The sequence below is a fragment of the Asaia krungthepensis NRIC 0535 genome, from assembly GCF_025995175.1.
Taxonomy (GTDB): domain Bacteria; phylum Pseudomonadota; class Alphaproteobacteria; order Acetobacterales; family Acetobacteraceae; genus Asaia; species Asaia krungthepensis.
The window spans coordinates 1-56,910 of sequence record NZ_BAPV01000002.1 but is presented as its reverse complement, the minus strand read 5'-3'; the positions used below and the strand labels follow the sequence as shown (position 1 = coordinate 56,910).

The window sequence follows — 56,910 nt, the reverse complement described above, 5'->3', positions numbered from 1 at the left end:
ATGCTCTTGCACGCGCCTATTCGGTCGGGCTCGACCTTCTGGAAATCAGCCCGACGGCTGAGCCACCTGTCGTCAAGATTCTCGACTACGGCAAGTTCAAGTACGAACAGCAGAAGAAGAAGAACGAAGCGCGCAAGAAGCAGAAGGTCATTGAGATCAAGGAAGTCAAGGTGCGCCCCAGCACCAATGAAAATGACTACCAGGTCAAGCTGCGCGCCATGAATTCTTTCCTGGCCGAAGGCGACAAGGTTAAGGTATCGCTGCGCTTCAAGGGTCGTGAAATGGCCCATCAGGAGCTAGGCATCAAGATGCTTGAACGCATCCGTACCGAAATGGAAGACAAGGCGAAGGTCGAGCAGATGCCCAAGCTCGAAAATCGCCAGATGATCATGGTGCTTGCACCGCGCTGAGCAAGATGGTTGGGCTTTGTGACCCGATCGAGATGAAAAACCCCGGCTTCGCCGGGGTTTTTTTGTGGGCAAGCCAAGAACCGGACGGTCAACGTCGACCCAGGTCCGAATGGTCGGTCTATCAGCCGCGCTTTCCGTTAAACGGCTCCTGAGGCGATAGCAGGAAGGATAACGAGCATCCGACTCGTGCTGAGCCCCTGCGGCGATGCTCAGGCGCATTGAGTGGGAATGCCCGTTTCTCATACCCCCTTCGGCATTTTCTCGTGATCACCTCCTTAGATGCGCCGAGTTTTATCCAATACTGGTTTTGGTCCCGAAAAATGTCGCTGCCCTGGCTGCGCAGAGGGTCCGCTTGGGTATGGCAGATTATTGATTATAGATAACGTTTCATTGCGCATGGCTTAACGATGTTTCACATTTGTTGCTGCTCTATATCAAATAATACGTAAAACTTCATATCTTTTACGTTTTAATCCGGATAATTTGGCGATATCAATCATCATATACCAATACAGATCAAGAAAACTGGATAATTCATTCGAGCTCTGTCATGTATATTAACCTCACATTTCAGTGAGATTTTCGTCTGTAAATTAAGGGAATTTAAAGGCTGGGGGTGCAGACTGAGTACTGCCCAACGCGTACAGTTTCTTTTAACGATCAAAGAGAGTCGGATTAACGATGAATACGAATAATACAAAGACTCTGACGAATATTTACACGGACCCGAGTGTCGATGGTCCCAACCTTCCAATGAACACGCAACAGGTCGTCAACGGGCAAATAGTTTATAACGACACATCGTCTGAACTCCCCGGTGAAGACTCTCCGGACTGGGCCGTCATTCAGTGGAATGCGGCTTCGGCGTTCGATCCGCTGGTGGGCGATGACACGCGGGTCTGGGATAATCAGTTCGGCTATTCTGTCGGTCACTGGACGCAGGGATCGGCGACTTCCAGCTCCGGCAAGACCAGCTACAATGTCTACCGTGATCCCGATAATGGCCATTACGTTTATCAGCTGGCGGCGCAGGGCGGTCAGCTGCTTGATGTCCAGCTCTCGGCGGTGAAGGCAATCGACGGGCAGTATTCCTTCAATCACCAGATCACGGCGAACTTCACTCAGGGCATCAGCAATTACTCAGGATCGACCGGCACCTATCAGGCCGGCATCAATTTCACGATCAATTTCCATGGCCCGACCATGAGTTTCGGGCTTTTCCTGCAGTTCGAGACGGTCGATTACAAGGGGGTGCCTCAGACCTATGTCGCACTGCCCAAGTCACTTGGCGGGTCGATATATAATTTCACCGGTTCGCAGGCGGCCTATATCAATCCGACTCTCGCCTCGAATAACGGCGTCATGTACGACACGACGATCGACGTCAATCAGGGGCTGATGGCAGCCATCAAGGCCATTGTGGGATTGTACCCCAACCTGGCAGATGACGTGACGAATCTGAGCAACTGGTATCTGAGCGGAACCTATATCGGTGTGGAAACCATCGGTACCAGGCAGCAGACAGATGTAACCGGCAACTACAATGTCGAAGACCCGACAATCACCTACGATACTTCCAAGACTGTCAGTTATGCCGACCGCTCAACCACGGTACCGGTCGTCTCCATGACTCCCGAAAACAGCAGCACCCCCACACTCAACGAGGTCACCATGCCGAATGTCATCGTCAAAGGTGTCAACAACACCGTCTATGTTCCTTACACTTCGACCGACACGGCTGGCATGATGGCGAAAACCTACGCCTCCAGCATCCAGACATTGCTGGCAGCAGGGTCGCTCGATAACAGCATTCTCTCTACCGGCTCGAACAGCTATGTGTCGGGCAACAAGGCGTCGCAGGCGATCATCGACACCGCGGGAACCTATGGCGTCTCGGGAAATTACTCGAATATCGTCATAGCCTCGACAGACACGACCAGCCTGAATGGCGCGGTGACGCTGGATGCCACGCAGAATACGGCCAATTATCTGAATATCGTTTCCGGTGATCAGTACGGCTCGACGGTGACCGTCGGAAAGGCGTCCGGCAGCTTTGCGGGAACGCAGGGCAACAACGCGTTCAATGCCTCGAGTTCTGCAGGCAACTGGAATATTGCCACTGGCGTAGGCAATGACACGATCTATGGTGCGCAGGGCACGAACACGATTACCGGCGGGACGGGCTATAATGTCCTGTATCTCGGCAAGTCGAACAACATCGTCAATTCGGTCGGTCAGGACACGATCTATGGTGCGGCTGGCGCAATCGATACGGTGTCGCTGCAGGGCGGCAGTTCGACCGCCTATCTGAAGACGAACGCCGCTGTCATGGACTTTTCGACCGGAAACAAGATCACGGTGGGCGATAACAGCACGGTCTATGGCGGAACGTCCTCGGTTGTAAATGTGAGTTCCGGTTCGGCTACCGTTACTGGAACACAGGGCGATACAATCTCAGCGGCAGGCAATCTGCAGGTTGTCCATGGCAGCAATCAGTCGATCAGCGTGAGCGGGTCGCTGAATTTCATCTCCGGCACCGGGCAGACGGCTATCTCCGCAGGGAGCGGCACGATCTACGGTGCAGACGGCCTTGTGGCGACACTCAGCTCGGCCTCGCGCCTGCTCTTCACGGCCAACCAGCCTTACACGACCGGCAACCAGACGATCGACGGTCGCAACGTCGCAGGAGGGCTTTCGGCCTGGACGGGAGCCGGCCAGCAGACGGTGATCGGCGGAACGGCATCGGACCAGTTCTTCTTCGGTACGGCCTTCACTGGAACATCGGATGCGTCAGCTTCGGCAACCGTCACCGGCGGTTCAGGGGCGGGTAATCTATTCGGTATGCTCGCGAACCACACAGCCGGGAATTTTACGATCACCGATTTCCGTGCCGCAAATAATCAGTTCTTCCTTTATAATTACAAGCCGACCAATGCTGCGGCGGCTGCACAGTCCATCCTGAACACGGCAACGGTCTCAGGTGGAAACACATCGGTCATGATTGACGGCACGGCGAAGATCACCTTCCTCGGCGTGACCGATCTCAAGACCTCCGATTTCAGCATCAGCTGATCGGCACCCGGGCAGGTTGCCCCATCCGTCGGGTGGGGTACCGGACGGAAGAGAGGTGTGGCCCGAGATTCTACGCGGCTGGTCTTTGTTCATTGAGGCGAGGGCCTGAGAAGAGCCCTCATCTCTGCGACTGTCAGTAGCGCTCGATTATTCAATGTAAGTCTGGCTCCCTTGCGAAACGGAAGGCTGGGACAATGATCTCTCGGATCTGAGCGATCATTTCGTCAGTTCCAGCTCTGATCCGGGCTGATGGGCAGGAGGCAGTTCCTACCCGGTTTTCTCTTCCTTCTGAAGCAACGCGGCTAAAGCGCCTGGCTTTATCCACCGCGGACGCGTCAGCACATCACACAAAGCGATCGGTTTTCGGCATGGCGCGGGGCGAAGGGATTTTCGCGCTATCTCTCAGAGACGCGCCGGAGTTTGGTCGACGGTATTCATTGCGGGTTACTGCTGCGCGCTCCGCCCTTGAATCGGGCTATCGTCTATGGTGGCACGACCGGCTGACTCCGAAGCCAAATCGGAACACATTCTGACGTTACGCTTCCATGGCGCGGAGGGGAGTGGGCGCTTACTGATAGTCATACCTTGAAATCCGGCGCTGTGCGGAAAGCCTGGTATGTGAGGTCCACACTCATCGAACGTACCCCTGCGAGGGAAACTAACACGTCGCTCACGTATCATTTTGTTACAACTGAAATTCCCGCGGTTGAATGTCAGGGTGTCTGACGAATAGCGCGTTAACGCAGTAGGCCAGGGGCAGAGTTGGCGCTCTCGTTATGGCACCAAGGAGAGCGCTGTCCCGACGGGGAAGGCCCGCCGCGACTGTTTCGTCGATCTGTCCATTAGTGATCCGCCGTTCCTAAAGCGAGAGAACTCCCCCTGAGCGCCGCACTGGCGGAAACGCGGGCGTTATGATGCACTGAACGAGGCCATCGCGAGATCTGACTGTGCGGAATTATGCTCCAGACGCCGGTAATCGCGGGTTGATAGCGACGTCGAGGCACAGTGCTCTTATTTGCCCCATGTCTCGATCTGCGGTCGTCGGAACGCCCTATGCGCGGCCTCAACGGTGGGGAAGTAGCTTAGGATGTGCTCCCCCAAAGAAGCGCTTCCCGATTGAGCGTGCGCGCATCGTCGTAGGGCCTGAATGCGGACCCTCTGGGAGGCCATGGCAATATTTTCGGGGAGTGGGTGGCGGAGAGAGTGGGATTCGAACCCACGGTACGCTATTAACGTACACACGCTTTCCAAGCGTGCGCCTTAAGCCGCTCGGCCATCTCTCCAGCGCGGGCGGACCATATCAGTTTCTGATGGTCGCGCAAGGGCCATGACCTGCGCTTCTGGCGTTTTTGACGAAGTTTCGTATCAGCTCGGCTGATTTCTCACCCGGTCGTGTTTCGACGCCGGAGGAAACATCTACGGCAGGTGCGCCGCTTTGCAGGATAGCCGGGCCGACATTCTCCGGTGTCAGTCCACCAGCCAGCATCCACGGCACCGTGGGGCGCCAGTGTCTGAGGATAGACCAGTTCAGAGCCACGCCGTTACCGCCGGGATTGGCAGCGTTCTTGGGTGCGCGGGGTTCAATGACGTAGCCGTCAAATTCTGCATCGGCGGGGAGATCGTCCGCCGTATGCACGGCGCATGAAAGCCAGACCGGCTTGCCGAAGCGTTGTCTTATGGCTTGTGCTCGCTCGGGCGTATCGTAAATCTGCAGTATGTCGAGATCGATTTCATCAAGTGCGGTCTGGATCGTCTCGTCACTGGCCTTGACGAACAGACCGGTCAGCCGGGGCAGTGATCCCTTGTAGCTGCTGACAAGGGCGGCGGCTTGTGTTGGGGTCAGATAGCGTGGCGAACGCGAGAAAAAGACGAGACCGATCCAGTCAGCGCCAGCTTGTGCGGCTACCTGCAGGGCCTCGAGATCCCGCACCCCGCAGATCTTGACCCCGATATGGGGAAGTGAGGCGGGGTAGGACGATAATTCAGGCTCCTTGCCCGTCATGCTGAGGCAAGTTCAGCCTGGATCGCTGCAGCTGCAGCAGCCGGATCCGCTGCCTGTGTGATGGGGCGACCCACCACAATCCAGTCAGCGCCAGCCTGAGCGGCCTGACGGGGCGTCATGATGCGCTTCTGGTCGTTCGCATCCGTTCCGGCGGGACGGATTCCCGGGACGACCAGCACGGGAGCGTCGCCCAGTGCGTCGCGCAGGGGCGCGATTTCCTCAGCGGAACAGACCAGACCGTCGGCGCCAGCCATCATGGCGAGGCGGCCCAATCGAACGACCTGCTCGCGTGGCGATGCCTCGATACCGATCTCATGCAGGCCTGCCTGATCGAGACTGGTAAGAACGGTGACAGCGAGCAGAACGGGGCGATGTAGCGGGGGGTACGCGGCGTCGATCGCCTGTCGGGCGGCCGCGATCATGGCGGAACCGCCACTGGCATGGATGGTCAGCAGCGACGCGCCGAGAGGGGCCAGACTCGTCAGGCCTTTGGCCACAGTGTTGGGTATGTCGTGCAGCTTGAGGTCCAGAAACAGGGGGCGATCGCCCGCAACCTGGCGAAGCGCATTCAGGCCCTGTGCATAGGTGAATTCCATACCCAGCTTGATGGCATCCACATGCCCGTCGAGTGCCTCAGCCCAGGCACGGGCTTGTTCAAGGCTCTGCGTGTCGAGGGCGGCAATCAGGCGGGTACGTTTCATCATGGGACTCATAGCAGGCTGAAGGGCGTGACGGGCATTGAGGCCGTGACGCCGGGTGGTTCAGGGCGTCACTGTGTGAGGAGCGACGGTTGCGTCGTAAGGCGCGCGGCTCGGATCTGTCGCGATTGTCAGACGATCGATACGCTGGTGCAGTTCAAGCACCTGTGTCTCAAGGGCGCGCACCTGCTGCTCCGCCTTGCGGGCCCGTGAGCGCTGTTTGATCTCGCCAATGAACATCACGAAGCCCCCGATCAGGAAGCTGGCAACGCCAACACCCAGCACGAGCATGCCCACGGCAAATTGCCATCCGTACGAGACAATCCACAAGGGCTGCGGGTCCGGGTTGCTCAAAGCAAAAGTGATGAGCACGACAAGAAATACGACGATAACGAGCAGGCGAACCATGAGTAACATCCCATCTTGACGGGTTATCGACGCAGAAACGACGGACCGTGGTTTGATCGTATCGCCTTAGCCCGGGTTCCGGTCAGCGGCAAGGTTTGTTGCTTTTTCTTGACGCTGGGCCCGGCTGCATGGTGGCGTGAGGGTCAGATCACGGTCGATCGACGGGGGTGTGTCAGCTAATGTCCCAACTCTTGATGTTCAGGGCCCCCTTGCCCAACACGGATCGTCTTTGGGCGGTAATGGCGTGGCAGGGGCGGAAAAGCCGGATTGCCAATGTCCATGCGACGCGTGAGGCAGCGCAGGCCGATTGTGCCTGGCGCAGTCGTCAGGTGCAGGAATATCGCCAGTTTCTGGCCTCTGAGCAGCGGGCCCCCTTGCGTTACGATGTGAGGCAGATCGCACGGGCGGAACTGCCTAAAAGCTGGTCCCCCTTACCGGCGCTCGGGTTTCTGCGCGGGCAGGGGTTCTGAAAGCTGCCGCGCAAGGGAAACGATCAAGGCGGTCTATTTTGAAATATGGCCGGAGGGCTGGTTTGAGGTTAGGTGTCTGGTCTTGTCATCTCAGTCATGACAGAAGCAGAGCAGAATAATGCTTGCCAAGCCAAAGCATAGACACTGAAAGACACAAGAGGAAACAGAGCGATATGCCAAAGCGTGACAGCGTGGAAAAGGCGGGACGTACGGATCAGGCTCCCCTAGAGACGCTCCTTGTTTCTGGCGCCCATTATCTGAAATCATCCTCCATGACGTCCATTGGTACGCCGGAAGTCTTCTTCAACTTGCCAGCACGGCCGCATATCGGGCTGCGGATCGATGTGAATGCCCGCCAGCTTGGCGAGGACCAGCCAAATTTTGAGGTCAATCTTACGTTGCAGGGTGCTGGTTATCGCACTTCCCCAACCACGGATGCGCCTGAGCCGGAATCCCTTTATCGGATCGAACTGGTCTATTCCGGTGTCTTCACCGTCCAGAACGCGCGGTCCGACATGCTTGAAGCCCTTCTCCTGGTCGAGGCGCCGCGTCAGCTCTTTCCTTCCGCACGGCATCTGCTGCTGACGTTCATCCGCGAGTCCGGATTCCCGGTGACCAACATCCAGCCTGTCGATTTCCACGCCCTCATGCTCAGCCGCCAGGCTCAGCTCTGAGCGATTTCTGCAGTTCTGACACAGCCGGACCGGAACGATGACCCTTACCGTTGACATCCTCACAGCATTCGGACCCGGTGATGAGCCACGCGCCCATACGCCGCTTTGGGCTGTCTTCGACCCGGACTGGTATCGTGCGCGTTACAGGGATGCGGTGATCGAGATGGCAGGAAGCCTTCCCGATGATCGGGGGCTATACGAATTCTGGCTGCATAATGGTGCGCGTTATGCCCATTCACCGAACCGCTATTTCGACGAGATCTGGTATCGACGCGCCCATTTCGACGTCGAGAACGGTATCAGAATGGGCGTTTTCGATTCGGGCTTCCAGCATTACTGCGAGACAGGTCATCGCGGACGGTCTTGCCACTGGCTGTTTTCCGAAAGCGACTATTTCAGTCTCAACCCTGATCTGACCCCGTCCATGGTTCGGGATATGGGGTTTGCCAATGGCTTCGATCATTATCTCAATTTGGGCCAGACCGAACGCCGGGTGAGTTCGGCTTTCTTCTCTCCTGATATTATGCGTCGCGAGCTTCAGCAGCGCCGTCTCGGGGGTGATCTGGCGGAAGGGGAGTTCACGCGATTCATTTTGTCCCGGGATATCGGTACGATACGAACGTCATGGTATTTCGACCCGGTCTGGTATCTCGAGACGTATCAGGACGCTGTGGCGCAGATCGAACGCGGGGAATACGCCTCGGCGCTTCATCATTATCTGTCCAATGATAATCCGACGGGTTATCTGCCCCATCCCTATTTCGATGAAGCCTATTATCTGGGCCGATATGACGATGTGGCAGGGCAGATCGCCAATCGCGTTCTGCGCAACGGTTATGAGCATTTCGTGCGTTTTGGTCTGTTCGAGGGACGCAGCCCTGCGCCAGGTGTGGAGCTCCCGCCGTACGCCCTCGCTGGAGGGCCGCCTGACTGGCAGTCGATCAGCAGCAACGCCTTCATCGACCATATCAGGCGCGAGGGGGAAGAGGCGGAAACACTGACCATCGCTCCCCCGTCGCTCGGTCAGCTGGCCCATCTGCAGGCTCTGCGTGCAGAGACCCTGCTGCCGCTGCTGGCGCGGTCACCGCTCGATTTCCGGTATATCGGACAGCCAGAGCTCAGTGTCATCGTAACGGCTCCGGCTATCTTCCCGGATCTGCTGCAAACCCTTGTCTCTCTGCATGAGAGCGGCGTGGGTGACATGCAGGTTATCGTTCTGGACGATGCCGGGCGCGATAACCCCATGCCAATCGAGCGATACAGCTATGGTGTCGAGGTGGTGCCGCAGCTGGAGGGTGGGCTCCAGCAGGGCTGGCTGCGGGCTGTTGCACAGGTGGCAGCGCCCCGGGTCCTCATGATTGAGGCAGGGGCGTGCCTCTTTCTCGGCGCGCTCAGTGATGCCGTACATGCTTTTGCAGAGCAGGACGTGATTGCTGTCGCACCACAGGCTCTTGGGTTTGATCTGCGCGTGATGGAAGCGGGCCTCACTGTGGCGCGGGATGGGGCCTGTTTTCCTGCGGGTGCAGGCGCGGCGGCTTTTTCGGAGAGCGTCAATTTCGCTCGGGCATGCGATGGCGTGAGTGGTGGCGCCATTCTGTGCCGAACTGACACGCTGCGCCTCGTGCCGGTTCCTGCTCACGGGGTCGAGACGCTGAGAGCGAGGCAGCACATCTGGGCGGCCCTGTCACTCGCGTTGAGGAAGACCCAGAGAGGGGCACGAATGCTTTATGTGCCCGGCTTCGTTCTGCGTGTGCCAGACCGTGAGCCAGTTTCCGAGGCCCTTCTCAGGCAGGAGATGCCGGTCCTGCGTCAGAGCTTCAGCGACCTTCTCCGGGGGAACCCGCCGCACCGCCCCAGCGATGCCGCAGCGATTCACAGGCCAGTACGCTGGGGGCGCCGCGTGCTCGTGCTCGGTCGGAAGCCGGATGCCGCGGCACGGGGTGAAGAGATCGACCGGGTGATGGCGCTCGGACGTTATTTCGTCGAACAAGGGATGCAGGCGAGCTTCTTCCTTCTCGATGGGGGGCAGGAAGGAGAGAGCAGGCCGGGTGCCGATCCGCTGCGGACTCTCTTGCCGGAACTCTGCGAGTATCGTCGCGGGACGAAAGCAGCGCTCGAGACGCTGATCGGACAGCGGCGACGGGGTTTCGATGTCATCTGGATCATGGGGGGGAATACGCTCAATGCGGTATTCCCGATCCTGCATGATCATGCGGCTTCCCTCCCGGATGAGGGTTTCATCCTCGATCTTCGCCGGATAGAGGCACTGCAACGGCGTCAGGACGCGCAAGCGCCGACAATCAATCAGCCTCCTGTGGACGAAAAAACCTTCGATGATGCCTTGGCAGCAGAAATTGCCAATGCATGGTTCTGTCAGGATCTCGTCGTGCAGAATGCCGCTCAGGCTGAGATCCTTGAAAAGGCCGGTCTGAACGGATTGAGGATTCTCGGTGATGATCTGCCGGTCAATCAGGGCGCCCCGTATGAGCAGCGTCATGATCTGGTATTCGCGGCCGGCCCGGCAACGCAGCCAGGCTATTCCCTCAAATTTCTGAAATGGTTCGTGCGTGATGTGATGTCACGGGTCAATGCCCGGATGCCGCAGAGGGTTCGGCTCTTCCTGGCTTGTGACGACACGCGCTCCCGCGAGTTGTCGATGATTACGCATCATCAGAACGTCGCTTCGCTGGTCGAGGGGCAGGTCGGTCTGGCCAACTTGTCGGCAACCTGCCGCCTCATGATTGCGCCGGATGAAAGACCGGGTTTCGTCTCTCTGGCACGGCAGCAGGCTGGGGGAGCGGGTCTGCCTGTCGTCATCGGGGGTGAGCACGGTTTTCCCGGCGCGCGCGCTGTCACGCTCGATCCGGGGCAGTTTGCAGAGGCGATCATCAGCCTATATCAGGATCAGGAGACATGGCAGCGACTGTCCGATGAGGCGATGCAGCAGGCGAGAGCGATGAGCCAGACCTATCGCGAAACCCTTGCTGGCCTGCTTGGACAGAGCATGGTGAAGGAAGAAATGCGTGACTGACAACACGGCGAGCGTTCTGAGGCAGGTCGATCAGGATCTGGAAAAAAGCCTGGAACGGCTTTTTGCTCTCCTGCGCATCCCGAGTGTTTCGGCACAGCCCAGACACGCCGCCGATTGTCGCAATGCTGCCGAATGGTTGCGTACCGAGATGGAAGCGCTGGGGTTCGACGCCAGTGTGCGCGAAACCCCGGGCCATCCGATGGTGGTGGGGCATGACCGCGCTGCCGGTTCAGGCCCTCATGTGCTGTTTTACGGTCATTATGATGTCCAGCCGACCGATCCGCTTGCCTTGTGGAAGAGCGATCCGTTCGATCCGAAGATCACCACAGAGGCCGATGGTCGCAAGATCATCGTGGCGCGGGGTGCCTCTGACGACAAGGGACAGCTCCTGACCTTCATTGAGGCCTGCCGTGCATGGAAAGCGGTCCATGGCGCGTTGCCTCTGAAGATTTCCATCCTGATCGAAGGTGAGGAAGAAAGCGGCGGCGCGAATCTCATGCCGTTCCTCAAGGCGAATGCAGAGGAACTCAAGGCCGACGTGGCTCTGATTTGCGATACCGGTATGCCGGATCGGCGTACCCCGGCCATCACGACAGGTCTTCGTGGGCTGGTTGGGGAAGAAGTGGTGATCGAGTGCGCCACGCATGACCTGCATTCAGGTATGTTCGGCAATGCCGCGCGCAATCCTGTCGAGCTTTTGTGCAAGGCCCTTGGCAGCGTACGCGATGACCTGGGTCGGGTGCTCCTCCCCGGGTTCTACGACAATATTGTCGTTCCTTCAGATGCGGTGCGCGCCCAATGGCGGGCGATTTTCCCCGATGATTCGCTCACCCTCAAGCCGGTCGGCCTGTCGAAGGCAGCGGGCGAGGCTGGCTTCACCGCGATCGAGCAGATCTGGGCGCGGCCCAGTTACGAGATTAACGGGATTTCGGGTGGCTATGAGGGCGACGGTTTCAAGACCGTGCTCCCCGCCCGCGCCATGGCCAAGGTGTCATTCCGCCTCGTGCCAGGACAGGATCCGATTGCGATTCGCGAGGCATTCCGTGCTCATGTGCGTGCCGTACTTCCTGAAGATGCCAAGGTCAGCTTTACCGAACACGGTGCCTCGAGTGGCTTTGCCGTGCCAGAAGACGGTCCTTTCCTGAGCACGGCTCTTGCGGCACTGGGCGAGGAATGGGGTGTGAAGGCGGTATCCATCGGGTGCGGCGGGTCGATTCCTGTGGTCGCCGAGGTGAAGGAGGCCCTCGATATGGACTCGCTTCTCGTCGGTTTTGCTCAGGATGATGACCGTATCCATTCGCCCAACGAGCAATACGGTGTCGAATCCTTCCATAAGGGGATCCGCTCCTGGGTACGCATTCTGGATGCGTTTACGACCCGTTAAAGGCTGAAGGGGGCGTCATGCTGCCTGCACTGACCATGGGCGATCCCGCAGGGATCGGTCCCGAACTGACCGTCAAGGCGTGGGAAATCCTGCGCAGGACCGGCGACGCTTTTCTATGGATCGGCGATCCGGTCCTCCTGGGTGAAGCACCGTTCGAGATTGTCGGGCATGCGGAGCAGGCCGCTTCGATTTTCCCCTCAGCGATACCCGTCATGCCTCTGACCCTGCCGGGTTCTGTGACGCCGGGCCAGGCCGATAGCGCCATGGCAGGCTGCGTGATTGACGCGATCGAGACTGCAACACGTCTCGCGATCACCGGGCAGGTCAGCGCTATCGTGACTAATCCGATCAGCAAGATTGTTCTCAAGCAGGGCGGCTTCGCCTTTCCCGGGCATACCGAGTTTCTGGCCTCGCTATGCGGCGTGGAGGGCGAGGAGATCATGATGCTGGCGTCTCCACGTCTGCGCGTGGTGCCGGTCACGGTACATGTCAGCCTGCGTGAGGCGCTCGACAGCCTCACGACCGACCGGATCGTTCATGTCGGCGCGACCCTTGCAGAGGCGCTGCGTCGGGATTTTGGCCTGATGGCACCTCGTATCGCTGTGGCGGGTCTGAACCCCCATGCAGGGGAAGGCGGGGTGATGGGGCATGAAGAACAGACGATGATAGCGCCAGCAATCGAGGCCATGCGGCAGGCGGGTATCGATGCGAGCGGACCTTATCCTCCCGACACACTATTCACCGATCTTGCCCGCCCGCTCTACGATGCCGCCTTGTGCATGTATCATGATCAGGCCCTGATACCCCTGAAAACCCTCGACATGGCTAGCGGCGTCAATGTGACGCTGGGCTTGCCTGTGGTCAGGACATCGCCCGATCACGGGACGGCTTTTGCCATCGCCGGGCAGGGAAAGGCCGATCCGGCAAGCCTGCTTGCCGCAATGCGAATGGCGCGTGACCTCGGCGCAAGACGCGCTGCAAGCAAGGAAGTACAATCTTGATCAGGCTCGGCGTAAATATCGATCATGTCGCCACCGTGCGCAACGCTCGCGGTGGACTGCATCCTGACCCGGTGGGGGCTGCGCTGCTAGCCGCCATGCATGGGGCCGACGGGATCACCGCCCATTTGCGGGAAGACCGCAGACACATACGCGATGAGGACATGATCCGGCTGAGGCACGAACTCACCGTGCCGCTCAACTTCGAAATGGGTGCTACTGAGGAAATGGTCGCCATGGCCTGCAGTTTGCGTCCTCACGCATGCTGCCTCGTACCAGAGCGCCGTGAAGAGGTGACGACAGAGGGGGGGCTCGATGTGGCAGGTCAGGCGGACGACCTGCGAGGCAAGGTGGCGCGTTTACGAGACGCTGGGATAAGGGTTTCTCTCTTCATCGATCCCGATCCGGCTCAGCTCGAGGCATCTGCACGCATCGGTGCGCAGGTGGTCGAGCTTCATACCGGCGCTTATGCGCACAACCCGGGTGAAGATGAGTTCCGGCGCCTGTATCAGGGTGCGGTAGCGGCCACAGAGCACGGGCTTGAACTTCACGCCGGCCATGGTCTGACTTACGGAAATGTCGGGCGTGTGGCTGGGCTGCCCGGTCTTGCCGAGCTTAATATCGGGCACTTCCTGATCGGTGAGGCGATCTTCACCGGGCTGCCCGCCGCGATCGCCCGCATGAAGCAGGAAATCGCAAGCGGTGCGCTGTTCAAGGCCGTGGTACGATGACGGGCTTAGTCTTATCCGTGTAGTTGGGCACGGTTTCGCCCGACTGTTTGTTGTAAGTGGCTGTCGTGCTCTGGTTAGGCGCTGCGGGCGAATGGAAAGCCGAGACAGGGCCGAACGGACCCCCGCTGACCTTGCGCATGCTGGCCTCGGGCTGTCTGGCGCAGCCACGGGTGATGATCGAGCAGATCCCGTCTGATCCGATGATCTCGTCGTCATCGCCCGCGTAATGCACTTCGGAAACGCGATCATGATCCAGACGAATGATCGCCTTGCATGTTGTGCCAGCACCGCCCAGAGTAACCTGGGTTATGTTCAAGAGTTGTTGAACGGGAATGATCGTCGAGTCACTTGCGGTGGGCAGGTTCATTGTCGCAGTATACTGATAAATCTGCGTGGTATCATTGAGGGTCTTGGTCGAGGCCGGGATTCCGGCGCAGGCTTGCAGATCGTTCGACGTCATGCCGATCATCGCAAGCTGCGCTCTGTGAGCTTCGCGCGAGTCAAAATAGCCGCAGCCGGAGAGAGCCATGAGCGGCAATACGCTCAGGGTGAGACGCAGGGTGGAAGTCAACGATATTCCTCGATGCGATGAAAGGGGCAGGGAACCTGACAGGGTTCCTCATGACAACAGAACTTGATGGGATAAGTTCTGTCTGCCTGCTCGCTTCCAGCGATTCAACGTCTGGAATGTAACCTTAACGCATTTACACACGCCTCACGTTGCAAAGCGAACGTGATGTCGTGCGTATCAGCAATCAGGTGGGCAACCTGATGCTTCCATCGCGCTTCTCCTGCCCCACAGATGGCCTGTCCCGAATAGGGGCTATGCGCTACGGGAGAAAGAACCGCCAGCCCTGCCAGAGCATCCTTCTGCAGACGGGCTCTCAGGGCGTGCTGCATTGCCACCGTTTCGAAACGAGGCGTGTAGTCCAATAGAGCCCGCAGCATGGCTGGGCTCAGGGTCGGGTCATTATTGGCAATGTCCTGCTCAACTTGGGCCCAGTCATGACTGAGCGTCAAATTCCAGGCGACAGTGCGGGGACCGTCGCTGGAAATCTGCCGTGACAGCGACTGGCCGAAATGGGATGGCAGTGCGGCTGCGCTGACAGAGGCGATCGGTGCGGCAGCGAGGGCTGCAAGGGCGAACAGGACGCGGAACATGGCTCTCCCTGGGCAAGGAACGGAAATGTGAAGCCTGGGCACGAATCATGGCAGGACCATGGCCATGGGAGGGAATTTTGTGACTCGCTCAAAGGTGGTTCCGCAGGGGGGCAGGATGCTCTACAGATCGCTCAACTTGATAAAGTAGCTGGAGTACCCATGGCCGTGATCTCACCTTCAGAGCTGACCCGTCTGCAATCGACACTGCGTCGTCTGCTCGGTTCAGCCGACCTGACCGTCAATCCGCCCGCTAGGGTTGGCCATACAGTTGAACTGGCCGTTAAAGGCGAAGTGATTGGCACCGTCCATCGTGACGATGACGAAGGCGAGATTTCCTACGCCATTCACATTACTGTTCTCGAGGAAGATCTTCCGCCGGCCTGAGTGCTGGGGAGCGCCTGATAAAACAGAAGAACGCCCGCAACCCTTGTTCCCTGTCTGGAGCAGGGAAAGGTTTGACGGGTGCTACACCGGAACGGGCCGACAGACCGATGCGTTGAGATCGGAAATCGGGCCGACTGGCATGACCATTCGTGAGAGTATTCCAACTGGCGCTGTATGGATGACAAGGCATTCCGTACATGGCGGCAGATCATTCTCGCGCGCGGCCGATAAGGGTCGACGATCAGGATTTTGGTTAAACGCCAGGCCTTGGGCTGGTTGACCCCAAAACTGAACTGTCGGTCCGGCAAGAGAGGATCAACCGCCAATGGCTGAAGCCATGCGCAAGAGCGTCGCCGTCATTATCCCGTATTATAACGGCGCACGCTACATAGAGCGTGCTATCAGAAGCGTGCTGGAACAGACAGTACCAGCTGACGAGTTCCTGATTATCGATGACGGGTCCAGTGAAAGCGAACACGAGGCGTTGCTGGCGGTGGCGGAGCCCCTCGGCGTCCGGGTGCTACGCAAGGAAAATGGCGGACAGGGAAGTGCGCGTAATCTCGGCGTAGCCTCGACCCGGGCAGACTATATCTGCTTTCTAGATCAGGATGATTTTTTTCTCCATCATCACATTGCCCTGCTCATTGAGCAGGTCAGGGATCAGGACCCGCATTTTGGCTGGGCATATGGCGATCTCATGGAAGCCGACGAGGACGGCCATGTCATCGCTTCATCTATCGCTGCTCGATACAGTGCCCATCCCAAGCACTCCATTGAGGAGATGCTTGAACGTGACATGCATATCCTCCCTTCTGCTTCGATCATCAGCAGACGGGCATTCGAGGCTGTTGGGGGGTTCGATACCCAGTTCATGGGATATGAAGACGATGATCTGTTCCTGAGGATATTCAGGGAAGGGTACACTAATTACTTTTTCCCTGAGGCGGTAACAGTCTGGTGCATCAATAAAAACAGTACCTCATACAGCATACGTATGAGCAGAAGCCGTATGCGATACATCCGCAAACTGTGTAAGATGTTTTCGTCTGATCCTGAACGTCTGAGTGTTTACATGCGGGATCTCGTTTTTCCGCGGTTTATGACGGTTTTTGCTGTTGAAGCGTTCAAATCGATCTATTTTGAACGGTCAGAGCACGAGCGGCGTATGGCAACCCATCGTGACGAACTTGTTGCGATGGTCGACGAATTTACCGCTCTGATACAGGCGCATACACGCCTGCGTATCGAGGATCGTTTCAAATCACGGTTGATCCGAGCCTTATTGCGTCCCAGATCGAGGCGTCTCCTTGTTGTTCCCTACGCCGCAGCGCGCGTACTTCGCCGCATGAAACTGGGTTTCAGGCGGCGCTGAAGCCTCAGGGCGCTTGATTGAGCCGCTTCAGGCTGATTTAGGCAGATCGATCTCTGTGATCTTCCAGCGCCATTGCTCGAACTTCATGTGTACAATGGCCGGCTTCTGGCCGGGCGACGTCACGAGTCCTGCCTCAAAACGCAGCGGCGAAACGAAATGGGCAGAGAGTCGGCTGTAAAGCTCACGCAGGCTGGGTGCGACCCGATGAGCGGGCATTGCCGTCATCTGCGTGGCGAACGTCATAATGAGATCGGGGGTCAGACGCGTGTCGATCGCGTGGGAAACGGCGCCGGAGGCGAAGGACGAACCGAAATCCGGCAGGTCGTCTGCGGCGGGCGGCGGGCCGATGAGAGCATCGATCGCTTCAGCCTTCAGGCTGGTCGTCAAGGCGCTCCAGTCGATATGCTGAGCAAGAGTCGTTGTATCATGGTTGCGCAAAGCCGACGAAAGCGACCACAGGGCAAGATAAGGGGAAAGAGCATAGATGCAGATCAGGGCTACGGTCATTGCGCCCAGAGCATGAGGCAAGCGCTTTGCAGACGGCCAAGGGAAACGTCCGGGAAATGTTGTGAGGTCGGCGGGAAAACCTGCGGGATCTCTCATTTCTTCTTCTCTGCAACTGGCAAAAGGGACGTGGGCGCACGGTCATCATGCGTCGTTATCGATCAAGCCGGTAACAAGCCTGGTTCCGGGTGGCAAAAGCCTCTGTATTCTTCGGTGAATGAGGCTATGCTACGAGATCAAACAGGCTTTTGTCATCTAAATCCTGAGAGCCGCTGAAGTTTTCTTCCTGATCCGGATTTACGCCGCAAGATGTCCAACGAACTTCCTGATCTGAGCTTCTCTGACGAGGCCGTCCTTCGTTATTCCCGGCATATCCTGCTGCCTGAAGTCGGGGCTATCGGGCAGGGACGTCTGCGCGACTCGTCAATTCTGGTGATCGGTGCCGGGGGATTGGGCAGTCCCCTGGCGCTCTATCTTGCAGCAGCGGGGGTGGGGCGCATCGGGATTGTCGATCACGATATTATCGAACTCAGCAACCTGCAGCGCCAGATCATCTTCGAGACGCAGGATGTTGGCCAGAACAAGGTCGACCGGGCAGCATCACGTCTGACCAATCTCAACCCCGAAATTGAGATCGTTACCTATCCGGTGCGGGCGGACCGAAGCACGCTACCGGGTCTTATAGGGGCCTATGACCTTGTCTGCGACGGATGCGATAATTTCCAGACTCGCTACGCCGTGGCTGACCAGTGCTGGGCAGCGGGCAAGACGCTGATTTCAGGTGCAGTGCAACGTTTCGAGGGCACATTGTCGACGTTCGCACCGCGCAAGGGTGGCCCCTGCTACCGATGTCTGTACCCTGATGCCGATGCTCAGGATGCGCCGAGTTGCGGCGAGGCCGGCATTTTTGGGTCGGTGACTGGCGTGATCGGGTCTCTCATGGCCACCGAAGCCCTGAAAGAGCTGCTCTCGCTGGGCACCTCGATGCGCGGTCATGTCCTGCTCTGGAATGCGCTGGATGCTTCGTTTCGACGCTTCGATCTGCCACAGGACCCGGAATGTCCCTGTTGCGGCAGTGGGAGACAGCCTTGCGCATGATGGCAATCGTTTTGGCGGACAGGTCCTTCGAGAGGGCTCATCACGCTTTTGTGCTTGCAGCAGGCGCTCTCGCTTTGGGGCGCGAGGTGGTGCTGTTCGCCGGTGGGTTGAGCGTTGAGGCTTTGAGGCTGGACTGGTCAGGTCTGGACGGTGCCTGTCTCGACGAACAGTTTCAGGAGCGTGGTGTGGCAGGGTTTGAGACCCTGCGTTCAGCTGTTTTGGAGCTGGCAGGAGAAGTGCTCGCCTGCGAAGCCGGCATGAGGGCGGCTGGGATTGGCAAGGCAGATCTGCTTGAGGGAGTACGGATCTGCGGTGTGACCAGCTTTCTGGAATGCACCGCCGATGCGCAGATAATCAGTTTGTAAGGGCTACGCCCTCTTGCCCCAATCGTCACAACTTGGCACCCATGCACCCATGAACAAACTCCGCATCGTCTATGGTATCGGACTGACGATTCTGCTGCCCTTTGGCGCGCTGGCAGAGGCCGCACCGCAGACGACAAAACACTCTCCCCATCATCACAAGCACGAAGCCGGCGCGGTAACGGGCAAGGTGAAAACGAGGACCGGGTCGCACGGGACAGATGGGCATGCCGCCAAGGCCAAGACCCCCTCGAAAAAGCACAGGGCCGGCAGAACCTCTACCGAGGCCAGCGCTGCCAAACCCCACCATGCGCCCAGACATCACGCCCGCAATGCTGCGGTGGCGGCGGGTGCCGCTGCTGTCGGTGCGGCGGCGGTCGCGACTTCAGCCAGCCCACCGCCCAGCCCGGATGAGGCCGTGGCCGCGGCCGCTGCGCCGGATGCCCCCCCGCAGGACAAGGGTACCAATACCGGCCTGCCGCTTCCGCGGTTCGCTGCAATGCGTGCCGACAAGGTTTTTATGCGTAAGGGACCGGGACAGCGTTATCCCATCGAGTGGGTCTATCATCGTCGTGGCCTGCCGGTTGAGGTCGAGCGCGAATTCGATGTCTGGCGCCTGATCGAGGACTCTGATGGCATGAAGGGCTGGGTCCATCAGGCGACGCTTGTCGGCCAACGCACTTTCGTGATCCCCGGTCAGCCGCCCGAAGGTCATGCGGCCGCTCTCGGCGAAGCCTCGGCCAAATCGGGGGACGTGATCGGCAAGGCCGATGCACGCGTTCTTGGCTACGTGCCGAGCGAGACAGAGGCCCGGCAGCGCCAGGGGGATACCCTGCTCTACAGCCAGTCGGATGAAAACAGTGCCGTTGTGGCCGTGTTGCAGCCTGGAACGGTGGGGACGCTCAAGCTGTGTCCCCCGGGCTCGACATGGTGCAAGGTGGTGGTCAAGGGCTATACGGGATGGCTTCCCAGACGTGTGTTCTGGGGGCTGTTGCCAGGAGAGACGCTTCAGCCTAGCTGAAGCTATGATATGCAACGTGCAGCAAATGGATCGGAGATCAGTATGACGTCCTCACCTCAAGCAGCTTCGGCGCAGGGTACGGGAGTGAAGAAAGAGGCCGAACAGCGCCGCACGAAGATCGTCGCGACCCTCGGCCCGGCCTCCTCCACCCATGAGATGATCCGTACCCTGGCACTGGCCGGGGCTGACGTGTTTCGCCTGAACTTCTCGCATGGCTCGCATGAGGATCATGCCAAGCGTCATGCCACCATCCGTGATGTCGAGGCCGAGCTCGGCCGCCCGCTTGCCATTCTGGCGGACATGCAGGGGCCCAAGCTGCGCGTTGGCACCTTCGCTGAAGGCAAGGTCGAGCTGATCGAAGGGGCACGTTTCCGTCTGGACCTGGATCGTACGCCGGGCGACGTCCGCCGCGCCTGCCTTCCGCATCCCGAGATCATGCGCGCTGCCGAGCCGGGCAGCCGCCTGCTGCTCGATGACGGCAAGATGCGCCTGCGGGTCGTCTCCTGTGACGAAACCCATATGGAAACCGAAGTCGAGGTCGGTGGCTGGCTGTCAGAGCGCAAGGGCGTTAATGTGCCTGACGTTGTGCTGCCCATCCCGGCCCTGACCGAGAAGGACCACAAGGATTTTGCCTTCGCGCTCGACCTTGGTGTCGAATACGTGGCGCTCTCCTTCGTGCAGCGTCCCGAGGATGTGCAGGAGGCGAAGGATATCGCCAAGGGCCGCGCCTGGATCATGACCAAGCTCGAGAAGCCGCAGGCCATGGAGCGTCTGAGCGATATCATCGCGCTTTCGGACGCCGTCATGGTGGCCCGTGGTGATCTGGGCGTCGAGCTTCCCGCCGAGGAAGTGCCGATCGAACAGAAGCGTGCCATTCGCGAAGCCCGTTTCCAGGGCAAGCCGGTCATCGTGGCGACGCAGATGCTCGAGAGCATGATCACTTCGCCTACACCGACGCGCGCTGAAGTGTCCGACGTGTCCAATGCCGTGTTCGACGGCACGGACGCCGTGATGCTTTCCGCCGAAAGCGCAGCGGGCAAGTACCCGCGCGAAGCCGTCGAGGTGATGGCCCGTGTGACGCGTCGCGTCGAGAACGATCTCGAATGGCGGATGCAGGAAGAAGCCCTGCGTCCCGACAGCGATGGCACCACCGGTGGCGCGATTGCCGAGGCCGCATGGCATGTGGCGCAGTCGATTTCTGCTGCGGTGATCGTCGTCTACACCCAGAGTGGCCGTGGTGCGCTGCAGATCGCACGCGAGCGCGCGGATTGCCCGGTTCTGGCCCTGACGCCGGATGACGAGATCGCGCGTCGCCTGAACATGGTCTGGGGCGTTCGTGCCATGTCGGTTGGCCAGGAGACACCTGTCTACGGTGTTGAAGGCGTTGTGGATCAGGCGGTCGGTCTGGCCGTTTCCGAAGGCTATGCCGAAAAGGGCGACAAGCTGGTTCTGCTCGTCGGCCTGCCCTTTGGCCAGCAGGGTTCGACCAACACACTGCGCGTGGTCACCATCTGATCTGACAGGGGGTGGGGCTCTGCCCCACCCATCGGAGAGAGGCGGCAGGCCCGTTCTTTCCATATCCATCAGACAGGTTTCTCAAGGACGAATGTCCTTTTGCGGGGCCGGGGGCAGAGCCCCATAACGCCGGTGATTCAGCCAATATCGGGGGATGCTGAGGCGTTTTCTGCTCCCTCTCTCCTACGGCCTATCCCTGTGCTTTCCCCAGACGTGTATCGGAGCGTGCGTACCGCTGAGTGGGCTCCGGGATGAGACACTTGAGGCTTTCCCGACCGATCCTATCCTCGATGGCGAAGCATCATCGAATGAACCCGGCCTCCCGTTCGGTCAGTGAGAGGCCATAGCTTCAAGCCTGACGGTTCTCGAGCAGCGAGCGGCGAATTCGTCGGCCGCGTGAGATCGTATCGACAATCGTCTTCTCGTCACCGTCGCGGATTGCCTGTGCCATCGCGGAGGCATCCTGGCTGAAACGGTCCAGAACGCTGAGCAGAGCATCGCTGTTATTGAGGAAGATATCGCGCCACATCGTCGGGTCGGAGGCTGCGATACGCGTGAAATCCCTGAAGCCGGATGCCGCAAAATCGAGCACTTCAGAGCGCATGTCCTCGGCCAGCGTGTCCGCTGTCCCGCAGATCGTGAAGGCAATAAGATGAGGGAGGTGACTGACCATGGCGCAGATCGTGTCGTGATGATCGACGTCCATGACCCGGATACGTGCCCCCATGGCGCTCCAGAAGGCGGCGATCCTGTCGATGGCACGAGCAGGTACGTCGGGAGCCGGGGTGAGAAGACACCAGCGATCTTCGAACAGCGTGGCGAAACCGGCATCCGGGCCTGAATGCTCCGTACCCGCCATGGGGTGGGCCGGGACATAAGCGATGTCGCCACGCAGATGCGGGGTCAGGGCATCGACGACGCTGCGACGGGTCGAGCCGACATCGGTCAGAATGGCCCCAGGCTTGAGATGGGGCATGATCGCTTCTGCAATGGGCGCGATGGCCCCGACAGGAACGCAGAGCATCACACAATCGGCGTCGCGCACGGCTGCAGAGAGATCGTCTGTGACAATATCACCCAGATCGAGATCGCGTACACGCTCCAGCACCCCAGGATCACGGTCGGCCACGACGAGATGACTGACCAGTTCCGGGTGCGCACGCAATCGGCGCAGAACCGACGAGCCGATGAGGCCGGGTCCGATGACACATAGCGTGCCGAATAGGGGGTCGGTCATGACGCCTCGCTGCGGGAGGATGGCTCGCCGTAATCGAGAGAGTGGCTATCAGCCTGTTTCGTGACGCGCAAACGGCGCATTTCGGAAATCTGCCACAGCGCCATGACCGGAATGCCGATGGCAATGTCGCGACCGCGACGCAGCAGGGACAAACCAAGCGAGATCTCAGCCTCGATCCCGAAGAAATAGCCCAAGGCGACATAGGCGGCTTCCTGCACGCCCAGAGCCGCCGGAACCAGGAATGAGGCCGACATCAGGCCGCAGACAACGCCCTCGATCGCAATGGCCCCCATGAAGCCGATATGGGCTCCGAGCAATTCAAGCGAGAGCCAGGTTACTCCTGCGCCGCCGACCCAGCATCCCAGATGGATGAGCGCGCCAGCCGCGATTCGGCCCGGACGAGCCCAGAGGAGATCGAGCTCGGCCTGGAAATTATCCATGTTGTCGATGAGCGAATTGCGCCAGCCCTCGGCAATATGACGGCCCAGAAAGCGCGCGGCGTGATGAATGGCTGCACCGCCGCGTTGCTGGGTCCAGATGAACCCTGCGATTCCCATGGCCAGCAACCCCATTCCACCCAGCACGGGCCAGGTGAACTTGTTGGCACCTGTGTGATCGAACAGGCATGCCAGGGCGATAACGACGAACACGATCTGGCCGAGGACTTCGGTCGTGATGTCGACGATGTTGGTGGCGACAGCAGCGGGCCACTGCAGCGGGCCAAGTTTGCGGGTCAGGGTCGGAATGCTGCACGTGGCGCGTATGCCGATCACCATGCCGCCAAGCTGAGAGAAAGGCAGACAGTTGCCCGCCGCATCGCGCACGCCGCGTGAGGCGATAGCGCGAAACAACCCGAGTTCCGGACAGGCGCAGAACCACGAAATGCCCAGCCCGATATCGACCAAAGCCTGACCGCCGACAATGGCAAGGAAGCCACCGATGCCGATGCGTTGCATTGCGCTGAAGACATGGCCAATACCGAGCCACGCCATGATGCCCGTCAGAAGCGCAAGGCCCATGAGGGCGAGAATGAGAGTCAGGGTTTTCAAGGCCAGTCTGATCCGAACGACGCAGGGGTTGCAGTGGAGCATCGTCCTGTCGGGAAAGGGACGAACGAGGCTTCTGCGGCATGGCGAGAACAAGTCGCGCTGTCGAGTGTCTGCGGCTGTCTACACCAGACAGTCCGGTTTCGCTACTCCGGGGCCGAATATGACGAAAAAGCCATCGCGGGCAGGTTGCTTGTCCTTGCGCGGGCGGTATGGTGCGTTATCGATTTACAATAAATGAAAGCACCAAGGCGTATCATGAGTGAATACACGCTGATTACCGGTGCGACCGGCTTTGTTGGTTCGGCTGTGGCGCGTATTCTCAAGCAGCGCGGACACAAGATCAGGTTGATGGTGCGAGCGGGAGCCGATCTGTCCAATCTCGAGGGCCTCGACGCCGAGCTTGTTATCGGCGATCTGACGGCACCGGAGAGCTTCGCACCGGCCCTCGAGAATTGCCGCTACCTGTTCCATGTTGCGGCGGATTACCGTCTCTGGGTGCCCGACCCGGCTGTGATGATGCGGGCCAACGTAGAGGGCACACGACGGCTGATGATGGCGGCCATCGAGGCTGGAGTGGAGCGTGTTGTCTATTGCTCATCAGTGGCGGCACTGGGGCTGACGAAGGACGGGACGCCCGCCAATGAGGGCACGCCCGTGACCGAGCATGATGTGATCGGCGTTTACAAGCTGTCCAAATACCGAGCAGAGCAGGAAGTCCTGCGGCTGGTGCGCGAGAATGGCTTGCCTGCGGTCATCGTCAATCCCTCTACCCCGGTCGGGCCGCGCGACATCAAACCGACTCCCACGGGACAGATGATTGTCGATGTGGCATCAGGCAATATGCCAGCCTATGTCGATAGCGGGCTGAACATCGTTCATGTGGATGACGTGGCTGAAGGGCATGCCCTTGCGCTGGAAAAGGGCGTCATCGGCGAAAAGTACATTCTCGGCGGTGAGAATTACATGCTGGGCGATCTGTTCGCCCTGATTGGCGAAGTGGCGTGCGTCAAGCCACCGCGCATCAAGCTGAAGCAGTCCTGGCTTCAGCCCGTTGCAATCGTGTCTGAATGGCTGGCACGTGGCTTTGGGATCGAACCGCGTGTGACGCGCGAGACGCTCGCCATGTCCAAGAAAATGATGTTCTTCACTTCGCTCAAGGCGCAGGAGCAGCTTGGTTACGCGCCCAGGCCTGCGCGTGAGGCTGTGGCCGATGCAGTCACATGGTTTCGCGAACATGGGCGGATAGCCACGAAATGATCAGGAATGTGATGGCCGCGTCTGCGCTGGCCGCGTGGGGTAAACTGCTTTTTGCTCATGGCCGGTTCTGGCGTACCGGGACGAGACTGACGCCGATGACTGCCCCGCAGCAGGTGGAATGGCCCGACGTGGCGGTGATCGTCCCCGCCCGTGACGAGGCAGAGTCGATCCAGTCCTGTGTAGCCACGCTCCTGCAGCAGGATTATCCCGGCAAGCTGAGTGTGGTCATCGTCGATGATGGAAGCACGGACGGAACCGGCGACCTTGCACGCCGCGTGCCGGACCCTCATGGTCGTCTCACGGTTCTGACGGGCCGGGAACGTCCCCCGGAATGGAGCGGCAAGCTCTGGGCGGTGCATCAGGGAGAGGCCGTTGCGCTTGAGCAGATCGGGCCCGGAGGCTTCATCCTGCTCACGGATGCCGACATTCTTCACTCTGCGCTGCATTTGCAGACGCTTGTCGAAAAGGCGCAACGCGACCGGCTCGACATGGTGTCGGAGATGGTGGTGCTGAACTGCGAGAGCGCGGCTGAGCGTCTGCTTGTTCCAGCCTTCGTCTATTTCTTTGCCATGCTCTATCCTTTCGACAAGGTCAATGACCCGGCCTCCGCTGTGGCCGGGGCTGCGGGCGGCACTATTCTCGTTCGCCGGACGATGCTTGAGCGTATCGGCGGTATCGAATCGGTTCGCGGCGCGCTGATCGACGATTGTTCTCTGGCAAGTAATATCAAGCAGGCCGGGGGCAGGCTCTATCTGGGCCACAGCACGCTTGCGTGGTCTATCAGGCCCTATCGCGGAGCAGCGGAAATCTGGCGGATGATCGCCCGTACGGCCTATGTGCAACTGCGCTATTCGCCCGTGATCCTGCTGTGCACGATTCTCGGCATGGCGCTGGTCTGGCTCGCCCCATTGTATTTCGCCCTGTTCGGCCGAGGGCGTGTACGAGCGATGGGGGGGGCGTCGATGATGCTGTGTATCCTGTCCTTCCTGCCGACTCTATCCCGTTTCAAGCTCTCGCCCTTGCGCGCGCTCACATTGCCCGTGGTAGCAGCCTTTTATATGGCTGCGACAATCGGCTCGGCGGTCGATCACCACCGTGGCCGGGGGGTCCAGTGGAAAAGCCGCTTTTATACCGAGGAGACCCACGCCTGATGAATGCTGTCAGCAAGGCCGTCGATCCGGTCTGGGGTGAGCGCGACGTGACGTCTGGCAAGGGAGCCTCAGACGAAAATTTCCCGGTTGGGTCGCTCCTCTTTGCCAGAACCAATCGGGCGCATGTCTCGGCCTATTACAATTTTGCCCGGGTCATCGACGACATGGTCGATAATGCCCAGCTCTCCGCCGAGGCAAAGATTGCGCGGCTCAGGGGCATGGAAGCCGTCATTCGCGGCGAAGCCGAAGCCCCGCAGCGCGCCGATGCCCAGACTGCGGTTATCTTGCGACGCCATCTGCTTCAGACCGGCGTGCCGCTTGAAACGGCGACCGATCTGATCACGGCCTTCTGTCAGGATGCGGTCAAGAACCGATATCAGGATTGGGAGGAATTGCTGGGCTACTGCCGTTTCTCAGCTAATCCTGTCGGTCGTTTTCTGCTTCTGCTGCATGGCGAGCGCGCCGAGACGCTGCCACTGTCGGATGCGCTATGCAGTGCCCTGCAGGTGATCAATCACCTGCAGGACGTGACCTCGGATCTGAAAACCCTTGATCGTTCCTATCTGCCGCAGGACATGCTCGCGGCAGACGGTGCGAAGGTCGAGGACGTGCTGCTGGCGCGCAGCAAGCCCGGTCTGCGTCACGTTTTCAATCGCTTGCTGGATGAAGTCGATCATCTCAATCGCCAGGCAGCGCAGTTGCCGGGGCTCGTGCGGGATCGGCGCATGCGCGCCTATTGCGCGGTAGTTGTTGCGCTCTCTCATCGTCTGGCCGCCCGTCTGCGCCGCGAGGATCCGGTAGCAGGGCGGGTCAAGCTGGGACGGGTTGATGTCTTGCTGGCGCTGTTGCGCGGAGCCAAAGCCCTGATCGGCTGAAAAGCCGGATTGGCTGAGACGTTCGAGAGCGCTTCACAAGGCGATACTTCGTATCCCTTGCAGGCCCTTTGCCTCTGCGTGGAGCGGATCAGGGGAAGGCTGCGGGAGACCAGCGTTTCGTCGCAAGGTCAAAAGGCTGTTCCCCATAGGAAGGCGCCCGAGAAATCAGGCTTGGTGGAGGGGCTAGCAGAACCTGTGCACAGGTATGGCTCCCCCAACCATCCTTCTCGGAACCGTATTTCACCGGCCGAGAGTTATTCTAGGGCAGTCATGGGGCAAAGCCCCATGACAACGGGGTTCTTCAGGCCAGGATCTGGTCGAGGGCGGCGCAGAAGGCCTCCATGTCCTTCATGGAGCCGACGCTGACGCGCGACATGGTGGGCCAGATATCCCAGTTACGGCCGATTTCGACCTTCTTGGCAGCAAACGCCGTTTTCATCTGCGAAGCGGGCTTCTTCCAGTCCACGAGGAACATGTTGGCCTGGCTGCCGGGCACGATACGGATATTGCGCTTGGCAAGATGATCGAAGGTCATGGTGCGCGCAGCGATCATCTCGTCGCGACGCGCCTTGATGGCATCGGCCTGGGTAAGGCTCACGGCGCCGGCCGCAAGAGCCACGATGTTCAGCATCGAGATCATGTTCGGGCCGTCATAGCGCATCATGCGCTTGTGCAGGTCCGGACGAGCGAAGGAGAGACCGAGGCGCAGACCGGCCATGGCGAACATCTTCGAGAAGGTACGCAGAACGATCACGTCCTTGCCCTGCTTGACCAGGGAGATCGCGCTCGGAGCGCCCGAGAAGTGGATATACGCCTCATCGACGATGATGACCGAGCCAGCGGGCTTGTTGTCGGCCAACCACGCGATGTCTTCGAGCGGGGTGACGGTGCCTGTCGGGTTGTTGGGCGAGCAGATGTAATAGGCGCCCGCATTCGGGTCAGCCTTGAGCATGGCGCGGACATCGGTGGCATAGCCGTTATGGGCCGAGAGCGGCACGCGCGTCAGCTTGATCTTCATCCAGTCGGCGGTACGCCAAGCGGCTTCGTAGGTCGGGTTGGCCGTGACCAGTCCGCGTTCGGGTGAGCAGAAGGTCACGACCGAACGACAGAGCGGATCGCTGGAGCCGGGCCAGGGAAGGATGTGCTCTTCGGAGATGTTCTCGACTGAGGAGGCCGTGCGCAGGAGGGTGGAGCGCAGATGATCGGGCTCGTAGCGGTTGCCGAAAGGCACCTGCGCCTGACCGGCCGTGACGGCGCTCGGGAAGGGGCCGGTCCAGCATTCATTGCTGCCGATGCGGACCATGTCGGGATGACCCACGAATGGGTCATCGCCGGGGGCCTTGATGGCGGCGAAGGCGGACGAACCGAACTGGGTCAGGGCAGCGCTCATGCCGAGCAGCGTGGTCAGACGACCGAAATGGCGACGTGAATATCCACGTTCCAGAAGGTCTTCCTTGGCTTCCTGTGTGAGGGGCGCGGTCATGAGCGTGTCTCCGGTGGATCAGATACCGGCAAGGAAAAGGCCATTCGTTTCGCTTGTCAAATCATTTTCGAAACGGAATTGCGCCCGGTCCCTCAATATTCATTCTTTTCGCCTTTCAGGGGGATCGAGGTCGGAAGATTATTGCCACCCGCATAGGTGAGAATGAGCACCGTGCGGGTGTTGCCCGAGACTCCGCGATGGGCGTCATCGACACTTTCGGCAAAAGCTTCACCCTGATGGAAGACGTGGCTCGCGCCGCTAGCCTTGTCCTGGATGGTGAGTTGTCCTTCGAGAACATAACCGGCATTCGGGACGGGATGAGTGTGCCATGGCAGAGCCGTATGCGGCGGGATGGTCAAGCGGATCATGCTCAGCGTGGGAGGGCCGGGCGGGTAACTGAGATAGGGCTTGCCATTCCAGGAGCGGTCGGCCTTGAGCAGATGGTCGGCGTGGGCTGAGGCCGTTTGCTGGGCGTGAGCAACGGAGGACGTCAGGGGCACGAGACCCATGGGAGCCGCTGCAGAAAGCGCGACGAGTGTTGCGGTTCTCGCCAAGCGAGGCGACCAGGGCGCGAGACCGGGCGGCAGTGCTGCGAGAAGCATTCGAGCCCCCTTACGGCTGGGCTTTGGCATCAGGGCGTGAGGGGGAACGGGGCGCATGGTCCATCTCCGGTGGGTAGAGGCATCGGGAACGGAACGCAGGCAGACCGGGACGGATTTTGCTGTTTGATTTTTTGCAGGTAAAAGGCCCTGCACTTGGATGGTGCCGCGCTGGAACGATGCGGTACTCGGACAAATCTGACTGGCACAGGGCCGCGCAGCCACAGCGCTGCGCCGGAAGATACAGGGATGAAGCGGTGAGCGGGTTTCAACAGGAAGCGGTGCTGGGCTGTTCTTCGGCCGATCTTGAGCATGTCCGCTCGATCGTCACCCGTGCCGGAACGTCTTTTGCCAAAGGGATGAAGATCCTGCCTGCCGAGCGGCGCTATGGCATGTATGCGGTCTATGCGTTCTGCAGGGAAGTGGATGACATTGCTGATGGCGACGTGCAGGTCCCTGACCGGGATCTTGCCCTCAAGGAGTGGCATGAACGTCTCGACCGACTGTTTGAGGGCACGACGCAGGATGCGCTTGACCGGGTTCTGGTCGCCACCATCACGCGTTTTTCCCTGCGCAAGGCAGATTTTGCCGCCGTGATTGACGGAATGGCAATGGATGCGGCCGGTCCGATCGTGGCACCTGATGAGGCCATGCTCGATCTGTATTGTGACCGCGTAGCCTCTGCCGTGGGGCGTCTTTCTGTGCGGGTTTTCGGTGACTCCTCAGCAGAAGCCGATCGCGTGGCGTATCATCTGGGTCGAGCTTTGCAACTGACCAACATCCTGCGCGATCTGCAGGAGGATGCCGATCGGGGGCGTCTGTATCTGCCGCGTGAATTGCTGCAGCGCTATAATGTGCCGCTGGATCCACAGGAAGCGCTTTATGCGCTCGGTCTCGACCCGCTGGCCCGCATTCTGGCGGTGCGCGCCGCCGATCATTTCCGGGAGGCGCGCCGCGCCATGCAGAAATGCGATTCGGTCGCCATGCGCCCGGCGCGTATGATGGCGGCTTCCTACAGGCCCGTTCTCACGGCGATGCTGCGTCGCGGCTGGCGCCATCCCGAAACCCCGGTGAAGGTCAGCAAGGCTGCGCGCGTACTGCGTTCCCTGCTAGCCTATTATCGCTGAACCATGACGCATGTTCACATCATCGGCGGTGGGCTCGCCGGGCTGTCCGCAGCGGTCGATGTCATCGGCCGCGCCGGTGTCACGATTTATGAGGCAGGCCCGGCCTGCGGCGGGCGCGCACGCTCCTATTACGACAAGGCACTGGGCGCACGGATCGATAACGGCAATCACCTGCTGCTCTCGGCCAACAAGGCGACATTCCGGTATCTGGGGCTGATCGGGGCGGAGAAAACCCTGACCGGGCCAGGCGCGCCGCTCTTTCCGTGGTTTGATCTCTCCGCCAATCTGGGCTGGACGCTGAAGCTCTCGAAGGGGCGTGTGCCTTTCTGGGCTTTCGCCCGGAATCGCCGTGTCCCGGGGATGAAACTGTCGGAACTGGCGATGCTCGGGCGTATCCTGAAGGCAGGTCCGGAGGATACGGTCAGCGAGTATCTGGGCGACGGCATGCTGAGCCAGAGATTGCTCGAGCCATTTGCGATTTCGGCTCTCAATACCCCTGTAGAGACCGCGAGCGCTGCCCTCCTTGGCGCGATCATGCGCGAGACACTTGCTCTGGGCGGGACGGCTTGCTGTCCCTGGTATCCGGCAGAGGGTCTTTCGGAAAGTTTCGTGGACCCAGCGATCGCGCATATCACGCGGCTTCAGGGCGAGGTGCGCTGTGGTACGCGTGTGTCGGGAGTGGATGTCGCCCAGGGGCGCGTCCGCGGGCTGCGGATCGGCAATGAGACGATCGCGCTCGGACCGGAAGACAAGGTGGTGTTTGCGGCGCCTTCGCAAGTGGCACGGAGCGTGCTGGAGGCTCATCTGCCAGGGTTTGAAGCGCCCGACGCCTATGAGAGCATCATCAACGTCCATTATCGCCTCCCCGGGCCGGTTCAGGCACGTGGCATGCTCGGCAAGGTCGGGTTTGTCGGTCTCGTGGGCGGGGTAGCAGAATGGGTGTATCTCAAGGGCGAGATTCTTTCCGTGACTGTCAGCGCGGCAAATCGCTATGCTGATCGCGATAATGACGAGCTGATCGCGAAGATCTGGTCGGAAATCCGTCAGGCCGTCGGGCCGGTGCTGGTCGAAACCCTGCCGGTTGCCGTGCCGCCAGTGCGTCTGGTCTGTGAAAAACGGGCGACCTTTGCCGCGACCCCGGCACAGGATCGCCTGCGACCGCAAGCCCGGACAGCGCTGGAGAATCTGGCCCTGGCCGGGGACTGGACCCAGACGGGTTTCCCCTCGACCATTGAAGGGGCGATCCGTTCCGGTTCAGAAGCCATCAGGGCTCTGGGCCTCTGACAACGAAACCGAACTGCGAAAAGGACAAGGGCGGGCAATGTTGATCTATTCCGACGTTCTGGAGCGTCACGAAGCCGAAATTCCGGCCGAGGCGGATATGGGCCAGGTGCGTCAGGCTATCGATTCAGCCCATGCCGCCCTGTCCAACAGGCAGAATGACGACGGACACTGGGTATTCGAGCTTGAAGCCGATGCCACCATCCCGGCGGAATACGTGCTGCTCGAGCATTATCTCGACCGGATCGATGACGCCAAGCAGGCGCGTATCGGCGTCTATCTGCGTCGTACCCAGGGGTCCCATGGTGGCTGGGCGCTCTATCACGATGGCGGATTCGATCTCTCCGCTTCCGTGAAGGCGTATTTCGCCCTGAAGGCAATCGGGGATGATATCGACGCCCCGCATATGCAGCGCGCCCGCGAGGCCATTCTCGATCGTGGCGGTGCGGCGCGGGCCAATGTCTTCACCCGCATTCAGATGGCATTGTTCGGTGAGGTTCCGTGGCGCGCGACGCCGGTCATGCCGGTCGAACTGATGTTGATGCCCAAGGCGGCCCTGTTCTCGATGTGGAACATGTCCTACTGGTCACGCAGCGTCGTGGCACCCATGCTGGTTCTTCGGACTCTTGAGCCGCGCGCCATCAATCCGCGCAACATCCATATTCAGGAGCTCTTCGTCACCCCGCCTGAAGAGGTGAAGGACTGGATCCGCGGGCCCTACCGATCGATCTGGGGCCATGTGTTCAAGAAGGTCGACACGGTGCTGCGCCCCATCGAACCGCGTTTCCCCGCAGCTTTGCGCAAGAAGGCTATCAAGGCGGCGCTCGACTTCATCGAGCCTCGTCTGGGTGAAGGCGGGCTAGGAGCGATTTATCCCGCCATGGCCAATGTCGTGATGATGTATCGCGGTATGGGTGTGCCGGATAACGATCCACGCGTAGAACTGGCCTGGAAGGGCATTCAGGACCTGCTCGTCACCAATGGCGATGAGACCTATTGCCAGCCCTGTGTGTCGCCAGTCTGGGATACGGGTCTTTCCGGGCTCGCCATGGCTGAGGCTTCGTCGGGTCCGGATGCGACTCGCCCGAAGGAAACGCGAGAGAGGCTCCAGCGCAGCATGGACTGGCTGCGTAAACGGCAGATCCTGAACGTGAAGGGAGACTGGGCGATCAACTGCCCGGATGTGCGTCCCGGCGGCTGGGCCTTCCAATACGAAAACGACTACTATCCCGATGTCGATGATACGGCCGTTGTGGGCATGCTGCTCAATCGCGAGGACCCTGACGGCAACAAGGAAGCCATTTCCCGTGCCCGTGAGTGGATCGTGGGAATGCAGAGCACGAATGGCGGCTGGGGTGCGTTTGATATCGATAACGATCTCGATGCGCTGAACCATATCCCGTTTGCCGATCATGGCGCGCTGCTTGACCCTCCCACTGCCGATGTGTCGGCCCGTTGCGTGTCCTTCCTATGCGAACTGGGATTTCCCGAGGATCGCCCGGTGATCGAGCGCGGCCTCGACTATCTGCGTCGTGAGCAAGAACCCGAAGGGTGCTGGTTCGGTCGATGGGGCACCAACTACATCTACGGTACCTGGTCGGTCCTCTGCGCTTTCAATATCGCTGGTGTACCGCATGACGATCCTGCCGTTCTGCGTGCGGTAGAATGGCTCGAGAGCGTCCAGCGCGAAGACGGTGGCTGGGGCGAGGATTGTGCCTCTTACGAAGGGGCCACACCGGGTGAGTATGACAAGAGCCTACCAACCCAGACAGCCTGGGCTGTGTTGGGGCTGATGGCTGTCGGGCGTCGCGAGACACCGGCCGTCAAGCGCGGCGTGTCCTATCTCGTCGCGCAGCAGAACGGCCAAGGCGAGTGGGAGGAGCAGCCCTACAACGCTGTCGGATTCCCCAAGGTCTTTTATCTGCGTTACCATGGCTACAAGCAGTTCTTCCCCCTCATGGCCCTGTCGCGCTTCCGTAATCTCGGATTAAGCAATTCCGGACGGGTCGAGCACGGTTTCTGACATGCTGGGTATTCTGGTCGGTCTGAAAGCCGAGGCGCGGCTGATCAGGCCGTATTGTCCGGACTCCCCCATCGCGATCAGCGGCGCGACCGCAGAGGGCGCGCGCCAGGGCGTCGAGCGGCTTCTGGCGGCAGGGGCGACCGCGCTGCTCTCATTCGGATGCGCGGCGGGTCTGGCTCCTGACCTGAGGCCGGGAGCCCTGATCATTCCGCAATGGGTGCTCGTAGACGGGAGGTCAGCGAAGACCGACGGAGCATTGTCTCGCCGCTTTGGCGTGGGGCAGACCGGCGTGCTTCATGGTGGGCTTCTGCATAGCGACGAACTGATCGCCACAGCGGCAGAGAAAACAAGCCTTCATGCCCGCACGGGCTGTCTGGCTGTCGATATGGAGAGCGGGGTCGTTGCCCGCGCTGGGCTGCCTTTCGCGGTGCTTCGGGTTGTGTGCGACGACTCGCACCGCGATCTGCCGCCTGCTGCCTGTGATGTGCTGAAAGGAGGCGGTATCTCGCCGCTCAAGCTGGCTGCCAGCCTGATGCGTCAGCCCGGCCAGATTCCGGCGCTGATGGCGCTGGGACGCGATGCGGCTGCGGCGCAGAAAGCAATGAAGGCTTTTCTGACGACAGGTATCAGCAAGGACTACTGAGGCGGTATCGCTTCATCGGCTTACCCGATCAGGGCTCAGACCACATCTGTCGCTCCAGAGGGACAGATAAATCCACGCGCGGTATCAGTGCCGGATGATCGCAAGGGGAGGGGCGATACCGGGGAAGTTTTGCATCACGCTCCCGGTATCACCCATATTATGAACTAATATATTGTGTCGAAAAATAGGCCGACCCGCCCATCGCACCGATTAATTCTCCTGCAATGATAAAATATTATTACTCAACTGCAACATTTTACGCGTCACGTTACCCTCACACTGCTTTCTGACGCGCAGGATTTTTCGCGGCCTTGCCTGCCTCAATCCTTGCACTTCCAACCCCGGGCCGGTGGGCTCGAGGTCAGGTATCGGGTGTGAGGCACTGCTTTTTGGCGGAGACGGCTCGGGCGGCGTTTCGGTCACGAGATTTGTGCCGGAGTCAGATAGCGCTGCACCAGCCCGACGAACATCGCGGCACCGGGCAGGATATTGGCATCGTTGAAGTCAAACCCCCCATTATGGAGCGGAACGCTATTGCAGCCTTCGGTGCCGTTGCCGATGAACCAGTAACAGCCATTTGGATGAGCCTGCAGCATGAAGGCAAAATCCTCGCTCCCCATAAAGGCCGGTCCGTCATGGCAATGATCATCGCCCATAATGCCTGCAGCCACCGAACGGGCCATGTCGATAGCCCCGGCATCGTTGACCAGCACGGGACTGCCATTCAGATGGTCGACCCGGGCCGCGCAGCCGAAGGACTCTGCAGTCAGGGTGGCGATATCGGTCACGCGGGAAAGAACGAGTTCGCGCACGGTGTCGGTCATGGTGCGGATAGTGAGCAGCATTTCGCCCTGTGAGGGGATGACATTGGCCGCAGTCCCGCAGGTGAGCGCACCGATCGTGACGACGGCGGGAGCAAAAGGATCGACATTGCGTGAGACGATGCTCTGCAGTGCTGTGACCAGATGCGCGCAAGCCAGGAGCGGATCGCGCGCTTTCTGCGGAAACGCCCCATGCCCCCCTGTTCCGTTGACGGTAATCTTCACCGTATCAGAGGAGGCCATGGCCGCCTGTTTGTGGAAATAGAAATTGCCTGCGGGATAGCCGGGCATATTGTGCTGCGCAAACAGGATGTCGCAGGGATATTTTTCGAAAACGCCGTCATCGATCATGTGGCTGCCGCCACAGAGCAGTTCTTCCGCAGGCTGGAAGATCAGATGAAGCGTCCCGTCGAAACTCCGGGAGCTTGCCAGATATCTGGCAGCGCAGAGCAGCATCGTTGTGTGTCCATCATGCCCGCACATATGGGATGTTCCCTTGTGGGCACTCTGCCATGGCACATTGGATGTCTCGAGAATCGGCAGGGCATCCATCTCGGCGCGGAGCCCGATTGTTTTCGTACCGGTGCCGAGACGCAGCGTGGCAACGAGACCGGTCCCTGCGAAACCACGGTCGACCGTGTAACCCCAGCTCTCCAGCTTTTGCGCCACGATGGCGCTTGTGCGTTTTTCCTCGAAGCCGAGTTCGGGATGGGTGTGCAGATCGTGGCGCAGCGCGACGAATTCGTCGCGAAGTGGAGCGAGGTCAGCGAGGAGGGAGGACATTGCGTAAGCCTTCTTCGTTCATGCAGGGACCCGGGCGGGGGTATCCTGCTTGACCGAGTCAACGACTGACGAACGGAGTGAGTTACCGCAGTTCCCCATCACATCATTACGAGAGGACAGAGGTCGTGACTGCTGGAGCCGTTCTCCTATAACTGGGGCTTCAGACGATTCAGGATGAAACGCCGGCTCGCTTGTACGCCTGTCATCAGAGGGGCCCCGGGCAGTGGTGGGGTTGGCTCACCCCTGACCCAGACCGGTCCGGGCCACGAGAACGAGGTAGAAAAGGAAAACGGCATCGAGGCCAAGCACCATCGGAGTCAGGCGGACGAACTGCCGTGTGACGAGCAGCAGCAGGGAATAGAACAGAAGTCCAAGAGCAAGGCTGATCATGAAATTGCCGGTCAGGACGGCAATAAGCAGCATGAAGGCTGGCGTCAGAAGGGCTTCCTGGGAGTGGTTCGCTGCCTGCCCGAGCGCTGAGAGCATGGAAAGCCCTACCAGAATCAGGACAGGAGCCGTTGCCTCTGACGGAATCATGACAATGAGGGGCCACAGGAAGGACGATGCCGCAAACAGCAGAGCGACGACCAGCGCCGTCAGCCCCGTTCGGCCTCCGGCCTCGACCCCCACCAGACTCTCGACATAGGCCGAAACCGTGCTCGTTCCCAATGAGGCCCCGATAATGCTTGCCGATCCGTCAGCGGCGAAGGCGGCGCGACCGAGCAGTGTCGTCCCATCCGGTTTTGTCAGGCGGGCACGATTGGCGACGCTGTACATTGTCCCGGTGGCATCGAAGAAATCGCTGATGAGGAAGTACAGCGTGATCGGCAGAAGCAGTTCGAGATGCGAGAAGAAATCGGCGAAGTTGAAGGGGAAGAGGAGATGCGTCGGATAGCTTGGCAGTTCGACCGGCTGCTGGGGCAGGCTGGCCAGAGCATGGCCATCCTTGTGCACGAACAGGCTGACGACGGTCACGGTCAGGATCGTGATCAGCATACCGGCCGGAACACGGAGCGCCATGAGGGCCCCGGCGAGGAAGATTCCGAACAGGGTGAGCTGCACCGAGGGGTCGCTCAGCGATCCGAACTGGAAGCCGTTCGGCGTGGTGACAGCCAGATTGCCGGTCACCATGCCTATCCGGGCGATGAAGATGCCGATGGCAACCTGAATGCCGAGGACGATCGGTTCAGGGAAAGCCTGGATGATCTTGTGCCGGAGTTTCGTGACGGAGAGGGCAGTGAATGCCACGCCGCCGAGCAGGACGATCGTGAAAGCCGTACGCACATCCACATGCATCTGCCTGACCACGATCTGGGCAAAGATCGCGTTGCTGCTCATGGCGGGAGCCAGCGCGATGGGCATGTTGGCAAAAAGCGCCATGAGCAGCGTGCCGCATATGGCAGCGGCGATTGTGGTCATGATCATGTCATGTGTCGCGAGCCCGGCGCTGGCCATGATCTTCGGATTGACCGCCATGATATAGGCCATCGCGCCGAATGTGGTCAGGCCAGCGAGAATTTCGCGCTGAACGGTCGAGCCTCTCTGTCCGATGGTGAAACGGCGGTCCAGCCAGGAGGCGATTGGAGAGGAAGACACGAAGGCGGGCTCCTGGCAGGGGAATGGCGTGGCGCCCTTCTAGGGAGGAAAGGGCGTTGACGACAAGGGCTATGTCGGGATGCGAGCGCCGGAAGCCTGCCGGTCACCGCGGATGGGCGGAGGCGTTACTGAATGGCGCGATAGGTGTCGCGCAGGCCGCCCTGGAGGGGGGTGAGCGAACCGTCATTATTCTCGGGAAGCAGACCCAGCAGCATCATGACCAGCGGGTAGACATCGACATTATCGATGGTGGGCAAGGTCTTGTGCGTCTGGAAGGCCGGTCCCGATGCGATGAAGCTCGCCAACATGTCAGGGGCGGCATTGTCGAAGCCGTGTCCGCCTTTCGAGACATGGTCATGGGGGTCGCGCGTGAGGGTCCAGCCGATCTCCGCAAGGCAAAGCCATGCCGGGACGCGGGGATTGCTTCCGTAATGCAGGCGCTCGGGAATATGGGCCTTGGGCCAGCAGGTGACATGGTCATGGGGGGCTGACAGAGCCCGCGCGAGTTCCCGCTCATGACCGGATACCGCATTGATCCCGGCATAAGGACCCGAGGTGACGATGGTCATGGCATTGGCAGGGGCAAGGCTGGTCAGGGGAATCACGCGCTGGGGACTCAGCGCGGCCATACCGTGATCGGAAACGATAATCAGGTTGGCAGCGATGTGGCGTTGCTCGAGGCCCGAGACCAGAACGCCGATCGCATGATCGACCTGCCTGATGGCGGATCGGGTTTCAGGGGAGAACGGGCCATCAACGTGACCGGCATGGTCGACGCCATCAAAATAAAGAAGTGAAAGCGCCGGGCGTTTGTCGGGCGCACGATCAAACCATGAAAGGATCGTTCCCGCCCGGTCATCGGGCGGATTCTTGCCATCGAAGTGATACCAGATATCGGGGCGCGTATTGAGGATCGGGACATCCGAACCAGGCCAGTAAAGCGACGCACTCATGAGCCCGTGCATCTGTGCAGTGACCCAGGAAGGTGTGCCGTTATCCCACCAGCGCGGGTCGTCGATGCCGGTTCTCTTGCTCACACTGAATGTTTCCCCCGGGATATCGGGGTCGATCATGGTGTTTCCGATGATGCCGTGATGATCAGGCCTGAGACCGGTTACAAGCGTGTAGTGATTGGGGAACGTCAGCGAAGGAAATGATGGCCGCATGGGCGCCGACACGCCGTGTTCGGTGAGGGCATCCAGCATGGGCGTGTCGCCACGATGCAGATAATCGGGGCGGAACCCGTTGATCGATACCAGAATGACAGGCGGTAACCCGGCGGCGATCTCCGGTCGGGAAACAGGCGGGGCAGTTTCGCAGCCAGCCAGACACAGGAACAAGGTCAACAGGAGAGAGATGCGCGCCATCCGTCCAGACTGGCAGGATGGCGCGTTCCGATCAATCGTCTTGAGCGGGTCGTTTGACGTATCGGTCAGTTCTGCTTCAGACGCTCCTTCCACACAGAGTGGATCTGTTTGCGGCTGAGTTTCTTTGCAGAAGGCGGTGGGGCATTCGGCTGGACGGCAGCGGGGCCACTTCCGGTTGTGGCACCCGGCTTGATGCCCGCTGCCGGGTCGCTATTGGCCTTCCCCAGCGCGTCTTCACAGGCGCTTCCCTGTCCTACTCCGAACTGGATCGTGGGGAGAAGCGCAGCCGGGGGGAATGCGATGGCCAGCCCGGCCGTAGCGGCGGCACGCCCGATGATTTCTGCGCCGGGCATGACTGTCGGGCTCTTCAGATGGCCGGAAATGTTTACCTGACCCGGGAAGGAAAGGACATTGAACGAGGTCGATCGTGTCGTCACATGATAATCAAGCGTCTCGCTGCGCAGGTTGACGGTTCCGCCACCGAGAGTACGGGTGTTATTGGTCATGAGCAGGAGCGAATTTGTGCTGAGAATGCCCTGACGAAGCGGCATATCGGCAATAAAGCATTTGAGGTCGGATCGCTGTGGAATGCCGAGTGCTGACAGGATGGCACTGCCGACCTTCAGCCCCATAAGATCGGGCAGAAGAGCCGACACGTCGCCGCCGTGATCGACCACCAGTGTCACGCCACCATCGCCATTGCCGAGAAGCGAGGCGATGGAATTGCCGGTAGCTGCCAGGGTAATGTGACCGCCCAGCGTGCCCTCACCCTTGAATGTGGCGGTCGCCTTCATCAGACGCTGGATCGAGAGGCGAGACACATCGACCTTGAAATGCGTCTTGAACTGGCCGTTTGCTACCGGGTCGAGAGCGCCGGAGAGGGCAAGCGTTCCGTTCCCGACAGCAAAATTCAGCTTGTTGATGGCGATGGCGCCATCCTGCACGGCAATATCGGCAAGGATATTGTCGAGAGGCATATCCTTGTTTTCGATATGCTCGCCCTTGTAGACCAGATGAGCGTTGACCGCATTCAGCTTGGGTACGTTGATGGGGGTCGACGGCAATATGCGGTCGCTCGTGGCGGATTTCTTGCTCTCTTCATGACCCGGCTTGGCACCGATAAAGCCGCCAAGATCCTTCAGGTCGACATTATGGGAATGCAGAGTGGCGTCGACATTGATCGGCTTCGTCTGGGGATCGACGGAGATCGTGCCGCCGATATCGGACGAACCCATTTTGCCCGCAAAATCGCTGAAGCGTATATGGGCAGCTGTGTAATCCAGATTCCCCGAGATGCTGTAGGACGGCGTCTGCGGAATGGGAATGCCCGTCAATGCGTAAAGCAGGGACATGTCCGGCCCGGCAAAATGCAGGATGAGCTTCGTACCCTTGAAATGAAGCGGATCGTCCACCGAGCCGCGCAGCGTCACGTAGGTAGGACCGTTCTCGAGCCGGGCGTCGATCGGATAAGGACGCGCTGAGTTGGTCAGGGTCAGGAGAGAGCCGCCGACAATATGGCCGCTTATCGGAGCCTGAGCGTATCGTCCCTTCAGATCAATGACGATCGTGCCATCCTGGTCACCCTTTGCAGGGGTGGTGTGCAAGAGCACATGCATGTCCGTCTTGAGCTTGGCGAGCGCTACGCGAATATCGCCATCAGTGATCGTTACCGTGCCGATGCGGGGGAAGGTCGAGGCGTTGCTCTGGGTGGTGGAGGCGGGTTTGGCGTTCGGATCTGTGAAGCTGTAGTTATTCCGGCCATTGGCGAGGGCAACAATGTCACCCTTGGGTGTATCGAGGGCAATCAGCGGGATCTCGAGGCCTTTATGTGTGATGTAATGCCACACATTGACCGAGACGGTTGCTTTTTTGGCGCTGGCGAAAAGCTCCTTCTCGGATTTGAAGCCGTCTGGCTGCTGAATCCTGAGATCATCGACAGAGACTGTGGTTGTCAGACCCAGCCGCACATGCAGATGGGCGATGGTGACAGGGCGATGAAGCGCGGTACTGGCGCGGCGATCCACGAGAGGGACAAACCAGTCCCAGTTCCAGAGGATGATGAGCAGGATCAGCAGGCCCGCGAGAGCACCGGAGACGATGCCGAGGGTTCGCCTTATGGGACGCCGTGGCGGCCTGGTCTGGGGATTGCCGGTTTCTGCCACGTGTCTTGCCTTTCTGCTTGAACGTCATCCTCGTGTGCTCACCTCAGGCGGATCACACCGCGATACTGTGCTCGCGCTGCGACCGTGCCCGGTGGGCGGTGTCGTAAGATTACGATGTTGCGAGAAAGGAGTTCCTTGCCTCTTCGGCAGGGGGTGACTGCGGTTGTCGTGTCAGGCGTACAGCCATGGCGGGACCAGGCCCGCATAACGTGTTTCCAGTACGGCTCGCGCTGCGCTGTCGAGATGCATCATGGCGCAGCCCATGGCGTCCGGCTCCGGATGGCGCAGGAGATCCATGCCGACGCAGAAATCATGAAGGGTTTCACCCTGCCCGCGCAGAGCAAGATAAGCGCGTAATCTGGCCAGCAGGACGGGATCTGCTGCACGGAAGCGGGCGCAGAAAGCCGGCGTGCTATCATCGATAATCCCGACGGTTTCCGTCTCGATCAGACCGATTGGTTTCTCTTCGGGCAAAAGGCTGATTCCGACGAGAGCGTGCGTCTCCGTTGTGAGCGCACCCGTGACGCGTACAGGAAGCCAATGGGTCAGGGTGACGCCCAGTGCCGGGGCAGCGCCTCGCGTTTCAGGCAGCATCAGGAAGCCGCTGCTCGAAGCCTCTGGGGAGGTGGAGCCAGAATCGTGAGTCTCGACAACGAGCCAGACAGGCTCCTGCTTTTCGGACTGGGACTCGGGTGGGACAACGGCGAGCGTGCCCGTGCTCAGATCGCAAACCAGGATCCGGCCATCCGGCGTACCGGGCTGCGCAAGAAGCAATTCGGGTGGTGAGGTGAGACTGCGATGGGCTCTGACCGTGAGAGCGGAATCGGGCAGGAAACTCAGGCTCTGTGCCGTAATATCCTTGCGCAGCCGCCAGTAAAGCGTTTCGAGCCCGGCACGCCACAGCCTTGCTGCGTAGTCACGTGTGGCAGGGAGGAAGCGTGATGCTCCATGATCGGTCTCATCATTGCGGTTGAAATGAGACCAGAGATCGGGTGCCTTCTGCCCCGGTGAGCAGGATGCAAGGCGACTGGTATAGCGGGTGAGGTTGCGCGTCACGTAATGCAGAAGGCGCGCACCCTCCCAGTTCGGGGGGCGCGACGGGTCGAACACGGTACCATCGGCATGGACATGGCGGTGTGGGTCGAGCGCCCAGTGGATGGTATCGATGGCATGACCCGTATAGGCCGAGGGTCGGATGAATGTCTTGCCCAGGGCATGATCGGCAAAATTGAGTGGCGCACGCTGCGTATAGGCGGAGAGAGGGGCCTCACGCGTGCGCTTGACATGCCCGGCCGAACCGAAAATAGACCAGTTGAGTGTGATGCCGTCAGCGTTGGGGAAACGGTCAAGATAATCCGGGACGGAAACTGCATCTTGCGGGCAGACATATTCGTCGCTGTCGAGGCAGATGACCCAGTCGAAGCGCCCGCTTGCCTGATCGATGGCCTGTGAAAGACAGGCGGAACGGCGTTCGGCGAAAGACCGGTCATCCGGCGTCACGCGATGGGCCTCGATAGGGAAAAGTCCCGAGGCAGTCTGGATGACCTCCCATGTGCCATCGGTTGACGCGTCGTCGTAGATGATGAGCGTGTCGAACCCTACCGCCAGATGATAGGCGATCCACCAGCCGATATCGTCAGCATCGTTGCGGATGAAGAGGATGGCGGCGGTGGAAGCCATGACAGAGTCCCTTTTTTGTTTTGTTGGACCCTTGGGGGTCAGTCCATCTTGAGCGCAGCGAGGAAGGCGCTTTGCGGGATTTCGACCTTGCCGAACTGACGCATGCGCTTCTTGCCTTCCTTCTGCTTTTCCAGAAGCTTGCGCTTGCGCGAGATATCGCCGCCATAGCACTTGGCCGTCACGTCCTTCGACAGCGCGCCGAGTGTCTCGCGCGCAATGATGCGTGAGCCGATGGAGGCCTGAATGGCGATCTTGAAGAGCTGGCGGGGGATCAGATCCTTGAGCTTGCCGCAAATGGCGCGCCCGCGTGTTTCGGCAACCGTGCGATGGGCGACGAAAGCCAGCGCGTCGACCGGCTCCTGATTGACGAGGATCGAGATGCGTACGAGATCGCTCTCCTCATAGCCATCAATCTGGTAATCGAAGCTGGCATAGCCGCGTGTCAGCGATTTCAGACGGTCGTAGAAATCGAACACCACCTCGTTCAGCGGCAGGCGGTAGACGGCCATGGCGCGATTGCCGACATAGGTCAGATCCATCTGGATGCCGCGACGTTCGCTGCAAAGCGTGAGCACGCTGCCGAGATATTCGTCCTGCACCAGAATCGTCGCCTTGATCCACGGCTCTTCGATCTTCTCGATCTTGCCGGGGTCGGGCATGTCGGCAGGGTTATGCAGATCTTCCTGCGTGCCGTTGGTCAGATGCATCTTGTAGACCACGGACGGTGCGGTCGCGATCAGGTCGAGATTGAACTCGCGCGACAGGCGCTCCTGGATGATCTCAAGATGCAGCAGGCCAAGGAAGCCGCAGCGGAAGCCGAAGCCGAGGGCCGCAGAGGTTTCTGCCTCGAAATGGAACGAGGCATCGTTCAGGCGCAGCTTGGCGAGCGAGTCGCGCAGCTTTTCGAAATCGTCGGCATCAATGGGGAAGAGACCGCACCACACCACAGGGATAGAGGGCTTGAACCCGGCCAGAGGCTTGTCGGCAGGGGTACGATCGAGGGTGACGGTATCACCCACCGCCACATCGGCCACCGTCTTGATGGCAGCATTGATATAGCCCATCTCGCCCGGGCCAAGGGTTTCGACTGCGGTCATCTTGGGCAGGAACACGCCCACCTGATCGACGTGGTAGGTCGAGCCTGCCTGCATCATGCGGATCTTGTCGCCGCGCTTGAGCGTGCCTTCCATGATACGCACGAGAATGATGACGCCGAGATACGGGTCGTACCAGCTATCGACCAGAAGGGCCTGGAGCGGCTTGTTGGCATCGCCCTTCGGCGGGGGCAGGCGTGTGACGAGGGCCTCGAGCACGCCCTCAATGTTCAGTCCGGTCTTGGCAGAGACCTCGACGGCGTCATCGGCGGGGATGCCGACCACTTCCTCGATCTGGGCGCGCACGCGTTCGACATCGGCGGCGGGCAGGTCGACCTTGTTCAGGACCGGGACGATCTCGTGATTGGCGTCGATGGCCTGATAGACATTGGCCAGCGTCTGGGCCTCGACACCCTGGGACGCATCGACGACCAGAATGGACCCTTCGCAGGCTGCGAGGGAGCGGCTGACCTCATAAGCGAAATCGACATGGCCCGGCGTGTCCATGAGATTCAGGATATAGGTCTTTCCATCCTTGGCCGGATAGGTCAGGCGCACGGTCTGCGCCTTGATGGTGATACCGCGCTCCTGCTCGAGCTCCATGTTGTCGAGCACCTGCTCCTTCATTTCTCGCGCCGTGAGCGCACCGCAGGCCTGGATCAGACGGTCAGCCAGTGTGGACTTACCGTGATCGATATGCGCGATGATCGAGAAATTGCGGATCTGGGAGAGGGGCGTGCCGGTCATGGCGCGATACATAAGCGATTGCGCCGTTCTTGTCATTGGGGAGAAACCGTTGCGAAACGATTTCTCCCTGACGTTTCATTGCCCTTGAGGGCAACGTTATCAGCGATCCGTCAGGCGGAATTCGATGCGGCGGTTGCGTGTGTACGCAGCGGCATTATTGCCCTGGTCGAGGGGCTGGTAATCAGAGAAGCCCGTGGCTGCGAGATGATGCGGATCCACCCCTTCGCGGATCAGCACCTTGACCACGGTAATGGCGCGCGCGCTCGACAATTCCCAGTTGCTGGGGAAGGCCGTGTGGATGGGCTGCTTGTCGGCATGGCCGTCCACACGCAGGATCCAGGGGATATCGGTGGGGATCTGGCTGGAGACCTGCTTGAAGGTATGGGCGAGCGCTGCGATTTCCTTCTCACCCTCAGAGGTCAGATCGGCGCTGCCTTGCGGGAAGAGAATGGAGCTCTGGAACACGAACCGGTCGCCGACGATTTCCACACCTTTCTGGTTCTTCAGGATGTCCTGAAGGCGGCCGAAGAACTCTGACCGATAGCGCTTGAGCTGGTTGACCTTGTCGGCCAGAGCCACATTCAGCTTGTTGCCCAGATCGGTGATCTGCTGGTCACGCGCCGTGACGTCCTTCTTGGCGATATCGAGCGCCTGCCCGATAGCAAGAAGCTGCTGATTAAGCTGCTCGAGCTGGGATTTGAGTTGCGCGATGGTGGCCTGATCGGATTGCGTGGCCTGACCGGCGGCCGCAAGGGCCTGCTCCTTTTCGGCGATGGTGCCGTTCAGCGTGGCAAGCTGCTGCGTCAGGACGTCGGCCTGGCGTTTGGCGCTGTCGCGATCGGTGGTGAGGCTCGCCACCATGGAATTGAGCTGGGTGTTCTTGGCCTCTGTCATCGACAGGGTCTGCTGCAGGGCGGCAAGTTGCTGACGCAACGCATCGAGCGAATGGGTGCGCTTGCTCAGGGCGACGGAGAGAAATTGCTGGCCCAGCACAAAGACGAGCAGCACGAAGGTAACGACCATGAGCAGCGTGGACAGCGCGTCCACATAGCCGGGCCAGGCATTGAGTTCGCCACCATGGGAACTGCGTCGGGAGCGTCGTGCCATGAGAGCCGCCTCGCCTTATTGAGAAACGGGGGGGACGACCGTCGAGCCGCCGGGGCTGGTGGCGGCGATGGTGCGGGCTAGAACGCGCAGATCGTTTCGAATCTCGCCAGCCATCTGGGCACGTCCGCTGTGAAGCTCCTCGATCAGGCGCACGATATGCCCTTCGATGCGGCTGAATTGCTCGCGGCTGTCTTTCGCATCGTTGAAGGCCGCAGTGCCCGGTGTCGCGGCCTCGCCGACATGTTTGAGGAACGGGCCAAGAAGCGCCTGCCCCTCGGCCACGCGGTTCATCATCTTCTGGTTGGACTGAAGCAGATCCGTCATGGCCTTGAGCCGTTCTTGCAACCCGTCCATCACCTGAAGCTGCTGCATGCGGCTCTCTTCGCTGCGTGAGACGACATTCTGAAGCGTTTCGAGGTTCTCCGCGGTCTGCTCCAGCAATGCCTGGACATAGGCGGGAACGGAGGCGTCACCGCCTTCGATCAGCGTGCCGCCCTGCTTGGTGATGCCAACCAGCCATTCCTCGACTTCATTGAAGAAGCGGTTCTGGGCCTGCCCCGCATTGAGATCGAGAAAGCCGAGGATCAGTGCGCCTGCCAGACCGAACATGGAGCCTGAGAAGGCGGTCGACATGCCCTTGAGCGGTTCGGCAAGGCCGGATTTGAGCTGACCGAACATCGCATCGAGATTGCCATCGCCAACGCTCATGCCGCCGATCACCCCTGCAATGGAGCTGACCGTGAGCAGGAGCCCGTAGAAAGTACCGAGCAGACCGAGATAGATCAGCAGGCTGGTCATATAGCGCGAAATATCGCGCGATTCATCGAGGCGACCGGAAAGGCTGTCGAGGGTTGCCTGAGCCGATTGATGCGACAGGCTCAAACGCCCCGTTGACGTACGCGCCGCCAGATTGCGTGCCAGCGCACCGAGGAGACGCGGGGGTTCGGGCTGGGCGAGGCCGGTGCGGTTCACGCGCAGCTGGTCCACCCATTTCACCTCGGGCATGAGACGCAGCACCGTGCGCAGATTCCAGAGAATGCCAATGATCAGCACGCCGAGAATCAGCCCGTCCAGCGCAGGATTGGCGAAGAAGGCGGCGTAGAGCGTCTTGCTCAGCAGTGCTGCGACAGCGGCGACAAGGACCAGAAAGATCCCCATGCGCAGGAGGTAGAGCGTCGGGCGGGTCATGGGGTGGGGGTCCTCGATGCGGTTCCGAACTGGGCTTCAGAAATCGGGGCCGGTACGGCACCCTCTGCGATGATATCGAGACGATCCGCGGGCTCCGTGCCCGCATGGGCCAGGCCGGTGGCGCGCGGGTAGATGCGCGTCGTGGCAACGCCCTCCCGAATCAGGATGGAGCGTATGGCCAGGGCGCGGGCCAGGGCGACGCGCCGTGGCGTCGAGAGATCTTCATTCGTGCCGCTTGCCGATGCCCAGAGCGTCACGCGAAGTGTCGGTTTGCCGGCAAGTTGCCTCGCCTCCTCGCGCACAGCATCGATCATGGCCTGATTCATGGCGCTGCTGTTGGCGTCGAAAAGGACGCGCAGCCCATGTGCCTGCTTCTCGATTTTTCCCTTGGCATCGGGATCCGCCTTGATCTCCTCCGGGGGAACCGGCGGATGGGTCGGGACGGCGACGCCGGGTGGCGGAATAACGACAGGGCGAGGGGGCTGCTCGGGCACATCGGGGGGAAGCCCTACGCGTTGAGAGGCGGGCGCATGAGAGACCAGCGGGGAAGCACTCTTGCCGGGCAGGGCAGTATCCGGTGCAGAGGTATTGCTGGCTGGAGTTTTCTGCGAAGCTGATGTTCCGGACCCGGATTTCGCTGCGGCAGATTTTCCGGAAGCTGCTTTCTCTGCGGACGGCTTGTGCGGGGACGCATGAGACGATTTTCCCGTCGCGGCTGAAGTGCTCTTGGCGGCTGTTTTGCCGGAAGCAGACTTCGATGGGGCTGCGGCCGCAGGCAGGGCATCGTCATTGGACGTCACCTGGGCCATGGCGGGCGCAGAATTCAGTGTGGCAGCCGGAAAACCGGCCGAGAACAGGAGGGAGAGAAGGATCGGCCGTTTCATGACCCGGCGATCCTAATCGCGCTCACCCCGCGCAAGCAATGGGGAATGAGACGATGTTTCCGTGGGTTCCCTCGCGCGCTGGAATTTTTTGCGCGCCTGCCCGTCCTGATGGAGCGGGCAGGAGAAAATTCCGGCCTTTACGCCGATGTCAGGCTGTCGGGGCCGGACCTCGCCATTCTGACGTCATGCAGTCGGTTGTATGCGTCAGGCCTTGCGTGTGAGGGCGTCGAGCACGATGGTCCGGATCGGACCATGAAGCTGGGCATTGCCCGCAACGAGCGTGACGTCGTTATCGAGGTCGGTGATTTCCAGACCTTCGGGGTCGGTCACATAGCCGCCTGCTTCGCGAACGATCAGCAGACCGGCAGCGCAATCCCATGGCTTGAGTCCGATTTCCCAGAAAGCCTCATAGCGGCCAGCGGCCACCCAGGCGAGGTCCAGAGCTGCCGCACCGAAGCGGCGGAACCCGGCGACATGGGGCATGAGGGCGGCGAGGGTGCGACCGAAAGGCAGGCGACGATCGGCGGGCGTCTTGGCGAACGGAATGCCGGTTGCGATAAGCGATTCCGAAAGGTCGCGACGCGCGGAAACGCGGATGCGACGCTCGTTCAGGAACGCCCCGACGCCTTTCTCAGCCCAGAACATTTCATTGGATGCCGGGTTATAGACCATGGCGGCCACGATTTCGGTCGATCCATCCGGATGGCGACGCTGCAGGGCGATGGAAATGGCCCATTGCGGAATGCCATGCAGGAAGTTCGAGGTGCCGTCCAGCGGATCGACAATCCAGCGCCATGTCCAGTTATCGCCGCCTGAACTGCCGCTCTCCTCCATCAGGAAAGCATAGCCGGGGCGGGCGCGGGCGAGTTCATCACGGATTGTCTGTTCGGCACGCAGATCGGCCTGCGAGACGAAATCGCCCGGTCCCTTGATGCTGACCTGAAGCTGCTCGACTTCGGCGAAATCGCGCAGGAGGCGCTTTGCTGCCTTTTGCGCAGCATTCTGCATGACGGTCATATGCGGCGAGAGACGCATGGCAATAATCCTGATGAGAGACTGTGAAAGAGCAGGGTCGTCGTGTCTTGGCAAAGCCCGTCACCGGGCCTCGCGATCGGGGGCGCGCCAGAAGCGCATCCCCGTCAGTGGGGTGATCAGGCCTTGGCGCGTTCGACGTACGAAGCGTCATCCGTGCGAACGACCACGCGCTCACCGGCTTCGATGAAGGGCGGAACCATGGTCTTGACGCCATTGGAGAGCAGGGCAGGCTTGTAGGACGAGCTGGCCGTCTGACCCTTCACAACCGGATCGGCTTCGGTGATCTCGAGCGTGACATGCGGGGGTAGGGACACGCCAACCGGATCGCCCTCAACCAGCTTCACGTTCAGTTCCATGTTGTCCTGCAGGAAGGGCAGCTGGTCGCCGAAGATGTCCTTGTGCAGCATGACCTGCTCGAAGGTTTCCGGGTCCATCAGGACGATGTTGTCACCATCCGTGTAGGAATAGGTGTAGTCCTTGTCTTCCGTCATCAGGCGCTCGACGGTGTCGGCGGTGCGCCAGCGCTCATTGGTCTTGTTGCCCGTGTTCAGGTCACGCATCTCGACCTGAATGAAGGCGCCACCCTTGCCCGGTGTGATGATCTGCTGCTTGAGAACCGTCCAGCGACGACCGTCATGCTCAATAACCTGTCCGGCGCGAATCAGGTTTGCCTGCTGCTTCATGGAAGAAAGATCCCGGGAATCGTGATGTGGATACGACGGGTCCGTGCCGCCGTGAAAGGCGGGGTTCTAACGAAGCGGGCGCGCAAGAGCAAGCGAGATGGAGTCCGGTCAGTCGCGACATGCGCTGCCGCCGTGACTGGGACGGGCGTTGTTGTGCGTTTGCCAAGCGGACGCTAGGAGCCCGCTCATGACACTGCGCACCCTCCCGAACGCTTCCCTGATGGTTTTGATCGCAATGCTCCTGAATGGGGTCATGGCCTCGGGGTCGGCATGGGCAGGGGGTGCCTATGGTGAAGCGTCTCCCCAGACGAGACAGGTCGGGTCAGTAGAGGGTGACCAGGCTTGCAGGAAGGATTTTTTCGCGGGCGTTGCGCCCGTGGTGACGGCTCCGGCACCGCTCACGCGCATGGTCTTTCTCTGCAACACAGATTTTGCGGTTCTGGTATCGGGCGTCACCCATGAGCCAATCTGGGTGGCAGAGCATCTGACGCGTGAGGGTATACGTCGTGCCCAGCACGCATTGCGCGAAGGCAAATTCCATGAAGAGACGCGCCAGCCTGAGGCTGACCGGGCAAGACTGAGCGATTACCAGCGTTCAGGCTTCGACAGGGGGCATATGATGCCCAGTGGCGATGCGCCTGATCGTGCCTCCCAGCAGGAGACGTTCTCGCTCGCCAATATGGTGCCCCAGACGCCAGACCTGAATCGTGGTTTGTGGGCCGGGGTCGAGAAGCGTGTTCGTGAGCGCGTGCTGGCTGAGGGGGAAGCCTATGTGGTGACTGGTCCGGCTTACAGGACGGATATGCCGGTGCGCATTGGCGCGCAGGAACTGCCTGTGCCGAGCTCGACTTGGAAGGCGGTTTATCTGCCCGATCGTCAGGCCGTCACCGTTTATGTGTGCAAGAATACGGTCACGCCAAGCTGCACGCAGGTTCCGCTTGTCACGCTGGAACGGGTGACGGGGGTCAATGCGTTTCCTGTGCTCACAGGGGCTCTGCGTGATCATATTACCGCGCTGCCGGATCCGCAGGCCGAACCTTATCATGTGTCGCCGCAACTGCGCCGCCTGACCCTTTCCGTGCTCAGGCGCTTTCTGAATTCCGTACTTTCGGGCTCTTCACCCCTCTGAAACAGGCTTTTTCAGGGGCATGGCGTCCAGCGTGTGACTCCGGCCGCAGGGATCGCGCACAAGGCCGGGATGGGTGTCGGGGCGGTAGTAATCGGGCCCGAGCGGGACTTTGCCCGCGCCTCCCGGAATGTCGAGCACATAGGTAGGCCAGGCCAGCCCGGTCACACGGCCGCGCAGCCGGGCGAGCAGCGCGCGCCCCTCATCGATCGGTACATGAAAATGCGCCGTGCCCGGCGCCGGGTCGAGCTGATGCAGGTAATAGGGCTTGATGCGTGCAGTAACGAAAGCGCGCAGAAGCGCCTCGAGCGCTTCCTCGGTGTCATTGATGCCGCGCAGGAGTACCGACTGGCTGAGCACCGGGATCGCGCGGCTCTGGATCATTCTCGTAGCGCTGCGGGCTTGGGCGGTCATCTCGCTGGCGTGATTGGCGTGTAGCACCACCCAAAGGGCGCGGTCTGTTTCAAGCGCATCAAGCAGGGCGGGCGTGATTCGTGCGGGATCGGCCACCGGCACGCGGCTGTGCAGGCGTATGGTCTGGATATGCGGCATGGCCGAAAGCGCCTCGATGATACGGCGCAGGCGGCGCGGGCTCAGCATCAACGGGTCTCCCCCGGTGAGGATGATCTCGCTGATGGCCGGATGATCGGCAATCCAGTCGAGGGCGCGGGTCAGGTCTTCTTCGGAGAGCAGGCCACCATCGGGGCCGACATGCTCGCGCCTGAAGCAGAACCGGCAATAGAGCGGGCAGACCAGAAGCGGTTTAAGTAGGGCGCGATCGGCGTAGCGATGCACGATGCCGGGAACGGGCGACAGGGCATCGTCGCCGATCGGGTCGTGCATCTCCCACGGCGCAGTATGCAGTTCGGCTGGGGTCGGAACGACCTGACGCGCAATCGGGTCATCGGCATGGGTGATCAGGTCACGGAACGCAGGAGGAATGGCTGTCGCAAATTGCTTCGCAACAGCGTCGAGCGCTTCACTCTGAGATTCCGGTACGAGCCCGTGTGCGACGAGCTGCGCGACACTGCGCAGGACGGGTCCAGACGTGCCGGGGGGATTGACCTTTTCTGACATCAGGGCGCTGTACTGCAAGCCCATCAGCTTTCGCAACCAAAGAGCTCAGATCATGGCCCTCAGAAACGCGGTTTCGGACAAACTTCCGCTCATGCAGAGGCGTACGTTGCTGCAACGCAGCGTAAGGGCATTTTTCGAGGCGCGCGGGTATCTCGAAGTCGAGACGCCCTACGCCGTGGCCTCGCCGGGTGAGGAGGTTCATCTCCGGTGTTTCCGGACGGAACTGGAAGCCCCTGACGGAACACGCATGAACCGCTTTCTGCATACGAGCCCCGAATTTGCGATGAAACGCATTGTGGCTGCAACGGGGTTGCCGGTGTTTCAGTTGGCGCGTGTCTGGCGAAATGGGGAACAGAGCGCGCTCCATGCCGCGGAATTCACCATGCTTGAGTGGTATCGTCCCGGCGCGGGGCTGGCATCGCTCATGGATGAGACGGAAGCCCTCCTGCAGAGTCTCCTTCCTCCCGAAGTGACGTATGGCCGGACCACCTTGCGTATCGATCTTCCCTTCGAGCGCCTGACCATGGCGGAGGCCTTCACGCGCTACGTGGGGGTCGATCTGCTGGATATCGGCGAGGATGCGCCGCGTCTGGCCAATGAGGCGGGAACGACCCTGCGCGCCGGTGAGAACTGGGAAGATCTGTTTTTCCGCCTGCTTCTCGAGCGGATCGAGCCCCGTATCGGTCGCGACCGCCCGACCTTCCTGACGCACTGGCCCGTGGCTCAGGCCGCGCTTTCCCGACGCGATCCAGAGGATCCGCGCGTGGCGCTTCGCTTCGAGCTCTATGGGGCAGGTGTTGAATTGGCCAATGCTTTCGAGGAGCTGACCGACCCTGCAGAACAGCGCGCACGGTTTGAGGTGGATCGGGCGCGGCGTCTCGCTCTGGCACCCGATCAGGACTGGCCTCTTGATGAGGCGTTTCTGCGGGATCTGGAGGGTTTGCCCCCGTGCAGCGGTATCGCTCTGGGCTTCGACAGGCTGGTCATGTTGGCCACGGGTGCACCCCGGCTCTGTGACATTATGTGGTTTTCTTAAACCTTCGGATAGCCATGAACCTTTTCTGGGGGCAAACTCGTTCTCATGGCCTAGAGTGGCGCCAGCTTCGAACTGATCCGGCAGGCGGCTTCAGCTTCGGAAAGGGTATCAGGATGATGAAGAAAACGGTTTTTCTGTCGTGTGCTGCTTTGCTGACGCTGTCGGCATGCGATGTCCCGACGGTGCAGCAGCGCAAGGTGCTGGATTCCATGATCGGCAAGAGCGATGTCGATGTGCTTCGCACCTTTGGCGTGCCCACGCGCACCTATCAGGCCAGCGGCCATGACTTCCTGGCCTATATCGATAATGAAACCAATTACTCTCCCGGCACAGGTGGCTGGGGCTGGGGCTGGGGTGGCGGTCCCTGGGGCGGTTATGGTGGCTGGGGTGGCGGCTGGGGCGGCTATGGCGGTTTCGGTGGCGGCTTTGGCGGCTTCCCGCCCAGCTATTACAACACAACCTGTCAGACGACTTTCGAACTGACTAATAGTCGCGTGGTTGGCTGGACCATGCGTGGAGATGGATGCTGAAATCTATGGCGCTGCTCGGTACAAAAAAAACAATAACATACACCTGTAGCCTTCTGACTGTTCTCGGTCTCGCAGGCTGTGAGAGCGGCGCCCGGCAGGACCCGTTTCCCTTGCCGAATTCGCTGGCAGCGGTGCAGATGCCCGCTGTCAGTTCGACTCACATGTATCATGCCTCGACCAAGACCGAGACATCGAGCCCTGTCGCGTATAACGAGCCACCGACATTCTCGTTCGCCGACCGGCCGATTCTCGAGAACATGTCGAACTCTCTCGAACTCGCCGATTATAGGCAAGCTCTGCGCCAGTCCGGTATGCTGCCTCTTCTGGGACGCGCCGGTCCTTTTACGGTGTTCGCGATTCCCAACGAGCCCTTCGAGCGTTATGCGCGTCAGGTTCCTGGCGGTCTGATGACTGCACCGAATGCGGCGGCGCTCAAACAGGTGCTGGGTTACACCATCATACGCGGCAATTGGTCGCCAGCCCGACTGGCGAAAGCGATGACACGCCGCAGGGTCGACCGTCTGGCATTCAAAACCCTGAGCGGCGACATGCTAATGATTCAGCGTGACTCGTCGAATGGGGAGTTTGTACTGGTCAACACTACCGGACGTGTCGTCAAACTCTGGCTGAACGGCGCGCCCCAATCGAATGGCACGCTCTACATCACCCAGGATATTCTTCCGCCGCGCGGCTGATGATGGCGGTAAGGCGTGCTCCGGCTTCGTCGGCATCGACGAAGCTGAGCGGCACGGCCAGAAAGTCAACATTGGCCTTGAGCATGGCCAGAGCCTGTTCTGGTGTTTCGATATCCTCCGCGATGACGGGCAGTTCCATCATCAGCGACCACCACGCAGCAAGGTCAGGCGCATTTGGAGCCACGGCAATATAGTCCGCTCCGAGTTCGCCGGCGCTCATGGCATCGTCGCGGCTTGTGCCGCAATAGACACCAAGCTGCAGGTCGCGTCCGAGTTCGCCACGTGCAGTCAAGCATTGTGCGGGGCTGCCGGACAGATGCACCCCATCGCATCCGAGTTCCCCGGCCAGGGCGGGGAGGTCGGTCAGGATCAGTGCCGTCCCATGGGACTGGACCGTCTCACGGATGGCTTGCACGCAGCTTCGGGCGCGCGTTTCATCGGTGGTGCTCAGGCGCAAGGCAGCGGGGGTCCAGCGGGCGAGCACCTTTGCCAGATCGGCCAGTTCGCGGGACGGGTCGAAATCCGGCATTGTAACCAGATAGAGTTCGCAGGGCAGCATGAAGGCAATCCGTCCGGTGAGGCGTGCAGTTCAAGACGCCAGATACGTGTGAAGCTGACCGATTCGATAAGCGTTATAGGGTGGTCTGCCAAGAGTGAGAGCGTCGGGCCGGGTTGTCAAAACATGGCCTCCGCACACCCGCGCGGTTTCTCGCAATGTGGCGATGGCGGGTGCCGGGCCGGTACAGACGACCCAGTCCGCACCCTGCCGCAGGGCGGATGCGGCAAGGGCAGGGGCATCGTCTGCATCGAAGAGACACGGCACTTCGAGTGTCTCTGTCAGGGCGCGCCACCATGGATAGCCCATGATCCGTCCCACACCTTCAGCAGAAATGACGCCAAAACGGGTCAAGGGTCTTGCCTGAATCAGGTGAACGAGCAGCGAGGGGTCGGCCAGGGCAACGAGTTTGGCTGGTAGTGTATCCTCAGGCTTCATGCTTGACCTTGTGACAGGATGCAGGCTTCCTTAAAAGTCTTGAAAACCGGGTGTGGACGATGAGGGTGTTTTGACGGATCGAACCGAGACTGCAGACCAGACCTCGACCCCGGAAGAGCGGATCGAGGAAGCGCTCGACCGTATTGCCTATGCCTTGCATCATCGCCGATCGCCCACACCGCAAGCGACGGACTGGCGCCCCGTTGCCGCCAATATCGAGGCATTGCACCTGAGGGTGCGGGACCTGATTGAGCGTCTTGGTGACGAAGGGGAGGTCTGAATATGGCTCAGGTATCGATCCGGCTGAATGGATATTCCTACACGATCGGCTGCAAGGATGGCGAAGAGCGTTACCTGCAGGATCTGGCCAGGCAAGTGGAGCGCCGCATTGAGCGTGTTCGCGGGCTCGGCACCCAGGGGGGCGAATCCTGGACGCTGGTGATGGCCGCATTGCTTATGGCGGACGAATTGCACGATCTGGCGAAGGAGATTCTGCCCAGCACGACCAGTGAGCGCGTGCAGCGCGCGGACCGGATCATCACCGAGAACGAGGCGCTTGAGCAGAAGCTTAATTTATTGGCTGAGCGCGCCGAAGGCATTGCAGCCGAGCTTGAGAGTGCCTAGTTAGTGTCGGGTGGGACTGCCCGGTACGTCAGGCAACTCAACCCCTGGGCCGATAAGCACTTCCTTAGGGAGCTGGCTCTGTTGTGATCGTGGTCATGATATCTGGCGCCCACCTGCGTGAGCAGGTCCGGGAGGGCTGAAAGACCGACGGCCAGGGTGGTTCCACACATGATGATAGATCAGCAAAAGCAGGATCTGCGGCGCATGATGCGCCAGCGCCGGGCCCATACGGTGACTCCTCCCCATTCTCTGGATCTCTTGAACAAGCGCCTCGCTGCAAGCCTGCTTGATGAACCCGCTGCGCCTGCGATTGGGTGTGTCTGGCCTTTGCCGGGCGAGCCGGATCTGCGCCCGCTCTGTCATGCCCTGTTTGCTGCCGGGCGCGACGTTTTTCTGCCAGAGACGACCCCCAGGGGGAGCGCGCTCCTGTTCCGGCGCTGGACACCGACCTGCGCGATGCTCACAGGCCGTTTTGGCACAATGCATCCTGACGGAGTGATCGGGCGTCCAGATGTTCTGCTGGTGCCTCTTCTCGCTTTTGACAGGTCGTTCAATCGGCTGGGTTATGGCGGGGGTTATTACGACCGGACGCTTGCGGCTCTCGGCTGCCGAGGGATCGGGTTCGCTTTCGCATGGCAGGAAGTGGCGCATGTACCCATCGGGCCGTATGACGCGCCTCTGGACCGTATCGTGACCGAGCAGGAAATCATCACCCCCAGGGCCGGGAAAGGCAAAGCAGAGTGAGACTACTTTTTCTTGGAGATATCGTCGGGCGTTCAGGGCGGGAGGCCGTGATAGCCCGTCTGCCGGAGTGGCGTGAGTCGCTCAAGCTGGATGTGGTGGTGGTGAATGGAGAGAATGCCTCCCATGGTTTTGGGCTCTCCACCGCGATTGCGACCGATCTGTTCAAGGCCGGGGTCGATGTGATCACGCTGGGCAATCACGCCTGGGACAAGAAGGAGTTGCTGCGGGATATCGACTCCGAACCGCGGATCATTCGACCACTCAATTTCCCGCCGGGGACCCCGGGGCAGGGATCTTTCGTGATCGTGCTGCCGAACGGTCGCAAGGTGCTGGTGATCAATGTCATGGGGCGCCTGTTCATGGATCCGCTCGACGATCCTTTTCGCGCTGTGAGCGAGTGTTTGTCGCGTCACAAGCTGGGGATGACGGCCCACGCTATTATCGTGGACCTGCATGCGGAGACAGGCAGCGAGAAAATGGCCTTTGGTCATTATCTGGACGGGAAGGTTTCTCTCGTGGTTGGCACGCATACCCATGTGCCGACCGCAGATTATCGCGTGCTTTCCAAGGGAACGGCCTATCAGACCGATGCCGGAATGTGCGGTGACTACGACAGCGTGATCGGCATGGGAAAGGAGGCCTCTCTGTACCGCTTTGTGCGCAAGCTGCCGGGTGAGCGCCTGCAGCCTGCAGAGGGAGAGGCGACTATATGCGGGGTTTTCGTCGAGACGGATGACCGTACGGGGCTGGCCACACGGATCGAGGCGGTACGGCAGGGGGGACATCTCAGCCCTTCTTTCCCGGTTTTGTGAGTTTTTTTGGATTAATTTAGGTTCGTTGTGTTGGATATGGGTTTGGGAATCGGGAATGGTCTATGTGTGGTGTGGGTTTTGGGTGTTTTGAGGAAGTGTTTGACA

General features: G+C 60.3%; 53 protein-coding genes, 1 tRNA gene and 1 other RNA gene (1 of these 55 only partly in view). 30 read left to right on the top strand and 25 right to left on the bottom strand.

Going from position 1 to position 56,910, the window contains the following annotated elements:
- Both infC and AA0535_RS00970 read left to right on the top strand, forming a co-directional pair.
- Positions 1-410: the 3' portion of a translation initiation factor IF-3 gene (infC, locus tag AA0535_RS00975; protein ID WP_023979861.1), read on the top strand. It extends 112 nt beyond the left edge of the window; 410 of the gene's 522 nt are visible here — the last part of the coding sequence; the start codon falls outside the window, past its left edge; its stop codon occupies positions 408-410.
- A gap of 753 nt (positions 411-1,163) precedes the next feature.
- Entirely contained in the window at positions 1,164-3,482 is a 2,319-nt protein-coding gene (locus AA0535_RS00970; protein WP_264814008.1) for a beta strand repeat-containing protein, read from the top strand.
- Positions 3,483-4,674: 1,192 nt separating this feature from the next.
- On the opposite strand, the gene AA0535_RS00965 is transcribed toward AA0535_RS00970, so the two are convergent.
- The 4 genes from AA0535_RS00965 to AA0535_RS00950 form a co-directional block, all read right to left on the bottom strand.
- Positions 4,675-4,765: transfer RNA gene (locus AA0535_RS00965), tRNA-Ser, on the bottom strand.
- A gap of 17 nt (positions 4,766-4,782) precedes the next feature.
- The gene (locus AA0535_RS00960) at positions 4,783-5,484 is read right to left on the bottom strand and encodes a phosphoribosylanthranilate isomerase (protein WP_264814007.1); all 702 of its coding nucleotides are present in this window, start codon (positions 5,482-5,484) and stop codon (positions 4,783-4,785) included.
- Positions 5,481-6,188 (bottom strand): orotidine-5'-phosphate decarboxylase, encoded by a 708-nt coding sequence (gene pyrF, locus AA0535_RS00955; RefSeq protein ID WP_264814006.1) that lies wholly within the window; start codon positions 6,186-6,188, stop codon positions 5,481-5,483. The genes AA0535_RS00960 and pyrF overlap by 4 nt, the downstream gene beginning before the upstream one ends.
- Positions 6,189-6,245: 57 nt before the next feature.
- Complete coding sequence (locus AA0535_RS00950; protein WP_264814005.1) at positions 6,246-6,590, bottom strand: LapA family protein; 345 nt, start codon at positions 6,588-6,590, stop codon at positions 6,246-6,248.
- A 179-nt stretch (positions 6,591-6,769) separates the two neighbouring features.
- On the opposite strand from AA0535_RS00950, the gene AA0535_RS00945 reads away from it, so the two are divergent.
- The 6 genes from AA0535_RS00945 (at position 6,770) to AA0535_RS00920 (ending at position 13,878) form a co-directional block, all read left to right on the top strand.
- Complete coding sequence (locus AA0535_RS00945; protein WP_264814004.1) at positions 6,770-7,060, top strand: hypothetical protein; 291 nt, start codon at positions 6,770-6,772, stop codon at positions 7,058-7,060.
- 173 nt (positions 7,061-7,233) lie between these two features.
- Complete coding sequence (locus AA0535_RS00940) at positions 7,234-7,734, top strand: protein-export chaperone SecB (RefSeq protein ID WP_264814002.1); 501 nt, start codon at positions 7,234-7,236, stop codon at positions 7,732-7,734.
- 37 nt (positions 7,735-7,771) lie between these two features.
- Entirely contained in the window at positions 7,772-10,765 is a 2,994-nt protein-coding gene (locus AA0535_RS00935) for a glycosyltransferase (protein WP_264814000.1), read from the top strand.
- Positions 10,758-12,149, top strand: a complete 1,392-nt coding sequence (locus AA0535_RS00930; RefSeq protein WP_264813999.1) for a M20/M25/M40 family metallo-hydrolase — start codon at positions 10,758-10,760, stop codon at positions 12,147-12,149. The genes AA0535_RS00935 and AA0535_RS00930 overlap by 8 nt, the downstream gene beginning before the upstream one ends.
- 17 nt (positions 12,150-12,166) lie before the next feature.
- A complete protein-coding gene (gene pdxA / locus AA0535_RS00925) occupies positions 12,167-13,150 on the top strand; it encodes a 4-hydroxythreonine-4-phosphate dehydrogenase PdxA (protein WP_373319248.1) in 984 nt (327 codons plus the stop codon).
- Positions 13,147-13,878 (top strand): pyridoxine 5'-phosphate synthase, encoded by a 732-nt coding sequence (locus tag AA0535_RS00920; protein WP_264813998.1) that lies wholly within the window; start codon positions 13,147-13,149, stop codon positions 13,876-13,878. Before pdxA ends, AA0535_RS00920 begins: the two co-directional genes overlap by 4 nt.
- Here AA0535_RS00920 and AA0535_RS00915 read toward each other — a convergent pair.
- Positions 13,859-14,407, bottom strand: a complete 549-nt coding sequence (locus AA0535_RS00915) for a hypothetical protein (RefSeq protein ID WP_264814103.1) — start codon at positions 14,405-14,407, stop codon at positions 13,859-13,861. The two genes, AA0535_RS00920 and AA0535_RS00915, sit on opposite strands and share 20 nt — an antisense overlap.
- A 146-nt stretch (positions 14,408-14,553) precedes the next feature.
- Positions 14,554-15,039, bottom strand: coding sequence for a hypothetical protein (locus AA0535_RS00910; RefSeq protein ID WP_264813997.1), 486 nt, complete (start codon positions 15,037-15,039; stop codon positions 14,554-14,556).
- A gap of 159 nt (positions 15,040-15,198) precedes the next feature.
- Between AA0535_RS00910 and AA0535_RS00905 the strand changes: the two genes are divergently transcribed.
- Positions 15,199-15,423: a DUF3126 family protein gene (locus AA0535_RS00905; protein WP_264813995.1), complete on the top strand. Its 225-nt coding sequence runs from the start codon at positions 15,199-15,201 to the stop codon at positions 15,421-15,423.
- A 325-nt stretch (positions 15,424-15,748) separates the two neighbouring features.
- Positions 15,749-16,795, top strand: a complete 1,047-nt coding sequence (locus AA0535_RS00900; protein WP_264813994.1) for a glycosyltransferase family 2 protein — start codon at positions 15,749-15,751, stop codon at positions 16,793-16,795.
- A 27-nt stretch (positions 16,796-16,822) separates the two neighbouring features.
- On the opposite strand, the gene AA0535_RS00895 is transcribed toward AA0535_RS00900, so the two are convergent.
- The gene (locus AA0535_RS00895; RefSeq protein WP_264813993.1) at positions 16,823-17,302 is read right to left on the bottom strand and encodes a DUF2939 domain-containing protein; all 480 of its coding nucleotides are present in this window, start codon (positions 17,300-17,302) and stop codon (positions 16,823-16,825) included.
- A gap of 306 nt (positions 17,303-17,608) precedes the next feature.
- Here AA0535_RS00895 and AA0535_RS00890 point away from each other — a divergent pair, with 306 nt between their 5' ends.
- The 4 genes from AA0535_RS00890 to pyk are packed head-to-tail and all read left to right on the top strand — an operon-like array spanning position 17,609 to position 21,295.
- Positions 17,609-18,397 (top strand): HesA/MoeB/ThiF family protein, encoded by a 789-nt coding sequence (locus AA0535_RS00890; protein ID WP_264813992.1) that lies wholly within the window; start codon positions 17,609-17,611, stop codon positions 18,395-18,397.
- A complete protein-coding gene (locus tag AA0535_RS00885) occupies positions 18,394-18,762 on the top strand; it encodes a hypothetical protein (RefSeq protein ID WP_264813991.1) in 369 nt (122 codons plus the stop codon). Before AA0535_RS00890 ends, AA0535_RS00885 begins: the two co-directional genes overlap by 4 nt.
- A gap of 49 nt (positions 18,763-18,811) precedes the next feature.
- Positions 18,812-19,780 carry an SH3 domain-containing protein gene (locus AA0535_RS00880; RefSeq protein WP_264813990.1) on the top strand — a complete coding sequence of 323 codons (969 nt, stop codon included), beginning with the start codon at positions 18,812-18,814 and terminating at the stop codon, positions 19,778-19,780.
- Positions 19,781-19,822: 42 nt separating this feature from the next.
- Positions 19,823-21,295 carry a pyruvate kinase gene (gene pyk, locus AA0535_RS00875; RefSeq protein ID WP_264813989.1) on the top strand — a complete coding sequence of 491 codons (1,473 nt, stop codon included), beginning with the start codon at positions 19,823-19,825 and terminating at the stop codon, positions 21,293-21,295.
- Between the two features lie 349 nt (positions 21,296-21,644).
- On the opposite strand, the gene AA0535_RS00870 is transcribed toward pyk, so the two are convergent.
- Positions 21,645-22,532 carry a prephenate dehydrogenase/arogenate dehydrogenase family protein gene (locus AA0535_RS00870; RefSeq protein WP_264813987.1) on the bottom strand — a complete coding sequence of 296 codons (888 nt, stop codon included), beginning with the start codon at positions 22,530-22,532 and terminating at the stop codon, positions 21,645-21,647.
- The gene (locus AA0535_RS00865) at positions 22,529-23,581 is read right to left on the bottom strand and encodes a lysylphosphatidylglycerol synthase domain-containing protein (RefSeq protein ID WP_264813986.1); all 1,053 of its coding nucleotides are present in this window, start codon (positions 23,579-23,581) and stop codon (positions 22,529-22,531) included. The genes AA0535_RS00870 and AA0535_RS00865 overlap by 4 nt, the downstream gene beginning before the upstream one ends.
- A 255-nt stretch (positions 23,582-23,836) precedes the next feature.
- Here AA0535_RS00865 and hpnA point away from each other — a divergent pair, with 255 nt between their 5' ends.
- The 3 genes from hpnA to hpnC are packed head-to-tail and all read left to right on the top strand — an operon-like array spanning position 23,837 to position 26,864.
- Positions 23,837-24,838, top strand: a complete 1,002-nt coding sequence (gene hpnA, locus AA0535_RS00860; RefSeq protein WP_264813985.1) for a hopanoid-associated sugar epimerase — start codon at positions 23,837-23,839, stop codon at positions 24,836-24,838.
- 11 nt (positions 24,839-24,849) lie between these two features.
- Positions 24,850-25,989: a glycosyltransferase gene (locus AA0535_RS00855; protein ID WP_264813983.1), complete on the top strand. Its 1,140-nt coding sequence runs from the start codon at positions 24,850-24,852 to the stop codon at positions 25,987-25,989.
- Positions 25,989-26,864 (top strand): squalene synthase HpnC, encoded by an 876-nt coding sequence (gene hpnC, locus AA0535_RS00850; RefSeq protein ID WP_264813982.1) that lies wholly within the window; start codon positions 25,989-25,991, stop codon positions 26,862-26,864. Before AA0535_RS00855 ends, hpnC begins: the two co-directional genes overlap by 1 nt.
- Before the next feature lie 301 nt (positions 26,865-27,165).
- On the opposite strand, the gene AA0535_RS00845 is transcribed toward hpnC, so the two are convergent.
- Positions 27,166-28,347 (bottom strand): pyridoxal phosphate-dependent aminotransferase, encoded by a 1,182-nt coding sequence (locus AA0535_RS00845; protein WP_264813981.1) that lies wholly within the window; start codon positions 28,345-28,347, stop codon positions 27,166-27,168.
- A gap of 92 nt (positions 28,348-28,439) precedes the next feature.
- Positions 28,440-28,856 carry a cupin domain-containing protein gene (locus tag AA0535_RS00840; protein WP_264814102.1) on the bottom strand — a complete coding sequence of 139 codons (417 nt, stop codon included), beginning with the start codon at positions 28,854-28,856 and terminating at the stop codon, positions 28,440-28,442.
- 347 nt (positions 28,857-29,203) lie between these two features.
- On the opposite strand from AA0535_RS00840, the gene hpnD reads away from it, so the two are divergent.
- The 4 genes from hpnD to AA0535_RS00820 all read left to right on the top strand — a co-directional run bounded on the left by hpnD (position 29,204) and on the right by AA0535_RS00820 (position 34,020).
- The gene (hpnD, locus tag AA0535_RS00835) at positions 29,204-30,073 is read left to right on the top strand and encodes a presqualene diphosphate synthase HpnD (RefSeq protein ID WP_264813980.1); all 870 of its coding nucleotides are present in this window, start codon (positions 29,204-29,206) and stop codon (positions 30,071-30,073) included.
- 3 nt (positions 30,074-30,076) lie between these two features.
- Positions 30,077-31,357, top strand: a complete 1,281-nt coding sequence (hpnE, locus tag AA0535_RS00830; protein WP_264813979.1) for a hydroxysqualene dehydroxylase HpnE — start codon at positions 30,077-30,079, stop codon at positions 31,355-31,357.
- A 97-nt stretch (positions 31,358-31,454) separates the two neighbouring features.
- A complete protein-coding gene (shc, locus tag AA0535_RS00825) occupies positions 31,455-33,377 on the top strand; it encodes a squalene--hopene cyclase (RefSeq protein ID WP_264814101.1) in 1,923 nt (640 codons plus the stop codon).
- A 1-nt stretch (position 33,378) separates the two neighbouring features.
- Positions 33,379-34,020, top strand: coding sequence for a nucleoside phosphorylase-I family protein (locus AA0535_RS00820; RefSeq protein WP_264813978.1), 642 nt, complete (start codon positions 33,379-33,381; stop codon positions 34,018-34,020).
- 419 nt (positions 34,021-34,439) lie between these two features.
- Here AA0535_RS00820 and AA0535_RS00815 read toward each other — a convergent pair whose 3' ends face one another.
- The 11 genes from AA0535_RS00815 to efp form a co-directional block, all read right to left on the bottom strand.
- Positions 34,440-35,624 carry a M20 aminoacylase family protein gene (locus tag AA0535_RS00815; protein ID WP_264813977.1) on the bottom strand — a complete coding sequence of 395 codons (1,185 nt, stop codon included), beginning with the start codon at positions 35,622-35,624 and terminating at the stop codon, positions 34,440-34,442.
- 237 nt (positions 35,625-35,861) lie between these two features.
- Positions 35,862-37,220 carry an NCS2 family permease gene (locus AA0535_RS00810; RefSeq protein ID WP_264813976.1) on the bottom strand — a complete coding sequence of 453 codons (1,359 nt, stop codon included), beginning with the start codon at positions 37,218-37,220 and terminating at the stop codon, positions 35,862-35,864.
- Positions 37,221-37,345: 125 nt separating this feature from the next.
- Positions 37,346-38,587, bottom strand: a complete 1,242-nt coding sequence (locus tag AA0535_RS00805) for an alkaline phosphatase family protein (RefSeq protein ID WP_264813975.1) — start codon at positions 38,585-38,587, stop codon at positions 37,346-37,348.
- A 65-nt stretch (positions 38,588-38,652) separates the two neighbouring features.
- Positions 38,653-40,749 (bottom strand): AsmA family protein, encoded by a 2,097-nt coding sequence (locus AA0535_RS00800; protein ID WP_264813973.1) that lies wholly within the window; start codon positions 40,747-40,749, stop codon positions 38,653-38,655.
- 171 nt (positions 40,750-40,920) lie between these two features.
- Complete coding sequence (locus AA0535_RS00795; RefSeq protein ID WP_264813972.1) at positions 40,921-42,429, bottom strand: glycosyltransferase family 2 protein; 1,509 nt, start codon at positions 42,427-42,429, stop codon at positions 40,921-40,923.
- 38 nt (positions 42,430-42,467) lie between these two features.
- Entirely contained in the window at positions 42,468-44,270 is a 1,803-nt protein-coding gene (gene lepA, locus AA0535_RS00790; protein WP_127103461.1) for a translation elongation factor 4, read from the bottom strand.
- Positions 44,271-44,369: 99 nt separating this feature from the next.
- Positions 44,370-45,377, bottom strand: a complete 1,008-nt coding sequence (locus AA0535_RS00785; protein WP_264813971.1) for a peptidoglycan -binding protein — start codon at positions 45,375-45,377, stop codon at positions 44,370-44,372.
- Between the two features lie 15 nt (positions 45,378-45,392).
- Positions 45,393-46,565: a DNA recombination RmuC family protein gene (locus tag AA0535_RS00780; RefSeq protein WP_264813970.1), complete on the bottom strand. Its 1,173-nt coding sequence runs from the start codon at positions 46,563-46,565 to the stop codon at positions 45,393-45,395.
- On the bottom strand, positions 46,562-47,449 hold the full coding sequence (locus AA0535_RS00775; protein WP_264813969.1) for an OmpA family protein: 888 nt from the start codon (positions 47,447-47,449) through the stop codon (positions 46,562-46,564). The genes AA0535_RS00780 and AA0535_RS00775 overlap by 4 nt, the downstream gene beginning before the upstream one ends.
- Positions 47,450-47,653: 204 nt before the next feature.
- Entirely contained in the window at positions 47,654-48,484 is an 831-nt protein-coding gene (locus tag AA0535_RS00770) for an inositol monophosphatase family protein (RefSeq protein WP_264813968.1), read from the bottom strand.
- A 116-nt stretch (positions 48,485-48,600) separates the two neighbouring features.
- Positions 48,601-49,167 carry an elongation factor P gene (gene efp, locus AA0535_RS00765; RefSeq protein ID WP_264813967.1) on the bottom strand — a complete coding sequence of 189 codons (567 nt, stop codon included), beginning with the start codon at positions 49,165-49,167 and terminating at the stop codon, positions 48,601-48,603.
- Positions 49,168-49,354: 187 nt separating this feature from the next.
- Here efp and AA0535_RS00760 point away from each other — a divergent pair, with 187 nt between their 5' ends.
- Entirely contained in the window at positions 49,355-50,296 is a 942-nt protein-coding gene (locus tag AA0535_RS00760; protein WP_264813966.1) for a DNA/RNA non-specific endonuclease, read from the top strand.
- Here the strand turns inward: AA0535_RS00760 and AA0535_RS00755 are convergent.
- On the bottom strand, positions 50,285-51,370 hold the full coding sequence (locus AA0535_RS00755; RefSeq protein WP_264813965.1) for a lysine-2,3-aminomutase-like protein: 1,086 nt from the start codon (positions 51,368-51,370) through the stop codon (positions 50,285-50,287). The genes AA0535_RS00760 and AA0535_RS00755 overlap by 12 nt on opposite strands.
- A gap of 52 nt (positions 51,371-51,422) precedes the next feature.
- Between AA0535_RS00755 and epmA the strand changes: the two genes are divergently transcribed.
- The 3 genes from epmA (at position 51,423) to AA0535_RS00740 (ending at position 53,631) form a co-directional block, all read left to right on the top strand.
- Positions 51,423-52,406 carry an EF-P lysine aminoacylase EpmA gene (gene epmA, locus AA0535_RS00750; protein WP_264813964.1) on the top strand — a complete coding sequence of 328 codons (984 nt, stop codon included), beginning with the start codon at positions 51,423-51,425 and terminating at the stop codon, positions 52,404-52,406.
- Positions 52,407-52,519: 113 nt separating this feature from the next.
- Positions 52,520-52,936 (top strand): hypothetical protein, encoded by a 417-nt coding sequence (locus tag AA0535_RS00745; protein ID WP_373319247.1) that lies wholly within the window; start codon positions 52,520-52,522, stop codon positions 52,934-52,936.
- A 110-nt stretch (positions 52,937-53,046) separates the two neighbouring features.
- Positions 53,047-53,631 (top strand): fasciclin domain-containing protein, encoded by a 585-nt coding sequence (locus AA0535_RS00740; protein WP_264813963.1) that lies wholly within the window; start codon positions 53,047-53,049, stop codon positions 53,629-53,631.
- On the opposite strand, the gene AA0535_RS00735 is transcribed toward AA0535_RS00740, so the two are convergent.
- Positions 53,600-54,190: a thiamine phosphate synthase gene (locus AA0535_RS00735; protein ID WP_264813962.1), complete on the bottom strand. Its 591-nt coding sequence runs from the start codon at positions 54,188-54,190 to the stop codon at positions 53,600-53,602. The genes AA0535_RS00740 and AA0535_RS00735 overlap by 32 nt on opposite strands.
- Positions 54,191-54,220: 30 nt before the next feature.
- Positions 54,221-54,625: a hypothetical protein gene (locus AA0535_RS00730; RefSeq protein WP_264813961.1), complete on the bottom strand. Its 405-nt coding sequence runs from the start codon at positions 54,623-54,625 to the stop codon at positions 54,221-54,223.
- 70 nt (positions 54,626-54,695) lie between these two features.
- Here AA0535_RS00730 and AA0535_RS00725 point away from each other — a divergent pair, with 70 nt between their 5' ends.
- The 5 genes from AA0535_RS00725 to AA0535_RS00705 all read left to right on the top strand — a co-directional run bounded on the left by AA0535_RS00725 (position 54,696) and on the right by AA0535_RS00705 (position 56,805).
- Positions 54,696-54,905 carry a hypothetical protein gene (locus tag AA0535_RS00725; protein WP_264813960.1) on the top strand — a complete coding sequence of 70 codons (210 nt, stop codon included), beginning with the start codon at positions 54,696-54,698 and terminating at the stop codon, positions 54,903-54,905.
- A gap of 2 nt (positions 54,906-54,907) precedes the next feature.
- Positions 54,908-55,249 (top strand): cell division protein ZapA, encoded by a 342-nt coding sequence (locus AA0535_RS00720; protein WP_264813959.1) that lies wholly within the window; start codon positions 54,908-54,910, stop codon positions 55,247-55,249.
- Between the two features lie 10 nt (positions 55,250-55,259).
- A non-coding RNA gene (ssrS, locus tag AA0535_RS00715) (6S RNA) lies at positions 55,260-55,416 on the top strand.
- 1 nt (position 55,417) lies between these two features.
- Positions 55,418-55,993 (top strand): 5-formyltetrahydrofolate cyclo-ligase, encoded by a 576-nt coding sequence (locus AA0535_RS00710; RefSeq protein ID WP_264813958.1) that lies wholly within the window; start codon positions 55,418-55,420, stop codon positions 55,991-55,993.
- On the top strand, positions 55,990-56,805 hold the full coding sequence (locus tag AA0535_RS00705) for a TIGR00282 family metallophosphoesterase (RefSeq protein WP_264813957.1): 816 nt from the start codon (positions 55,990-55,992) through the stop codon (positions 56,803-56,805). The genes AA0535_RS00710 and AA0535_RS00705 overlap by 4 nt, the downstream gene beginning before the upstream one ends.
- Positions 56,806-56,910 lie beyond the last annotated feature (105 nt).

Excerpts from the sequence above, each read along its gene's own strand:
- AA0535_RS00970 (WP_264814008.1), top strand. The coding sequence starts at position 1,164 with ATGAACACGCAACAGGTCGTCAACGGGCAAATAGTTTATAACGACACA.
- AA0535_RS00960 (WP_264814007.1), bottom strand. The coding sequence starts at position 5,484 with ATGACGGGCAAGGAGCCTGAATTATCGTCCTACCCCGCCTCACTTCCC.
- pyrF (WP_264814006.1), bottom strand. The coding sequence starts at position 6,188 with ATGATGAAACGTACCCGCCTGATTGCCGCCCTCGACACGCAGAGCCTT.
- AA0535_RS00950 (WP_264814005.1), bottom strand. The coding sequence starts at position 6,590 with ATGGTTCGCCTGCTCGTTATCGTCGTATTTCTTGTCGTGCTCATCACT.
- AA0535_RS00945 (WP_264814004.1), top strand. The coding sequence starts at position 6,770 with ATGTCCCAACTCTTGATGTTCAGGGCCCCCTTGCCCAACACGGATCGT.
- AA0535_RS00940 (WP_264814002.1), top strand. The coding sequence starts at position 7,234 with ATGCCAAAGCGTGACAGCGTGGAAAAGGCGGGACGTACGGATCAGGCT.
- AA0535_RS00935 (WP_264814000.1), top strand. The coding sequence starts at position 7,772 with ATGACCCTTACCGTTGACATCCTCACAGCATTCGGACCCGGTGATGAG.
- pdxA (WP_373319248.1), top strand. The coding sequence starts at position 12,167 with ATGCTGCCTGCACTGACCATGGGCGATCCCGCAGGGATCGGTCCCGAA.
- AA0535_RS00915 (WP_264814103.1), bottom strand. The coding sequence starts at position 14,407 with ATGGCTCTCTCCGGCTGCGGCTATTTTGACTCGCGCGAAGCTCACAGA.
- AA0535_RS00910 (WP_264813997.1), bottom strand. The coding sequence starts at position 15,039 with ATGTTCCGCGTCCTGTTCGCCCTTGCAGCCCTCGCTGCCGCACCGATC.
- AA0535_RS00905 (WP_264813995.1), top strand. The coding sequence starts at position 15,199 with ATGGCCGTGATCTCACCTTCAGAGCTGACCCGTCTGCAATCGACACTG.
- AA0535_RS00900 (WP_264813994.1), top strand. The coding sequence starts at position 15,749 with ATGGCTGAAGCCATGCGCAAGAGCGTCGCCGTCATTATCCCGTATTAT.
- AA0535_RS00895 (WP_264813993.1), bottom strand. The coding sequence starts at position 17,302 with ATGACCGTAGCCCTGATCTGCATCTATGCTCTTTCCCCTTATCTTGCC.
- AA0535_RS00890 (WP_264813992.1), top strand. The coding sequence starts at position 17,609 with ATGTCCAACGAACTTCCTGATCTGAGCTTCTCTGACGAGGCCGTCCTT.
- AA0535_RS00885 (WP_264813991.1), top strand. The coding sequence starts at position 18,394 with ATGATGGCAATCGTTTTGGCGGACAGGTCCTTCGAGAGGGCTCATCAC.
- AA0535_RS00880 (WP_264813990.1), top strand. The coding sequence starts at position 18,812 with ATGAACAAACTCCGCATCGTCTATGGTATCGGACTGACGATTCTGCTG.
- pyk (WP_264813989.1), top strand. The coding sequence starts at position 19,823 with ATGACGTCCTCACCTCAAGCAGCTTCGGCGCAGGGTACGGGAGTGAAG.
- AA0535_RS00870 (WP_264813987.1), bottom strand. The coding sequence starts at position 22,532 with ATGACCGACCCCCTATTCGGCACGCTATGTGTCATCGGACCCGGCCTC.
- hpnA (WP_264813985.1), top strand. The coding sequence starts at position 23,837 with ATGAGTGAATACACGCTGATTACCGGTGCGACCGGCTTTGTTGGTTCG.
- AA0535_RS00855 (WP_264813983.1), top strand. The coding sequence starts at position 24,850 with ATGGCCGCGTCTGCGCTGGCCGCGTGGGGTAAACTGCTTTTTGCTCAT.
- hpnC (WP_264813982.1), top strand. The coding sequence starts at position 25,989 with ATGAATGCTGTCAGCAAGGCCGTCGATCCGGTCTGGGGTGAGCGCGAC.
- AA0535_RS00845 (WP_264813981.1), bottom strand. The coding sequence starts at position 28,347 with ATGACCGCGCCCCTCACACAGGAAGCCAAGGAAGACCTTCTGGAACGT.
- AA0535_RS00840 (WP_264814102.1), bottom strand. The coding sequence starts at position 28,856 with ATGGGTCTCGTGCCCCTGACGTCCTCCGTTGCTCACGCCCAGCAAACG.
- hpnE (WP_264813979.1), top strand. The coding sequence starts at position 30,077 with ATGACGCATGTTCACATCATCGGCGGTGGGCTCGCCGGGCTGTCCGCA.
- shc (WP_264814101.1), top strand. The coding sequence starts at position 31,455 with ATGGGCCAGGTGCGTCAGGCTATCGATTCAGCCCATGCCGCCCTGTCC.
- AA0535_RS00820 (WP_264813978.1), top strand. The coding sequence starts at position 33,379 with ATGCTGGGTATTCTGGTCGGTCTGAAAGCCGAGGCGCGGCTGATCAGG.
- AA0535_RS00815 (WP_264813977.1), bottom strand. The coding sequence starts at position 35,624 with ATGTCCTCCCTCCTCGCTGACCTCGCTCCACTTCGCGACGAATTCGTC.
- AA0535_RS00805 (WP_264813975.1), bottom strand. The coding sequence starts at position 38,587 with ATGGCGCGCATCTCTCTCCTGTTGACCTTGTTCCTGTGTCTGGCTGGC.
- AA0535_RS00795 (WP_264813972.1), bottom strand. The coding sequence starts at position 42,429 with ATGGCTTCCACCGCCGCCATCCTCTTCATCCGCAACGATGCTGACGAT.
- lepA (WP_127103461.1), bottom strand. The coding sequence starts at position 44,270 with ATGACCGGCACGCCCCTCTCCCAGATCCGCAATTTCTCGATCATCGCG.
- AA0535_RS00785 (WP_264813971.1), bottom strand. The coding sequence starts at position 45,377 with ATGGCACGACGCTCCCGACGCAGTTCCCATGGTGGCGAACTCAATGCC.
- AA0535_RS00780 (WP_264813970.1), bottom strand. The coding sequence starts at position 46,565 with ATGACCCGCCCGACGCTCTACCTCCTGCGCATGGGGATCTTTCTGGTC.
- AA0535_RS00775 (WP_264813969.1), bottom strand. The coding sequence starts at position 47,449 with ATGAAACGGCCGATCCTTCTCTCCCTCCTGTTCTCGGCCGGTTTTCCG.
- AA0535_RS00770 (WP_264813968.1), bottom strand. The coding sequence starts at position 48,484 with ATGCGTCTCTCGCCGCATATGACCGTCATGCAGAATGCTGCGCAAAAG.
- efp (WP_264813967.1), bottom strand. The coding sequence starts at position 49,167 with ATGAAGCAGCAGGCAAACCTGATTCGCGCCGGACAGGTTATTGAGCAT.
- AA0535_RS00760 (WP_264813966.1), top strand. The coding sequence starts at position 49,355 with ATGACACTGCGCACCCTCCCGAACGCTTCCCTGATGGTTTTGATCGCA.
- AA0535_RS00755 (WP_264813965.1), bottom strand. The coding sequence starts at position 51,370 with ATGTCAGAAAAGGTCAATCCCCCCGGCACGTCTGGACCCGTCCTGCGC.
- epmA (WP_264813964.1), top strand. The coding sequence starts at position 51,423 with ATGGCCCTCAGAAACGCGGTTTCGGACAAACTTCCGCTCATGCAGAGG.
- AA0535_RS00745 (WP_373319247.1), top strand. The coding sequence starts at position 52,520 with ATGATGAAGAAAACGGTTTTTCTGTCGTGTGCTGCTTTGCTGACGCTG.
- AA0535_RS00735 (WP_264813962.1), bottom strand. The coding sequence starts at position 54,190 with ATGCTGCCCTGCGAACTCTATCTGGTTACAATGCCGGATTTCGACCCG.
- AA0535_RS00730 (WP_264813961.1), bottom strand. The coding sequence starts at position 54,625 with ATGAAGCCTGAGGATACACTACCAGCCAAACTCGTTGCCCTGGCCGAC.
- AA0535_RS00720 (WP_264813959.1), top strand. The coding sequence starts at position 54,908 with ATGGCTCAGGTATCGATCCGGCTGAATGGATATTCCTACACGATCGGC.
- AA0535_RS00710 (WP_264813958.1), top strand. The coding sequence starts at position 55,418 with ATGATGATAGATCAGCAAAAGCAGGATCTGCGGCGCATGATGCGCCAG.